At 47.3% G+C, this 57,671-nt stretch carries 53 protein-coding genes and 4 tRNA genes (1 of these 57 only partly in view); 40 read left to right on the top strand and 17 right to left on the bottom strand.

The features are described from left to right. Positions 1-767 precede the first annotated feature (767 nt). Both HGA34_03385 and HGA34_03380 read left to right on the top strand, forming a co-directional pair. On the top strand, positions 768-1,694 hold the full coding sequence (locus HGA34_03385) for a DUF4931 domain-containing protein (protein NTW22557.1): 927 nt from the start codon (positions 768-770) through the stop codon (positions 1,692-1,694). Positions 1,695-1,837: 143 nt separating this feature from the next. Then, the gene (locus HGA34_03380) at positions 1,838-4,702 is read left to right on the top strand and encodes a penicillin-binding protein (GenBank protein NTW22556.1); all 2,865 of its coding nucleotides are present in this window, start codon (positions 1,838-1,840) and stop codon (positions 4,700-4,702) included. A 41-nt stretch (positions 4,703-4,743) separates the two neighbouring features. Here HGA34_03380 and dnaN read toward each other — a convergent pair whose 3' ends face one another. Further along, positions 4,744-5,868, bottom strand: a complete 1,125-nt coding sequence (gene dnaN / locus HGA34_03375; GenBank protein ID NTW22555.1) for a DNA polymerase III subunit beta — start codon at positions 5,866-5,868, stop codon at positions 4,744-4,746. Positions 5,869-6,131: 263 nt separating this feature from the next. Next, positions 6,132-7,493, bottom strand: coding sequence for a chromosomal replication initiator protein DnaA (gene dnaA, locus HGA34_03370; GenBank protein ID NTW22554.1), 1,362 nt, complete (start codon positions 7,491-7,493; stop codon positions 6,132-6,134). Positions 7,494-7,709: 216 nt separating this feature from the next. On the opposite strand from dnaA, the gene rpmH reads away from it, so the two are divergent. The 4 genes from rpmH to HGA34_03350 are packed head-to-tail and all read left to right on the top strand — an operon-like array spanning position 7,710 to position 9,191. Next, positions 7,710-7,847 carry a 50S ribosomal protein L34 gene (gene rpmH / locus HGA34_03365; protein ID NTW22553.1) on the top strand — a complete coding sequence of 46 codons (138 nt, stop codon included), beginning with the start codon at positions 7,710-7,712 and terminating at the stop codon, positions 7,845-7,847. A 12-nt stretch (positions 7,848-7,859) separates the two neighbouring features. Continuing rightward, positions 7,860-8,201 carry a ribonuclease P protein component gene (gene rnpA, locus HGA34_03360; protein NTW22552.1) on the top strand — a complete coding sequence of 114 codons (342 nt, stop codon included), beginning with the start codon at positions 7,860-7,862 and terminating at the stop codon, positions 8,199-8,201. Between the two features lie 3 nt (positions 8,202-8,204). Then, the gene (yidD, locus tag HGA34_03355) at positions 8,205-8,450 is read left to right on the top strand and encodes a membrane protein insertion efficiency factor YidD (protein NTW22551.1); all 246 of its coding nucleotides are present in this window, start codon (positions 8,205-8,207) and stop codon (positions 8,448-8,450) included. Positions 8,451-8,465: 15 nt separating this feature from the next. Then, positions 8,466-9,191, top strand: a complete 726-nt coding sequence (locus HGA34_03350) for a membrane protein insertase YidC (GenBank protein ID NTW22550.1) — start codon at positions 8,466-8,468, stop codon at positions 9,189-9,191. Between the two features lie 48 nt (positions 9,192-9,239). Here the strand turns inward: HGA34_03350 and HGA34_03345 are convergent, their stop codons facing one another. Both HGA34_03345 and HGA34_03340 read right to left on the bottom strand, forming a co-directional pair. Then, complete coding sequence (locus HGA34_03345) at positions 9,240-9,992, bottom strand: hypothetical protein (GenBank protein ID NTW22549.1); 753 nt, start codon at positions 9,990-9,992, stop codon at positions 9,240-9,242. 19 nt (positions 9,993-10,011) lie between these two features. Continuing rightward, on the bottom strand, positions 10,012-10,392 hold the full coding sequence (locus HGA34_03340; protein NTW22548.1) for a polymer-forming cytoskeletal protein: 381 nt from the start codon (positions 10,390-10,392) through the stop codon (positions 10,012-10,014). Between the two features lie 156 nt (positions 10,393-10,548). On the opposite strand from HGA34_03340, the gene HGA34_03335 reads away from it, so the two are divergent. From HGA34_03335 to HGA34_03295, 9 genes are all read left to right on the top strand, one after another. Next, positions 10,549-10,620: transfer RNA gene (locus HGA34_03335), tRNA-Arg, on the top strand. 24 nt (positions 10,621-10,644) lie between these two features. Then, positions 10,645-10,718 (top strand) — tRNA-Ala (locus HGA34_03330). A 206-nt stretch (positions 10,719-10,924) separates the two neighbouring features. Continuing rightward, positions 10,925-11,872 carry an FAD-dependent oxidoreductase gene (locus HGA34_03325; protein ID NTW22547.1) on the top strand — a complete coding sequence of 316 codons (948 nt, stop codon included), beginning with the start codon at positions 10,925-10,927 and terminating at the stop codon, positions 11,870-11,872. A gap of 14 nt (positions 11,873-11,886) precedes the next feature. Next, positions 11,887-12,510 (top strand): ribonuclease HII, encoded by a 624-nt coding sequence (locus HGA34_03320; GenBank protein ID NTW22546.1) that lies wholly within the window; start codon positions 11,887-11,889, stop codon positions 12,508-12,510. A gap of 69 nt (positions 12,511-12,579) precedes the next feature. Further along, entirely contained in the window at positions 12,580-13,134 is a 555-nt protein-coding gene (locus HGA34_03315) for a methyltransferase domain-containing protein (protein ID NTW22545.1), read from the top strand. A gap of 5 nt (positions 13,135-13,139) precedes the next feature. After that, on the top strand, positions 13,140-13,529 hold the full coding sequence (locus HGA34_03310) for a hypothetical protein (GenBank protein ID NTW22544.1): 390 nt from the start codon (positions 13,140-13,142) through the stop codon (positions 13,527-13,529). A gap of 36 nt (positions 13,530-13,565) precedes the next feature. Beyond that, positions 13,566-13,931: a YraN family protein gene (locus HGA34_03305; protein ID NTW22543.1), complete on the top strand. Its 366-nt coding sequence runs from the start codon at positions 13,566-13,568 to the stop codon at positions 13,929-13,931. 46 nt (positions 13,932-13,977) lie between these two features. Beyond that, complete coding sequence (locus tag HGA34_03300) at positions 13,978-15,177, top strand: hypothetical protein (protein ID NTW22542.1); 1,200 nt, start codon at positions 13,978-13,980, stop codon at positions 15,175-15,177. Further along, positions 15,168-16,283, top strand: a complete 1,116-nt coding sequence (locus HGA34_03295) for a YibE/F family protein (protein NTW22541.1) — start codon at positions 15,168-15,170, stop codon at positions 16,281-16,283. The genes HGA34_03300 and HGA34_03295 overlap by 10 nt, the downstream gene beginning before the upstream one ends. A 52-nt stretch (positions 16,284-16,335) precedes the next feature. Here HGA34_03295 and tsaD read toward each other — a convergent pair whose 3' ends face one another. From tsaD to HGA34_03280, 3 genes are all read right to left on the bottom strand, one after another. Continuing rightward, a complete protein-coding gene (gene tsaD / locus HGA34_03290) occupies positions 16,336-17,370 on the bottom strand; it encodes a tRNA (adenosine(37)-N6)-threonylcarbamoyltransferase complex transferase subunit TsaD (protein ID NTW22540.1) in 1,035 nt (344 codons plus the stop codon). A gap of 42 nt (positions 17,371-17,412) precedes the next feature. Next, a tRNA-Glu gene (locus HGA34_03285) sits at positions 17,413-17,487 on the bottom strand. Positions 17,488-17,610: 123 nt separating this feature from the next. Continuing rightward, positions 17,611-18,684, bottom strand: coding sequence for an SIS domain-containing protein (locus tag HGA34_03280; GenBank protein NTW22539.1), 1,074 nt, complete (start codon positions 18,682-18,684; stop codon positions 17,611-17,613). Between the two features lie 163 nt (positions 18,685-18,847). Here HGA34_03280 and HGA34_03275 point away from each other — a divergent pair, with 163 nt between their 5' ends. From HGA34_03275 to recA, 15 genes are all read left to right on the top strand, one after another. Next, a complete protein-coding gene (locus tag HGA34_03275; GenBank protein ID NTW22538.1) occupies positions 18,848-19,570 on the top strand; it encodes a YebC/PmpR family DNA-binding transcriptional regulator in 723 nt (240 codons plus the stop codon). 43 nt (positions 19,571-19,613) lie between these two features. Beyond that, the gene (gene ruvC, locus HGA34_03270; GenBank protein ID NTW22537.1) at positions 19,614-20,090 is read left to right on the top strand and encodes a crossover junction endodeoxyribonuclease RuvC; all 477 of its coding nucleotides are present in this window, start codon (positions 19,614-19,616) and stop codon (positions 20,088-20,090) included. Further along, positions 20,087-21,562 (top strand): glycogen synthase, encoded by a 1,476-nt coding sequence (locus HGA34_03265; protein ID NTW22536.1) that lies wholly within the window; start codon positions 20,087-20,089, stop codon positions 21,560-21,562. The genes ruvC and HGA34_03265 overlap by 4 nt, the downstream gene beginning before the upstream one ends. A gap of 9 nt (positions 21,563-21,571) precedes the next feature. After that, the gene (locus HGA34_03260; GenBank protein ID NTW22535.1) at positions 21,572-22,732 is read left to right on the top strand and encodes a hypothetical protein; all 1,161 of its coding nucleotides are present in this window, start codon (positions 21,572-21,574) and stop codon (positions 22,730-22,732) included. 6 nt (positions 22,733-22,738) lie between these two features. Next, on the top strand, positions 22,739-23,764 hold the full coding sequence (locus HGA34_03255; protein NTW22534.1) for a phosphotransferase: 1,026 nt from the start codon (positions 22,739-22,741) through the stop codon (positions 23,762-23,764). 9 nt (positions 23,765-23,773) lie between these two features. Then, positions 23,774-24,649, top strand: a complete 876-nt coding sequence (locus tag HGA34_03250; protein NTW22533.1) for a PHP domain-containing protein — start codon at positions 23,774-23,776, stop codon at positions 24,647-24,649. 2 nt (positions 24,650-24,651) lie between these two features. Beyond that, positions 24,652-25,230 (top strand): class I SAM-dependent methyltransferase, encoded by a 579-nt coding sequence (locus HGA34_03245; GenBank protein NTW22532.1) that lies wholly within the window; start codon positions 24,652-24,654, stop codon positions 25,228-25,230. An 11-nt stretch (positions 25,231-25,241) separates the two neighbouring features. Next, positions 25,242-26,687: a glycogen synthase gene (locus tag HGA34_03240; protein ID NTW22531.1), complete on the top strand. Its 1,446-nt coding sequence runs from the start codon at positions 25,242-25,244 to the stop codon at positions 26,685-26,687. Positions 26,688-26,760: 73 nt separating this feature from the next. Further along, positions 26,761-27,042, top strand: coding sequence for a hypothetical protein (locus HGA34_03235; protein NTW22530.1), 282 nt, complete (start codon positions 26,761-26,763; stop codon positions 27,040-27,042). A gap of 288 nt (positions 27,043-27,330) precedes the next feature. Then, on the top strand, positions 27,331-29,949 hold the full coding sequence (locus HGA34_03230) for an AAA family ATPase (GenBank protein ID NTW22529.1): 2,619 nt from the start codon (positions 27,331-27,333) through the stop codon (positions 29,947-29,949). Between the two features lie 67 nt (positions 29,950-30,016). Further along, positions 30,017-31,537 (top strand): YifB family Mg chelatase-like AAA ATPase, encoded by a 1,521-nt coding sequence (locus tag HGA34_03225; protein ID NTW22528.1) that lies wholly within the window; start codon positions 30,017-30,019, stop codon positions 31,535-31,537. Between the two features lie 45 nt (positions 31,538-31,582). Next, entirely contained in the window at positions 31,583-33,025 is a 1,443-nt protein-coding gene (locus HGA34_03220) for an extracellular solute-binding protein (GenBank protein ID NTW22527.1), read from the top strand. A 65-nt stretch (positions 33,026-33,090) separates the two neighbouring features. Beyond that, positions 33,091-33,567: a hypothetical protein gene (locus tag HGA34_03215; protein NTW22526.1), complete on the top strand. Its 477-nt coding sequence runs from the start codon at positions 33,091-33,093 to the stop codon at positions 33,565-33,567. A gap of 4 nt (positions 33,568-33,571) precedes the next feature. After that, entirely contained in the window at positions 33,572-34,246 is a 675-nt protein-coding gene (locus HGA34_03210) for a hypothetical protein (GenBank protein NTW22525.1), read from the top strand. A 125-nt stretch (positions 34,247-34,371) separates the two neighbouring features. Next, positions 34,372-35,418: a recombinase RecA gene (gene recA / locus HGA34_03205; GenBank protein NTW22524.1), complete on the top strand. Its 1,047-nt coding sequence runs from the start codon at positions 34,372-34,374 to the stop codon at positions 35,416-35,418. A gap of 46 nt (positions 35,419-35,464) precedes the next feature. Here recA and efp read toward each other — a convergent pair whose 3' ends face one another. The 4 genes from efp to rpsF are packed head-to-tail and all read right to left on the bottom strand — an operon-like array spanning position 35,465 to position 37,233. Then, positions 35,465-36,022, bottom strand: coding sequence for an elongation factor P (gene efp, locus HGA34_03200; GenBank protein NTW22523.1), 558 nt, complete (start codon positions 36,020-36,022; stop codon positions 35,465-35,467). A gap of 6 nt (positions 36,023-36,028) precedes the next feature. Further along, complete coding sequence (locus tag HGA34_03195) at positions 36,029-36,256, bottom strand: 30S ribosomal protein S18 (GenBank protein ID NTW22522.1); 228 nt, start codon at positions 36,254-36,256, stop codon at positions 36,029-36,031. 11 nt (positions 36,257-36,267) lie between these two features. Then, entirely contained in the window at positions 36,268-36,729 is a 462-nt protein-coding gene (locus HGA34_03190) for a single-stranded DNA-binding protein (protein ID NTW22521.1), read from the bottom strand. Positions 36,730-36,759: 30 nt separating this feature from the next. Next, on the bottom strand, positions 36,760-37,233 hold the full coding sequence (gene rpsF, locus HGA34_03185; protein ID NTW22520.1) for a 30S ribosomal protein S6: 474 nt from the start codon (positions 37,231-37,233) through the stop codon (positions 36,760-36,762). A 204-nt stretch (positions 37,234-37,437) separates the two neighbouring features. On the opposite strand from rpsF, the gene HGA34_03180 reads away from it, so the two are divergent. Next, a complete protein-coding gene (locus HGA34_03180; GenBank protein NTW22519.1) occupies positions 37,438-38,613 on the top strand; it encodes a methyltransferase domain-containing protein in 1,176 nt (391 codons plus the stop codon). 20 nt (positions 38,614-38,633) lie between these two features. Here the strand turns inward: HGA34_03180 and ychF are convergent, their stop codons facing one another. Next, a complete protein-coding gene (ychF, locus tag HGA34_03175; protein ID NTW22518.1) occupies positions 38,634-39,695 on the bottom strand; it encodes a redox-regulated ATPase YchF in 1,062 nt (353 codons plus the stop codon). Positions 39,696-39,831: 136 nt separating this feature from the next. Here ychF and HGA34_03170 point away from each other — a divergent pair, with 136 nt between their 5' ends. From HGA34_03170 to HGA34_03160, 3 genes are read left to right on the top strand one after another with little or no spacing between them, the layout of a single operon-like run. Continuing rightward, entirely contained in the window at positions 39,832-42,726 is a 2,895-nt protein-coding gene (locus tag HGA34_03170; protein ID NTW22517.1) for a hypothetical protein, read from the top strand. Between the two features lie 6 nt (positions 42,727-42,732). Continuing rightward, positions 42,733-44,109 (top strand): HAMP domain-containing histidine kinase, encoded by a 1,377-nt coding sequence (locus HGA34_03165; protein NTW22516.1) that lies wholly within the window; start codon positions 42,733-42,735, stop codon positions 44,107-44,109. 27 nt (positions 44,110-44,136) lie between these two features. Next, positions 44,137-45,162 (top strand): hypothetical protein, encoded by a 1,026-nt coding sequence (locus tag HGA34_03160; GenBank protein ID NTW22515.1) that lies wholly within the window; start codon positions 44,137-44,139, stop codon positions 45,160-45,162. 23 nt (positions 45,163-45,185) lie between these two features. On the opposite strand, the gene HGA34_03155 is transcribed toward HGA34_03160, so the two are convergent. The 5 genes from HGA34_03155 to HGA34_03135 all read right to left on the bottom strand — a co-directional run bounded on the left by HGA34_03155 (position 45,186) and on the right by HGA34_03135 (position 49,938). After that, positions 45,186-45,956, bottom strand: coding sequence for a hypothetical protein (locus tag HGA34_03155; GenBank protein ID NTW22514.1), 771 nt, complete (start codon positions 45,954-45,956; stop codon positions 45,186-45,188). A 210-nt stretch (positions 45,957-46,166) separates the two neighbouring features. Further along, complete coding sequence (locus tag HGA34_03150; GenBank protein ID NTW22513.1) at positions 46,167-47,057, bottom strand: hypothetical protein; 891 nt, start codon at positions 47,055-47,057, stop codon at positions 46,167-46,169. Positions 47,058-47,161: 104 nt separating this feature from the next. Then, positions 47,162-47,235, bottom strand: a tRNA-Asp gene (locus tag HGA34_03145). A gap of 136 nt (positions 47,236-47,371) precedes the next feature. Continuing rightward, the gene (locus tag HGA34_03140) at positions 47,372-48,733 is read right to left on the bottom strand and encodes a phosphomannomutase/phosphoglucomutase (protein ID NTW22512.1); all 1,362 of its coding nucleotides are present in this window, start codon (positions 48,731-48,733) and stop codon (positions 47,372-47,374) included. 62 nt (positions 48,734-48,795) lie between these two features. Further along, positions 48,796-49,938, bottom strand: a complete 1,143-nt coding sequence (locus HGA34_03135; protein ID NTW22511.1) for a polymer-forming cytoskeletal protein — start codon at positions 49,936-49,938, stop codon at positions 48,796-48,798. Positions 49,939-50,006: 68 nt separating this feature from the next. Here HGA34_03135 and HGA34_03130 point away from each other — a divergent pair, with 68 nt between their 5' ends. From HGA34_03130 to HGA34_03105, 6 genes are all read left to right on the top strand, one after another. Beyond that, positions 50,007-51,596, top strand: a complete 1,590-nt coding sequence (locus HGA34_03130) for a tRNA uridine(34) 5-carboxymethylaminomethyl modification radical SAM/GNAT enzyme Elp3 (GenBank protein ID NTW22510.1) — start codon at positions 50,007-50,009, stop codon at positions 51,594-51,596. A gap of 65 nt (positions 51,597-51,661) precedes the next feature. Then, complete coding sequence (locus HGA34_03125) at positions 51,662-52,258, top strand: HD domain-containing protein (GenBank protein NTW22509.1); 597 nt, start codon at positions 51,662-51,664, stop codon at positions 52,256-52,258. Positions 52,259-52,399: 141 nt separating this feature from the next. Then, on the top strand, positions 52,400-53,917 hold the full coding sequence (locus tag HGA34_03120) for a hypothetical protein (protein ID NTW22508.1): 1,518 nt from the start codon (positions 52,400-52,402) through the stop codon (positions 53,915-53,917). A gap of 120 nt (positions 53,918-54,037) precedes the next feature. Continuing rightward, positions 54,038-55,282, top strand: a complete 1,245-nt coding sequence (locus HGA34_03115) for a serine hydroxymethyltransferase (protein ID NTW22507.1) — start codon at positions 54,038-54,040, stop codon at positions 55,280-55,282. Positions 55,283-55,296: 14 nt separating this feature from the next. After that, on the top strand, positions 55,297-57,243 hold the full coding sequence (locus tag HGA34_03110; GenBank protein ID NTW22506.1) for a DUF2207 domain-containing protein: 1,947 nt from the start codon (positions 55,297-55,299) through the stop codon (positions 57,241-57,243). An 81-nt stretch (positions 57,244-57,324) separates the two neighbouring features. Beyond that, positions 57,325-57,671, top strand: partial view of a bifunctional 5,10-methylenetetrahydrofolate dehydrogenase/5,10-methenyltetrahydrofolate cyclohydrolase gene (locus tag HGA34_03105; GenBank protein ID NTW22505.1) — the 5' end (the start) only. 499 nt of this gene lie beyond the right edge of the window; only the first 347 of its 846 coding nucleotides appear in the window; its start codon is at positions 57,325-57,327; its stop codon lies beyond the right edge, outside the window.

Here is a 57,671-nt window from a genome sequence, read left to right as displayed (position 1 = left end):
AACGGTTTCCATTGAAACCGCCACCACCTTGAACACCTTCTTGGCCAATGGCCAGACTAAGATCAATTTCGCCGAAGGCAATCCAAAACTATTCCTCGGTGCCGAAAGCCTGCCCGGCAGCCTCAAGGCCAACGCTGGCACCTTGGCTTTAGGTGATTACGAAATGGTCATCGGCTATAAAGAGGCCATGATGATGAAAGAGGAAAAGTTGATCCAAGGCCCTGGCGACTCACTGAAGGATTTCTTCGGCCTGTCCAGCGTCAAGATCGTCGGCATCATAGAACCGACCGGCACACTAATCGATGACTACCATTTCGTTAATGGCAAAACTTTGTTGAATATGACCAATTCGGCCGAAATCAAGATTGTGGCAGAAAAGGATATTACCAAAAACTTCTACTTCGTAAATGCGACTAACACGCCAGAGAAATTAAAAACTTCAATCAAAGGCTTTGACGAAGTCGCCCTAGGTGAAACGAAGTTCCTGCCCATATACGTCGGCAGCTCTGAAGCCGAGATGATGATCAGAGCAAAACTGATCACTAAGCCAGGCGATACCATAGATAACTTTTTCGGTAATAACATTATTGTAGCTGGCATTCTGCCTGAAACCCAAACCGCTCTTGATTCGATGCATTATGTGGGCCAAGGTTTCGTCCTAAAAAAATAAGCTTACATCGCCCAACAAAAAAACAGCGGCAGCCTCGCTGTTTTTTTGTTGGGCGATGTTTTGCTATACTGATAATATTAAACTCAAACCAAAAGAAATGATAATCAAACCTTCCTCCGAAATTCGCAAAGACTATTTTCTAGACAAGTATGTAATCATCACCCCGGGGCGCGCAAAGCGTCCACGAGATGTCCGCGAAAGCTCGGTTATTCACAAGGACGTCAAGTGCGGACTTTGTCCAGAGGGGATTGAAAAAAAATTAATCATCGACGCGGTCGGTGGCCAGAAGGCTTGGGAAGTTATGGTACTTAAAAACAAGTACCCGGCCGTAACCACCAGCAACCCTAAAGCGTTTGGCACACAAGAGGTTATCGTCGAGACTCCCGAACACGGAAAAGAAATGCATGAATTTTCTCTAACCCAGCTTGAAAAAGTCTTGCAAACATATCGAAGCCGCATAACTGTTTTGAGCAAAAACAAGAAACTCGATTACATCTTGATTTTTAAAAACAGCGGCTCAAAGGCTGGCGCCTCGCTAGCACATTCACACTCCCAAGTATTTGCCACCAAAATCCTACCCCCTTTGCTGATAACCGAAATGTCTGAAGCTGAGCGCTACAAAAGCGAGCACGGCACCTGCCCTTATTGCGATATCATCAAAAAGGAGTCTCGAAGCAAGCGATTGGTCTATGAAGACAACCAGCTATTTGTTTTCGCACCCTATGCCAGCGAATATCACTATGAACTATGGTTCATGACAAAAAGGCACATAGACAATATGACCGATCTTAATCAGGCTGAAATAAAATCATTGGCCTATGCCCTAAAAAGAGCTTTGATAAAACTGCACATCCTAGGCATCCCATATAATTTTTTTACCCAGCAAGCGATTTCTGAGCCTAACCAGCATTTTTATCTTAAGCTTCAGCCGCGAGACTCCGTCTGGGCGGGCATTGAGATAAGTTCCGGATTGATTATTAATTCCGTCTCGCCTGAAGAAGCGGCAAAATTCTATAAAAAATAAATTCGACCACAAAAACACCCTAACGTCAATTGACGTTAGGGTGTTTTTTTTCTAAGATAAGCAAGTAATTATGGTGTTTGTAAAAATTTGCAAATATTAGTAAAATATAAACAGTTATTAACTCCTTTTAAACAGTTATCCATATGCCTATTCCACAGTTTATACACAAGAAGACGCCCGAACCATCAAGGCAAATTTACTCGCCCGTTCGCCCGCAAAACCCTGAGCCAAAAAGGAAAAAAATTGCTTCCAGGCTTTCGTTTTTGCGCTATATTACAAAAAAAGGTGTTATATTGGCCATTTTTATCGGTTTACTACTAATACTTGGCGGTTTCTTTTATCTCTCACAAGGGTTGCCCGATCCTAATAAGCTAATTGAGCGGCAAGTTGCCCAAAGCACCAGAATATATGACCGGACCGGGAAAACCGTTTTATACGAGATTTATGGCGATCAAAAAAGGACCCTGGTCGGATTAAACGATATCCCGCAAAACGTCCGCAATGCGACCATTGCTATTGAAGATAAGAACTTCTATAAGCACGGCGGCTTCAGTTTGTGGGCCATTTTTCGCACAGTCGTGACGAATGTGATAAAAAACCAAAAGGCCGGTGGATCGACATTAACGCAACAGCTGGTTAAGAATGCCATTTTGACCAACGAAAAAAGCTATGTCCGTAAAGTTAAAGAGCTCATCTTGGCATATCAAATGGAGAAGCGTTTCTCCAAGGATGAGATTCTTCAAATGTACTTAAATGAAATCCCTTATGGTTCAACCGCCTACGGCGTTGAGTCAGCCAGTCAGAGATATTTTGGCAAAAGAGTCCAGGACGTCAGCCTAGCTGAGGCCGCCATCCTTGCCGCCTTACCGCAAGCTCCGTCCCGCTATTCGCCTTATGGGCCCAACCGTGACCTCCTAATAAGCCGTCAGCGTTATGTGTTGGATGTGATGTCTGAACAGGGGCACATTTCTAAAGATGAGGCCGAGGCTGCAAAAAAAGTTGAAATAACCTTCACCAAACCCAAAGAAAACATTTTAGCTCCTCATTTCGTAATGTATTTAAAGAATGTTCTCTCTGAGAAATATGGTGACAAAACCATCGAACAGGGCGGCTTGAAAATCATCTCCTCAATCGACATCGACAAACAAAAGGCGGCCGAGGAAGCAATAGCGGAAAGGGTTGAAAAAAACGACAAATACCAAGCCAGTAACGCCGCTCTTGTTTCCATAGACCCCAAAACCGGCCAAATCCTGGCCATGGTGGGCTCTAAAGATTATTTCAGTGATAAGATAGACGGCCAGGTCAATATCGCAACCAGCCCCCGACAACCAGGCTCTTCATTCAAGCCAATAGTATATGCCACCGCCTTTGCCAAGGGCTACACGCCCGACACGGTGTTATATGACTTGGTCACAAACTTTTCAACCGACGCCGACAAGAAATACGAACCTCATAATTATGATGGTGCTGAGCACGGCCCAGTAACCATCCGAAAGGCTCTCGCCGGATCCTTGAATATTCCTGCAGTCAAGGCGATGTATTTGGCTGGGGTTAACAGTGTAATGGAGGCTGCAAAAAAGCTGGGCTATTCAACACTTAACGACAAGGACCGCTTCGGTTTATCCTTGGTGTTGGGCGGTGGTGAGGTACAACTACTTGAACATGTTAATGCCTATAGCGCCTTCTCTCAAGACGGGTTAGTCCATGCGATTTCTCCTGTGCTTAGGGTTGAGGACAAGTCGGGTAAAATCCTGGAAGAATACCAAGATCAAAGCACTAAAGCCTTTGAGCCCCAGGTTGCTCGCCAAATAACCAGCATCTTGTCAGATAACAACGCCCGATCATATGTGTTTGGTTCGCGCAATTTCTTAACCTTATCTGATCGTCCTGTCGCAGCGAAAACCGGAACCACAAACGACTATAAAGACGCCTGGACGGTTGGGTATACCCCCTCGCTAGTGACTGGTGTTTGGGTGGGAAACAATGACGCCACTTCAATGAAAAGAGGGGCTGACGGCAGCGTTGTGGCGGCGCCGATTTGGAACGCCTACATGAAAAAAGTTCTCGCCGGAACGCCAATAGAAAATTTCACCGCTCCCGAATCGGTAAAAACCGGAAAACCAGTTCTTGATGGTGCTGCTAGCAGCAGTCTTATAATCAGGATTGACCGTGCATCAGGACTATTAGCAACAGAGTATACTCCCGCCTCTTTTATTGAGGAAATAAACTTTGGCCAACCTCACGATATTCTATACTACGTAAGTAAGGATAATCCGCGCGGTCCTGCGCCAACCAACCCTTCAAGTGATTCACAGTTTGCGCTCTGGGAGGCGCCCGTGCAAGCTTGGGCTAAGAAAAATGGTCTTATTTCAACCAGCACCGTTCCCACTGAAAAAGACAATCTCCACAAGCCAGAAAATCAACCAATTTTCACCATTGAACAGCCGCTCGAAGGACAAACCATCACCGAGCCAAGACTTTCAGTAACTTTAAGCGGCGTAACAGCGCCTCGGGGCGTAAACCGTGTAGAATATTATATCAACGACAACCTCCTGGCAACCGTCTCAAACTACCCATTCAACCTTGATCAGCTGATTAATTTTTTAACGCCTGGCATCCAAGGTTTACGCGTCCGCATCTGCGATGATATTGATAACTGTTCGGAAAAATCCATTAATATCAACTTAGGATTTTCGCCAGACCAAAACATTGAACCGACATTATTGTGGAATCAGTCAGTGCCAGAGGTTGATAGGGGGGCTGTATTAAATATGTCTTTCACATCTTCAAACATCGAGGCCTTCAGCGCTATTAAAATCAAGCAAGGTTCCGCCTCATCTTCGAGTAATAGCTTGGTTAAGACCTTTTCACGCGTCGACCTGCAGCCGATCACGCCTTACTCTTGGACCGCCCCCAGTCAAGCTGGAGAATACAACCTACTTTTAGAGGGACTAACCTGGGGTAATAATAAAATTCTCTCCCCAACCGTCACTATTAAGGTCAAATAAAACAATAAAAAAAACACCGCCTCAAGTGGGCGGTGTTTTTTTTATTGTTTTATCGGCATCACTATATAAAGGTAATCCGAGTTGTTGGCTGGCCGCAGTAAGCAGGGCGTATTTCCATCCACAACCTCGACCACAACCTCATCGCCACCGATAGTGTTTAGACCATCCAATAAATACCTATAATTAACAACCACGAAATTATCCTCTCCCTCTATTTTTCCTGGGACCTCAACGATATTCTCACCAGTCTGCCCAGAGGCTGATGAAACTATCAAGCCACCCTTGTTCTTGGGGAAGTCTAAATTAATATCATTTATCCCAGTTTTAGCAAACAACGAAGAGGCCTTCACCGCTCGCATAATCTGTTGCTGCTCAATCGTTGCTTTGGTCTTAGCTTGGCCTGGAATTATTTGCCTATAATCAGGATACTGACCCTCAATCAACCGAGAAACTATTTCAGTCGAACCATAAACGAACATTATCTGATTCTCATAAATATATACCTCCACATCCTCAAGTTCTCCGGCCACATCTTCTTTAGTTCCTGAAATTATTCGCACCACCTCCTGGATCGTTTTGGCCGGGACTATCACGCTAGCGCTCTCTATGGTGCTCTCACTTACACCGATTTTCTTTTCAGCCAACCGATAACTATCCGTTGCGGCCAAAATCAATTCTTTATTTGACAGATTAAACAATACGCCGGTCAACTCCACCCTTGTTTCATTTGTTGAAACGGCAAAGACTACTTGATTGAGCGCCTTGCGCAGAAGCTGGACAGGAACCTTGCAAAAATTACCCCTTTCAACAATCGGTATTAGCGGAAACTCCTCAGCCGACTGCCCCTTGATTTTTGTATTATAACTATCACAAGATATGGTGAGGGAATTATTGTTCAGGCCGATGTCTATCTTCTGATTTGGCAACAAACTGATGTAGTCGGCCAATATTTTCGCATCAACAGTAAATGCGCCCTCCTGATCGATTTTACCACGCACAACGCAACTGATGCCGATTTCCAGATTAGTGGAGACTAATTTAATATTCCCTTGCTTGGCTTCAATTAAAACATTATTAAGAATTGGGAGATTTTGGTTTTTCCCTGTAAGGTGGCCCGCGATAAATAACCCTTGTTTTAAGTTCTCTTGCAGACTAGAAAATTTCATACACACTCTTCACTAGTTATTTATTAATAGATAAATATAAATTTAAGATACAGTAATAATGATAATAAGGACCGGGATAAGTTGAAAACTGCTTTTTTGTCTTGAGCTTAGCCTAAATTATTTTATCCAGCTTGTGTGTGGCGAGGCTTGGATGGGTGGGCTACTTTTTTATTTTAGTGGAAAAGCCCGATGGGCTTTGAGTTATCCCGTGTTTGTTCGTTTTTTTGCACCGCCAAAACTACAACTCAGAAACAACTTTAAAGTTATACACTGGCACTGTAGATAAGTTGTTTAATAGATTCTAGTTCTTGTTTCAGCCTCTCGTTCTCTTGAACCTCTTTTGAAATCTTGTTGTGGGCGTGCATAGCAGTCGTGTGGTCTCGACCACCAAGCTCTTGCCCGATGGTTGGGAACGAGGCGTTAACCTCTTCCCTTAAAAGAAACATAATTATTTGCCGGGGGGTAACCAGCTCTTTTTTGCGGCTTTGACCGGTGATATCTTTTACTGCAACATCATAAAAACGCGCCACGGCATCGATAACTGATTTAGCGTTCGTAGACTTTTGCTGGTAGTTGATTATGATGCTGGCTAAAATATTTTTAGCTGTTTCCATTGTCGGTTTGTAGTTGTTGAATTCGTGGTAGGCGATCAGGCGGTTTAGCGCGCCTTCAAGCTCGCGGATGTTGTTTTGGACGTTGGCTGCAACATAAGACAAGATCTCATTTTCAAGTGAGTAGTTTTTCTCTCGGCACTTTCGCTCAAGTATCGCCATGCGAGTTTCAACATCAAGCTGTCCTACGTCGGCAATCATCCCCCACTCAAAGCGTGAAAGAAGCCTTTTTTCAAGAGCGGGGATAGATTTTGGGGGACGGTCTGAGGTTAGGACAATTTGCTTGTTGTTTTGGTGAAGCTCGTTGAAAGTGTGGAAAAACTCCTCTTGGGTTCCATCTTTTCCTGCCATGAATTGAATATCATCAATGAGCAGCAAATCGACGTTCCGGTACCTTTCTTTGAATTCGCGAGCCTGGCCGCTCTTAACTGCTTGAATGTAGTCGTTCGTAAACTTCTCGGAAGTTATGTACATTATCTTATCGCTCTTTTTTGAAAGAGTGTGTCCGATCGCTTGAAGCAGGTGGGTCTTGCCAAGGCCAACGCCGCCATAGATGAATAGCGGATTGTAGGCGTTCCCAGGATTGGCTGCAACTGCCTGGCACGCCGCGTGCGCCAACTCGTTGCCTTTGCCGACAACAAAATTGTCAAAGGTGTACCTATTGTTCAGGCCGAAGCGGTTGATCGGCAACACCTCAGTGTGAAGCCTCTCGGTTTCGCTATTTGGCCGAACGCGCTTGACGATATCGGATACAGGAGATGCTTTTCTGGCCTCGACTTTGTAAAAAATATCCTTAACCGCTTGGCTGGTTACGCTTTTGAGAGCGTTAAGAATTTCCTGATGATACTTTTTTTCAAGCCACGCTTTAGTGAAGGTGTTTGGCACGCAAACAACAGCTTGGTTATTTTCAAAGGACGAGATGAAGGTGTCCTTGAACCAGGTGGTGAAATTCGCACGCGAGAGGGTGAGTTCGATTTCACCTAAGGCAGCCTGCCAAAGCTGTTCATTGTTCATAAGCAAGGGGGTTATTTTGAAAGTTTAAGATGAGTGCTGTTTGATGATGAAAGTATATCAGGGTGTTCAACTATAAGAAAGGGCCCAGCCTGTGCATAAACTGTTGATATGTCCGAAAACAAGCCAGCGGAAGACAATTGACTAAAAGCTTTAAAGATGTTAGTATTTTTTAGAATCTTCTTTTATCTTAAGGATATTTATAATAATGTAAAGGTTATGCCAAAAAGAACTTATCAGCCCAACAAGAAACGAGCGAGCAAGAAGCATGGTTTTTTGAAACGGGTGGCCACAAAGAATGGTCGGAATGTCATCAAGCGTCGTCGCGCCAAGGGCCGCAAAAGGTTAACAAAATAAAGAATGGGGCATATGCCTAAGCTGATTGGTCATTTGCGAAAGAAAAAAGACTTCGATTCGGTGTTCAAGTTAGGCAAATCGAGTTATGACCAGCTCTTAGGGATTAAGTGTATGCCCAACAACCTGCCTGATTTAAGGATTGGTATAGTGATTAGCAATAAGGTTAGCAAAAAAGCTGTATTTCGGAACCGCCTGCGAAGGCAGCTTCGGTACATCGCCGCTAAGCATGCTGACGATACGAAATTTGGCAACGACTTAATAATCCTGGTGCTGCCGGCTGCCCTTGGGCAGCCGTTTGCTGATTTGGAGAGATCTTATCTGTTTAATTCGAGGCGCATAAGAGCTAAAAATTAAGGTATGTGGAAAGTTTTGCCGCAGTATCTGCTCATATCCCTAATCAAGCTTTATCAAAAAACTCTTTCGCTTGATCATGGCTGGTTTAAGCATAGACACCCTCACGGGTATTGCCGTTTTTATCCAACCTGCTCCAATTATGCGATACAAGCCATTGAAAAGCACGGTGCCATAAAAGGCGGCTTTAAGGCGGCCTGGAGAATATTAAGGTGCAACCCCTGGAACAAGGGCGGGATGGACCCAGTTTAAAAATAATAAACAAACATGTTTAAAGAGCTTTTTTACGCAGTCTGCTACAAACCGATACTTAACCTTTTGGTGGTTATTTATAACAACATACCTGGCCACGACCTAGCCATTGCCATTATCCTTATTACGATCTTGATTAAGCTGTTTTTGTGGCCTTTTTCCCGCCAGGCCATCCGGGCTCAAAAAGAGCTTCAAGAGCTTCAGCCTAAGCTAGAGGAGATAAAAAAAACTTATTCAAGCAACAAGGAAGAACAGGCCAAGGCGACTATGGCGCTGTACCGCGAGCACAAGATAAATCCCTTCTCTTCTTGTTTGCCGCTATTGGTGCAGCTGCCATTTTTTTTCGCGGTATTCCAGGTTTTTCGAGAAATCAGCACCAACAGCCAGATTTTAGGATATTTGTATAATTTTGTCAGCAAACCAGAATCAATAAATCCTCAGGGCTTTTTCGGTTTGATCAATCTGGCCGAACCAAGCTATTTACTGGCCGTATCGGCTGGTTTGGCTCAATTCTGGCAAGCGAAAATGCTTTCAAGCCAGCGTCCACCAACCCAAGATGAAGGGGCAAAAGATGAGGACTTCGCCGCGGTTATGAACAAGCAGATGTTATATATGATGCCAGCCTTAACGGTGTTTATCGGTATTACTTTGCCGGCCGGCCTTTCGCTTTATTGGCTGGTCATGACTTTATTGACCGTCCTTCAACAGTTTTTGGTTTTCAGAATGAAAAAATCATCATAGCAGGAATAATAAAAGAGCCGCTCATTTGAGCGGCTCTTTTATTATTCCTTAAAATGACCGTCCCTTCCCCACAATCAAGGTAACGGATTGTTTGGCAAGCTTTATTTCCACCGGAGGAATAATGCCGACCGAGTTATCTAACAGCAGCGTTTGCTGCTTCTTGTTTTCTATGAAAAATTTTTCAGCGGTAAAAATACTTTCACCGAAAGACTTCTTTTTTAAAAAACCGGAGTCTTCTTCTGTTTTTATATACAATTCAAGCTGCCCGTCATTGGGGCTGAAGCGAGCCAAGTCACCCTTATCGTGGGTTAGCGGAAGATTTATGATTTTTATCAGGGCAGAATTCGGAGCTTCGATAGAATATCCTTTTTCAAGAGCGACCAAGGTGTCTTTTCCAGAAATCGTCGCCTCGGTCAAAAAATAGTATTGGTTAGCTTGGGCCAGGTCGATCTTGGCCAGCCGGCGAGCAGAGAGTATGTCGCATGAGGCTAATTCATGGTCTATGCCCAGGTATTCTGCGATCGAGTTTTTGTCCTTGCCCACAGGAATAAACCCCACAGGAATGTCGTACCCGCCAAGGGAGTTGATGACCTTGCTTAGAGTTTCGTCATTTCCGACAGCGACGATGGTTTTTGCGCCACGCCTAATTTCTCCCAGTATCAAATCCTGGTAGTTTTTGATTACGCCAAGTCGGCAGATCTTTCCATTAAGTCCGAGGTCGGTCAAGCGTGTTTCAATTTTTGCTAGGGTTTTCGAATATTTATTATTTCCCAAAAAACCGTCGTAGATGTATACGTGCATTTAATTGTGTTGGGGGCGCTTATTTTTCAGCAACGGCAGGAGTGCCTTCAGTGCCCTTTTTCATTATTAATGATCCGTTAATGACCGCCCCTTGCTCGACTGAAATCTGATTTACCTCGATATCACCGCTTATTTTTGCCGTAGAGGTAATTTCCATAAAACCCTTCATTTTGATATTCCCTATTATTTCACCAGAGATTTTGCCATCCCTCGCTTCGATATTGGCCTGTACTTTGGCTTTGTTGCCAACAAAGAGACTGCCGGCAGTCTTTAGCGTGCCTTCAAAAAAACCATCGATTATTATATCGCCTTGGCCGTTGAATTCGCCTTTGACTTTTACCGAAGGACCGATAATTGTTTCGATGTCTTTACCTTTCAGCTTCTCATCTTTGGAAAACATAGTTTTTTCTCTTAGGTTATTATTTATCATTAATTTCATTCTAGTTTAGTAAGATGGCATTTGTCAAAAATAAAAATATGATGTAGACTATATTTGAAATATTGATAAAATATCAAACAGATATTTTATTTTTTATTTACCTCTGGGATCAGTTGAGCCCTTGTAGTTTAATGGATAAAACAAGACACTCCTAACGTCTAGATGGTGGTTCGATTCCCCCCGGGGGCACTTGGCTAATGTTAGCAAAAAAATGGGCCCATAGCTCAGTTGGCTAGAGCGCTTGCATGGCATGCAAGAGGTCGCTGGTTCGAGCCCAGTTGGGTCCACAAAAAGGCGAGCTTAATAGCTCGCCTTTTTTTGTCAAAGATACAGCATTGAATCTAGTTGAGCAAATGTTCCACGTGGAACATTTGCAAAATAAGACAATGTTCCACGTGGAACTTTAAGTCCATAATAATGTGGACATAAATTTAGGGTATTGTTTATTGTAAATAAGCAAAGTATAATAGGAGGGTAATTTATCATAAAAACTATGTACGACACAATAATTATTGGGGCTGGACCGGCGGGTGTCTCTGCCGCAATTTATGCAGTAAGACGAGAAATGAAAACTCTATTGATTAGTAAGGATATAGGCGGCCAGGTTGGCTGGGCCGGTGAGATTGAAAATTATCCAGGGTTTCCCAGTATTAAGAATTATGAGTTGGTCGGTCTTTTTGAAAAGCATTTGAAAAGCGCTGGAGTTGAACATCTTCTGTCTGAGGTTAAGGCGATCGTAAAAAATCAGGATGATGTCTTTGAGGTGGTGACCTCGAAAGACAAATACTTGGCCAAGACGGTTATAGTTACTATGGGGTTAGTTCCCCGCCGATTGGCCATTTCAGGAGAAGAACAATTTAACGGCAAGGGGGTTTCATATTGCGCTAATTGCGATGGACCGTTGTTCAGACACAAGACCGTGGCGGTTGTCGGCGGAGGAAATGCCGCCCTAGATGCCGCTGAAGTGTTGTCAAAAATCGCTAGCAAGGTTTATCTGATCCATCGTAGCGATAAGTTCAGAGCCTTTGATATGTTGGTTGATGAGGTTAAGGCAAGGCCCAATATTGAGATTGTTGACCATGCGGTAGTTAAAGAAATCGTTGGAAACGAAAAGGTTTCTGGTATTAAAATTGATCGAGCTGATGGCAAGACTTCAGACATTGAAGTTGATGGAGTATTTATCGAGATTGGCCGGATTGCGCACACCGACGTCCTGAAGGAGCTGGTTAGGATGGATGAAAAAAATCAAATCATTATTGATGAAAAGTGCAACACTAGCCTAAGCGGCATGTTCGCGGCCGGCGATGTGACCAACGGAGAGTTCAAGCAAATTTCGATCGCCTCGGGTCAGGGAACGATTGCGGCCCTAGCGGCCTATCAGTATTTACAGTTGAAGCTGGGAAAACCGCAGGTGGTTGTGAGAGATTTGAGTAAAAAATAGCTAATATTAGCTAAATGTATTCTTTTAAGACTGAACATAGATATCTTGAAAACGGATTTGAGGCGGTTATAGGAATTGATGAAGCTGGTCGAGGTCCATTGGCAGGTCCGGTGGTGGCGGCCAGCTTTTTGTTTTCTTTGCCACCAGAACAATTCAAGAGCTTATTGGGAGTGGACGATTCTAAAAGAGTTACAGAGAAAAAAAGGCAGTATATATATGATACGCTCACTAAGGATTTTAAAGGTCATTTCAGCTATGCAGTAGTGAATCAAGGTGACATAGATGAGATCAATATACTTCAGGCGACTTTTCTGGCAATGAAAAACTCCGTAGATACTCTGAATAAGCCGGGTGGCAGCATCTTGTTGGTAGATGGAAATCGAAAAATTCCCGGACTGTCCCTGCCGCAAGAAGCGTACGTTAAGGGTGATTCAAAAATATTTTCGATTGCGGCCGCTTCAATAGTTGCTAAGGTTGTCAGAGACAAGATAATGCTTGAATTGGATGAAGCGTACCCCCAGTACGGCTTTGCTAAAAACAAGGGCTATGGCACTCGCGAGCACTTGTCGGCTTTGCGCAAGCACGGCCCCTCTCCAGTTCATCGCTTAACATTCGCTCCGATCAAGGATTTTATCTAAAATAAGTGTTTTGCTTGTTAATAGCCGGAAAATTATTTATAATTAGTACAAAACAATAATTATAAAAATATGATACCAGGCGTAGGCGGAAGCGTTTTATTGGATGTTAATCTGATATTGAAAAAGACAAAAATAGGCGACCGGATGGTGGTCGCGAATCTTGGTTGCGGCGCATCGGGACACTTCGTGTTTCCTGTCGCTGACCTGGTCGGCAAGAAGGGAAGAGTGTATGCGGTTGATATTCTTAAAACAGTACTGGAAAGGGTCGCCCGGCGGGCGAAACAAGAAAATTATCCCAATGTTGAAACGATTTGGAGTAATTTGGAGATTTTTAATGCTACAAAAATTGAGGCAGGTTCGCTTGACGCAGCACTTTTAGTTAATGTATTATACCAATCACAGCATCGGGCAGAAATCTTGCGAGAGGCGATTCGAATGCTGAAGAAGGACAGCAGGCTTTTGGTCGTCGAATGGAAAAGCATCAGCTCGCCGCTTGGCCCGCCAGTCGAGGAACGGGTAAACGAGGAGCTGCTTCATACGGCCGCAAAAAAATTAGGATTAGTTGTCGAGGAGGAATTCCAAGCCGGGGAATATCATTACGGCATCGTATTTACTAAAGCGTAGAAAAAATGAAAAATCTTTTGACTTTGAAGTTTTGGTTCAGTACTAGACCGGGTGACCTGACTGCGCAGGCGCAGGCGGGAATGCTGGTGTTTGCGGCCTTGCTGGCAGCAATCGGTTTTTATGCCTGGCGGTGGCGCAAGCAGAACCCAAAGGGTTTGTACCGCAAGATTTATGGAAGGATCATGTCTTTCGGCTTCACCAACTTAGCTATTAATTTACTGCTGCTGTTTTTCGAATATGAAGCGGTGCCCATCTTGTCTATGCGGCTTTGGCTGCTGATATGGCTCATTTCGATGGTCGCCTGGGCGAGGCTGATTGTAAGAGATATCCAGAAGATGCCACAGATAAGAAGCCAGATAGCGGAAGACAAAAAATTGAAGAAATATATACCTTAATCAAAACAGCCTCAAAAAGAGGCTGTTTTGGCACACATGGAGGACTCATATAATAAAGCGGTCGGAGGCTGGGGTGAAGCTTTGGCTGGAAACTTTCTGCGAAAGCGCGGGTATACGATTATCGCTAATAATGTTCGGGCCAGCTTCAAAGAAGTTGATCTGGTCTGTTGGCAGGAAAAAATCTTAGTTTTCGTTGAGGTTAAAACTCGAATCGGAGACAGTCTGGGCGCCGCCATAGACATGATCGGTGAGAAAAAAATTCTCAACCTGAAGCAAGCCGCCATAAGCTACGTCCTTAGGCATAAACCGAAATTCGAGGCCATAAGAATTGATTTCATAGCGATCGATGCTGATCGCAAGAAAAGAACGGTGAAGATTCGGCACTACAAAGATATTTCCTAGGCCTGGTTGGATTATTGATGGTTTTATGATAGGATAATTTTTATATATGAATAGATTAAACATTCTTAAGCGGTTGATGTCGATTGTAGGAATAGTGATTTTTTCGCTTGCTTTGGTTTTTCCTGCGAGTGCTGCCGGGGTTAATGTTTATTTTTTTTACGGTGATGGTTGTCCTCACTGTGCCAAAGAGGAGAAGTTTTTGGATTATCTGGAAAAGACCGATAGCACTTTGAAGATTTACCGTTACGAAATTTGGAAAAACAAAGACAATCAGGCCTTGCTTGCAAAGGTCGCTAAGCAGCTGGATTTAAATTTTGGCGGCGTGCCAGTCACCATTATCGGCAGCAAGGCGGTCGTCGGTTTTGATGAGACGGAAACGACGGGGGTTAAGATAAGTTCGTTGATTAAGGAGGTAAGCGTCGGACCCCAAATCGACGTAGTTGGAAAATTGTTGGACAATGCTAGCGCGAATGATGAGGACCCAGTCAAGGTTGATGATAATAACGGCGCGCAAGAATCAAAAATACAGGGTTTTTTCGGTGAGATCGATATCAAAAAACTATCCTTACCCGTCTTGACAGCAGTTATCGGGTTGTTGGATAGTCTTAATCCTTGCGCGATGTGGGTGCTGCTATTCCTGCTAAGCTTGCTTTTGGTCGGGGGGGATCGCAACCGTATGCTGGTTTTGGGAGGAGGCTTTGTCACGGCATCGGCGCTTACTTATTTTTTATTTCTGTCGGCGTGGCTCAATGTTTATCAGCTTATCGGATTGCTGGGATGGCTCAAAGTCGCAATAATCGCCGTGGCGATTATTGCTGGTGCATATAATTTGCGAGAATATTGGCGCAATCGAAAAGGCGGTTGTGAAATCAAAGATGCGCCGAAGCGGCAAGCGATTATGCAGCGACTTCGTCAAGTGGCACAGCACAACTCCTTGCTGATAGCATTCGTGGGCGTGGTTTCTTTGGCCTCGGTAATAAACCTTATCGAGCTGCTTTGCAGCGCCGGCTTACCGGCTGTTTATGTACCGGTTTTGACTCAAGCCGGCTTGCCTCAGTGGCAGTATTATTCTTACCTGCTCTTGTATGTGTTTTTTTATGTGCTTCCCCAGCTCGTTGTTTTTCTGATCGCCTTTTTTTCTATGCGCCTCACTGCCATCAGCTCGCGCGTGACTAAATGGTCTAATCTTTTCGGCGGGATAATAATGATTCTCTTAGGCCTATGGCTGCTAATCCAATGGTACTAAAAAAAGTCTTATTGCTTTTCGTCGTAATTTGCGGCAGCTTGGCGCTGCCGTTTTTTTTCGTGTCGGCGCAAGAGAAAACAGCCGACGACACGACTTTTAAGGGAATCGTGCTTGAAGTAACGGAACAGCAGCTGAGGACCTTGCCGGACGGGGCGCAGGTCGAACAACAGAACCTGAGGCTCAAGGGCCTGGAGGGCGAATTTAAGGACAGGGTCGTGAACTACTATGGCATCGGGGATGTTGACGTGATTAAGAAAAATATTTATCAGCAAGGCGACAAGGTTTTGGTGGTCGCATCTTCCGATGACCAGGGTCAAGTAACTTATTATGTGACGGATTACGTCCGCACTGGAAGTCTGTTGTTTCTTAGTATTATATTCTTGCTGAGCCTGGTAGCAGTCGGGGGGTGGAAGGGCGTTCGTTCGGTCATGTCGCTAACCTTGAGCTTTGTTGTCATAATGAAATATATCGTGCCGCAAATTATCGGTGGCGCCGATCCGATAACCGTCACAGTAATAGGCTCTTTCGTGATACTGATGCTCATCATATATATGACAGAGGGGTTTAATAAGCTTTCTCACCTAAGCGTAGTCAGCATATTTATCAGTCTGTTGATTACCGTCGCCCTGTCTTGGCTATTTGTGGACTTGGCCAGATTGTCCGGCTTGGCGAGCGAGGAAAGCAGCTTTTTGATCGGAGTCGGGACTGGAGCGATTAATTTTCAGGGGCTGTTGATGGCCGGGATTATAATAGGCGCGCTCGGCGTGCTGGATGATATAGTTATTTCCCAAGTCGCCACCGCCATGGAAATCCATAAAACAGACAGCCATCTGAGCCGAACGGAGATATTCAAGCGGACTTATAGCGTCGGTATTTCGCATATCAGCTCCATGACCAATACTTTGTTTTTGGCATATGCCGGTGCGTCGCTTTCGTTGCTGGTTTTGTTCGGCAGCGGTCAGAGCGGCTTTGTCGGTTGGGGACAGGCTTTGAACAATGAGCTGATCGCAACCGAGATAGTCAGGACCATGGCCGGCAGCGTCGGCCTGGTGCTTTCGGTGCCGGTTTCGACTTTTCTGGCAGCTTGGTGGGTTAAAAGAGCTTGAGTTTATAATAAAAAACGCCCCGCTTTATGCGGGGCGTTTTTTATTGTTGTAGTTATAGTTCTTGGTTAGGGCTGGCCTTAAGCAACGAGGCGTCTGCAAGCCGAAGAGTGGAAAGTTTATGGCAGGCCGCCGCCCCTATCATGGCGGCATTATCTGAAGTATATGTAAGTTCTGGGGCGGAAAATAAAAAACCTTTGCTTTCAGCCGATGACTGCAGGACCGAGCGCAGTTTCTGGTTCGCTGAAACGCCGCCAGCCAGCAAGATGGTTTTGACATGGAATTTCTCAGCGGCGGACATGGTTTTCGAGACCAAAACATCGACGACGGCCGACTCGAATGAATGGCAATATGCAGGAATCTTTTGCTTCCATTCGTGATCGTTTTTTAGGGCGTAGAGCAAAGCGGTTTTTAAGCCGGAAAAGGAAAAATCAAGGTCATGACTGCCAATCATCGGTCGAGGCAGGTCAATCGTGTGTTGTTGCCCGCCAGAGCTCGAGTGTTCGGAGGCCAGCCTGGAAACAATAGGGCCGCCTGGGTAGCCTAAGCCCATTAGCTGGGCCGCTTTATCGAAGGCTTCTCCCGCAGCGTCGTCACGAGTCTGGCCGACGATCACCAAATTTTTTTCTTTATCCATACTAACAAGGTTGGTGTGGCCGCCTGAAACAGTTAGAATAATAGCCGGAAGCACTACCTTGTTGTTGCCGATGAAGTTGGCGTGGATGTGCCCTTCGATATGGTTTATGCCAATCAGTGGAAGGTCTAGCGTATGCGCTAGAGCCTTGGCGGTTTCGACGCCGACCATAAGGGAAGTGACCAGCCCCGGGCCCGAGGTTACAGCGATCGCATCAATGTTGTGCTTTATTTGGTCTGGAGCAATATTGGCCTGTTTCAGTGCGGAGTTTATTACCGGCAGGATATTGCTAACATGTTCTCTGGCCGCTAACTCGGGCACGACGCCGCCGAACTTTTCATGAAGGGAAATTTGCGAGCTTACTACATTTGAAATGACTGAAATCAAGCCGTGGTCAGATTCGACTACAGCCGCCGAGGTGTCATCACAACTAGATTCTAGGGCGAGTATTCTCATAAATATAATTTAAGCCGAGCGTCAGCCCGGCTAAATCATTGATGGTAGCGCTACGGGGAATCGAACCCCGGTTACCAGGATGAAAACCTGGTGTCCTAACCACTAGACGATAGCGCCTCGATTAAATAAAAAATCCCCGTGAAGGGCGTTTTTGACTGTTAACAATATAAAACAAATGCATAATATTGTCAATAAACCAAAAACACCCCACGCAGCGGGGTGTTTTTGGTAAAAATAGGTTTAATTTTCTGCTAATTTTTGCTTAAACCAGTCAACCCATTTTATTTCTACCGGATTGACTTGGTTGAGTATGCCAAGGTAGAGACTGAACCAGGCACCTAACTGCAATAGCTCAAACGCTTGCTCTAGCTTAGTCTCGCCTTTCATAAGGTATTCCATGGTCGCAATCTTATTTTTCTTTACAACCTCATTGGTAAGCCTGGCACGTTTTTGGATTCGGGGCGAGTATAAGGATGAATTGAAAAAAATGAAGGCGAGGTCTCCTGGGTTTGTTGTTGGGTTGGCCAGGCCTTCCATGGCAAAATGGTTCAAGTCGGGGAGTGGGAGGTATGAGGCAAAATTCTTGCTGTTTTCGCAAATCTGATTGCGCATGGCGTGCAGATTGCCAGTCAAGAACTCCGCACCTACCAAAATCGGCTGTTTTTTGAAGCAGCCGAGCGCCAATCTTTTGGCCTCGTTGCTTTTAGCAGGAGATTGAGGGTTGAGACGTTTATCCCAGTCTTTAAGAAGTTCGATTGTCTTACTTAGTTCTGCCTGGTCGATCTTGAACAGGCCTGCAGCTGACAACAAGCTGGCGATCCCCAGGATCGAATAACCGAGGCCAAGCCTTGGCTGGTTCGATGGATTAGCCTCAGGCATGAAAATATAGGCTGGGAGCTTGTCGCGCTTAACAATTTTTTCCAGCGGGCTTTTGCCGCTTGAAACAATGGCCACGATCTTGGCCTGCCTTTTTTTTGCCTCGGCGTAAACACTGAGAACCTCTTCGGTGGTGCCGGAATACGATGACAGAACCAATAAGGTTTTATTGTTTACGTGCGCGGGCAGGATGTAGTCCGGAGAAATGCTGAACGGCACCTTGATCTGGTCGGCCATGGCATGCATGATGATGTGCGCTCCGAGATTCGAGCCGCCCATCCCCTTGATTACCACTTGGTTAATTTTTTTGTACTCGGCTGGAACCTTGATGGTCTTGGATTCCTTTAGAACTTGGGCCATTTGCAGCGGTAGTGAGCTGATGGATTCCCCGACCTTGCCGGTATCGAATTTTTTTATGCGGTTTAAGTCGTCAAGCATAGTCTTGTTTAAATATTAATATGGAATAATTATATCATTTGTGGCTGGAATGAAACATAGTTTACGGCAAATCAACCTTGATTTTTGCTTGTTTATGTGGTACAATAAAGAATAATCAGGCCATTTGCCTGCTTTATTTTTATCACACTAAACGAGAACAAATATGTCAGGACACAGCAAGTGGGCGACTACTAAGCGGCAAAAGGCAGTGACCGATGCCAAGCGCAGCTCTATTTTTACCAAAGCGGCCAATCTGATCACGATTGCTGCCAGGGATAAGGGCGGCGATCCTATAACCAATTTTGCTTTGCGCGTTGCTATTGATAAGGCGCGCGAGGCCAACATGCCAAAAGACAACATCGAGCGAGCGGTCAAACGAGGCACGGGCGAGCTGGCCGGCGAAAGCATCGAAGAGCTGTATTACGAAGGAGTCGGGCCGGCCCGCGTCCAGTTTATCGTCAAGTGCCTGACCAATAGCAAGAACCGCACCGCCTCGGAGATGAGGCATATCTTTTCCAAGCATGGCGGCTCCATGGGGACAGTGGCCTGGAACTTCGGCCAGAAAGGAGTTTTGCGAGTCAGCGAGGAAAAGATCGGTGACCGCGACTGGGATGAGCTTGAGCTTCGATTGATCGATGCCGGGGCAGAAGATATCATAAAGGCCGACGAAGGCATGACCATAATCGTATCCGTGCCAGATTTGCAGAAAATGAAGGAGTGGCTGGACGCTGAAAAAATTGGCGCCGATTCGGCCCAAATCGAATACGTACCGAAAGAGGCGCAAGAGCTTGACGATGAGGACCTGCCGGCGATCGAGAAGTTTATCGAGGATTTGGAGGATAATGATGATGTGGCAGATTATTATCACAACTTAAGCAACTTTTAATACGGGCGCCTTAAAATAAGTGGTAGCAATCCAGAAAAAAATAATTCTCGGCATAGATCCGGGAATTGCCGACACGGGCATTGGTATTATTGATGCCGGAAACGGCAACATCTCTTGCCTTCATTACGAATCATTGCGAACCAAGTCCTCCGAACCATTGAGCACCAGGCTCGTCCAGCTTCATCACCAGCTCGCGCAAGTGATAAAGGCATATCAGCCCGATATCGCAGCTATCGAGCAGTTGTTTTTTTGCAACAATGCCAAGACCGCTATTGTTGTCGGCCAGGCGCGGGGCGTTGCGCTTTTGGCTCTTAGCCAAGCAAGCATCCCGACTTACGAGTTTACGCCGTTGCAGGTGAAGCAGGCCGTATCGACTTATGGCAAGGCTGATAAAGCGCAAGTCCAAAGAATGGTGAAGCTGTTGCTTCGGTTGGAGGAACTGCCACGGCCGGATGATGCCGCCGACGCCTTGGCGATAGCCATTTGCGCGGCCAATGAGAAATTGCAAAAGACCATATGACAAAAAAAATGAAGATCGTCAGCATTTCAAGCGAGGTTGCTCCGTTTGCCAAAACGGGCGGCTTGGCTGATGTCGCGCGCAGCTTGCCCAAGGCCTTGAAGCGTCTAGGGCACGACGTCATCATCATCATGCCGTATTACGCTAAGGCCATAGACGCAAAGGAGAATGGGCTAAGGCTTATCCATAGTGACGTCAAGGTTTATCTAAACTCGGCTGAATATGTGCTGGTCAACTATTGGCAGGCCTACCTCATGAGGGGCTTGCCTGTTTATTTTGTCGAGCAGAAAAAATACTTTTCCCAGCGCAAGGCTCTTTACGGCTCCGATCATGAGAATGCCAGATTCATGGTCTTCGACGCCGCCGCCCTCAAGCTGATTTCTTTGATCCGCTTTGAGGCCGACATCATCCACTGCCATGATTGGCAGACGGGGTTGATACCTTTCTTGCTTAAGAACGACTTCAGGTATTCCAAGGTGCTGAGCAAAGCAAAGACGGTTTACACTATTCATAATCTGGTATTCCAGCTAGGCAGAAACTGGTGGGAAATTCCCCTGCCCAAAAAGGACTATGGCAAGAAAGCTTTGCCGGATGTCCACAATCCTGATTTCGAATATATAAATTTTGCCAAAAGAGGCATCTTGTCGGCAGACGTGATCAACACGGTCAGTGAGCAGTATCGGGAAGAAATCATGACTAGCCGTTTCGGACAGGACCTGCACCGCATTCTGCGCCATCGCCACGACCGCCTTTTCGGGATAATCAACGGCATAGACTATCGCACTTATAATCCATCCAATGATAAATATCTTTTCAAGAATTACGATTATCGCAAGATCCATCGTAAGAAATTGAACAAGGAAAATCTGCAGAAAAGATTGGGCTTGCCGGTTGATCGCGAAGTGCCCATTATCAGCTTGACGTCACGCGTTACTTTCCAGAAGGGTTTCGAATTGGTCCTGCCTTTGCTGGAGCCGCTCACTGGCCTAGACGTCCAGATAGTCATCATGGGTGACGGTGACAAGCGGTATATCAGCGAATTAAAGAAACAACAGAAGAAGCACCCGAAAAAACTGGTCTGGATCCCCTTTACCGGCAACAAGCAGTTGGAGACGATGGTTTACGCAGCCTCTGATATCTTTCTGTTGCCTTCGCATCACGAGCCTTGCGGCATCAATCAGCTCATCGCTATGCGCTATGGCTGCATACCGGTCGTCCGGCGCGTTGGCGGACTGCACGACACCGTTACTAATTTCAATCCACGGACAGGTCGCGGCACAGGATTCAGCTTTTCTAACTTCAATCAATTTTCTTTATTCGCGACAGTGGTGCGCGCCTTGGAAAATTATAGGCACAAGGATTCGTGGCGCAATTTGGTCGTGAGGGCCATGAAAGAATCGAACAGCTGGGAGTTGCCAGCAAAAAAATATATCGCGTTGTATAAGAAGGCTTTGACTTTGAACGGTAAAAAATAACTTATAATCATGGAATGGATAAATATACTACATTTGTATCAGCCGGCCAATCTCGAGTCGGCTAAGGTGGTTGAGGCGACGCAGCGTAGTTACGAAAGGATTATCAGAGCGCTTGAGGAACATCCGGAAGAAAAAATAACTTTGAACATTGCTGGCTGCCTGGTCAAGCGCTGGGATGAGGAATTCCATTATAACGATTTGATTTTCAGGATCAAGAGCTTGGTTGCGCGCGGACAAGTCGAATTGACTGGAAGCGCGGCTTATCATGCACTGCTTCCCTTGGTTTCGATCGAGGAGGCTGAAGCGCAAATCATCGAACAGGCTGCCTTGCTTCAAAAATATTTCGGCACGACAGCTTTGAGAGGTTTTTTCTTGCCCGAGCTTTCTTATTCTGCCGAGGTAGCTAAGCTCATAAAAAGATTAGGCTATGAATGGCTAGTTCTTGACGAGATCAGCCTGTCTGCGGGTTCAGTTGATTGGAGCAAACAGTATGTCGATCAAGCAAGCGGCCTAAAGATATTGTTCCGTTCAAGGAACTTTTCAGAAAGTTACGTGCCATCATCCTTACTGCGGCTGGCGAACGAGCCGAAACGGCCGCAAGTAATCGTTTCCGCTTCTGACGCGGAGCTTTATGGCTTGCGTCATCTTGATCCTCTGGAGGAGTTCGAGCAGGCACTTAAGCTGCCAAGCATCAAGACGCTGACCGCCTCCGAATTCATGGATAGCAGAAAGAACGAAGAGGCGGTCGATCTGTTGCCATCTTCGTGGCAATCGACCAAAAGGGATATCTCAAACGGTAATCCTTATAAGCTTTGGAATGACCGGAAAAGCAAAATCCACAAAGAGCTTTGGCAATTAGCCAATTTGGCTCAAGAGCTGAATCGCAAATTCGCCCAAGACAAGAATGCTTGGTGGTCACGTTGGCATCTGGTCAGAGGATTGGCAAGCTGCGTCTGGTGGTGGGCTTCATCCCATGACTTCCGCAAGGTTTACGGTCCTGTCGCCTGGAATCCAGACGAAGTGGAGAAAGGAGTCAATGAGCTTATACGTTCCATAAGAGCCCTGGAGTCATCAACCGACATGGAAACTAAAGTGTCTGCGGAAAAGTTAGCGGAAAAAATCCGAAGGGATATTTGGACCCGCCATTGGAAAAAGAAAATAGCCAATTAAACCAATATGAATGTTATCTTACGCTTGTTGGAAGAAAAATACGTCCAAGCTCTGTTCGACAAGAACGTGCTGCCACAGTATGAGGGCGCAACGGACATACGGCTGGACAGGATCAGCCCGGTAAAAAAGATGATCTGGCACACTACTTATCACGTAGTGTTCAGATATGATGCGACACTAACCAAATCATCAGGACAGACTGAGAAAATCGAGATTTATTGCTCGGCCCATAGCTCTGAACCGCGGAAGATTGTCTATGAAGTTTTGCGTTATCTTTGGGGTCGCGATTTTGCCGAGGGTGACCTGACGATTCCTAAGCCGCTGTTTTATAGCAAGAAGTTCAATGCGGCGTTCTATCAGGGCATGGTCGGCGTAAATCTCTATAACTTCATCAAGAATAACGATTATGCGGAAGTCGAGCGCTTACTGCCGCTGACTGCCGCCTGGTTTGCCAAGCTTCACTCATTGCCAGTGAGAAAAAATAAGCTTTTTTTGCAGCCGAACAGCCGCATCGCGACCGTATTTCCGGGAGCTGAACATGTGTTGGCAGAAGTAAAGAACAGGTGCCCGGAAAACTATGGGCTTTATCAGGCATTTTACCAACGGTTTACGCAAAGCGAGAACCAGATTTTTGCTGAAAAACGACACCTTAGGCTTATCCATGGGGATGCGCACCCGGAAAACGTGATAAGACTGAACGATGGGCGAATCGGCGTAGTTGATTTCACTGATATGTCATTGGGTGATGTTGCGCGCGATCTCGGGACCTTCTTGCAGCAGTTGGAATTCATGACGGAGAGGAAGATGGATAATCCGGACTTTGCAAAAAAAGCCATGGGCATCTTCTTGTCCAGCTACCTTCGGGAAAGCGGACTGAAGATGTCCGACAACCTTCAGGAAAGGATGGATATCTATTACAATTGGACCACCATCAGAACGGCCAGTTATTTCTTGTTGAAGCATGATCCTCAGCCTGAGCGCGCCGAGCCCATGATCGCCAGCGTGGCCAAGAATTTGAAAATAATTTCCTAAATATAATATATGCTGATTGATTTGCAAGTCCACTCGACTTATTCGGATGGATATTTGACGCCGACCGAAGTGGCCGGTTTTTTGGCCAATCAGGGGGTTAAGGTCGCCGCATTGACCGACCACAACACGGTCGGCGGAATAGAGGAATTCCAGAAGGCCTGCAAGAAGTACAGGATTAAGCCGATTGTCGGAATCGAGCTATATACCAAGCTTAACCACAAGCACTTCAACCTGCTTTGGTTCAATTTCGACCACGCCGACCCGGAGCTGCACGATATCTTGCGCAACAGCCAAGCAAGGCGCCGCAGCCGCGCTCGCAAGATTCTGGAAAGCATGGTTGCCAGCGGCTTCAAGATAGACATCAACAAGGTCTTGGATAAATATAATCATTATGTCTCGATAAATCACCTTATTGACGACATTTGGGCGGTTCCGCACAACCGCCAGAAGATCAAGGCGGATATGAATAACAAGAAGCCTCGCGAAGAAGAGATTATCCGTTACTATTTTTACAACCCGCGACTGCCGAAATTCGATAATAGCTATATCAACATCAAAAGGATTTTTGCCCTGCGCAAGAAGATCGGAGGGCAAATCATTTTCAATCATCCCGGCAAATATAACCAGTTGAAGCAGCCGATCATCCAGGACCTAAAGGCCATGGGAATCGATGGTATCGAGGTTTTGTCGCCTCATCATTCCATCGGGGCAATGATGTATGCGCAATTTATGGCCGAAGAGCATGGGCTGATAATGACTGGCGGATCGGACTTTCACCGCTTCGAGTGCGATAGCCCAAGCTCCATTACCAGCTCTTGGAATTACTTCAAGATCGATGGCCAGTATCTCAGGGGCGTGGAAAAGATAATTAATAAACAAACATAAGCATGGCGGTAAACACCCGGATTTACGATAAGCATTTTTTTGAAAATACGATCAAGTTTGAAGGTCCTTCGGCCAAGGCGGTTGTCGATATATTGATGCGGCATTTCAATCCGAAGTCAGTCGTTGACATCGGCTGCGGAGCCGGAATCTATTTGCAGGAATTTGAGCGCCATGAAGTCGCAATCGAGGGCTATGACGGTTCGCCCGCGGCAGCCGAAGAATCCCTGGTTGGGGACAGGCTAAAGATCCATGACCTTACAACCCCGCTGCTCCTTAGTCGGAAATTCGACCTGGTATTGTGTGTCGAGGTGGCCGAGCATCTGGAAAAAGAATTCGCCGATGTCTTGGTTGATACCCTGTGCCGGTTGGGGGACATTCTGGTTTTTACTGCCGCCACGCCAGGACAGGGCCCGGAAAGCATCGGCCATATAAATGAGCAGCCGCATGAATATTGGATAGATAAATTTTCTGAAAGAGGGCTTGTTTACGACGCCAGAATAACCGAAATTATAAAAGAAGAGATGGTAAGCTCGGATGTCGTCTGGTGGGTAAGTAAGAATCTGATGATTTTTAAAAAATAAAACACATAATGATGGCTAAAAAAATATCCGTAGCGCTTTTGGGTGCCGAATTGACTCCGCTGGCCAAGGTTGGCGGCCTAGGCGACGTTATTGGCGCTCTGCCCAAGACCCTTTTCACGCAAGGGGTAGACGTCGTTACTTTTCTCCCCTTCTATGGGTCGATTGACCGCTCAAGCTTGCGAGCCTCGCTGGCCCTTGAAGGCGTTGTCGTAGAACAGAACCCGGACCACAAGCTCTCGGTGTGGCAAACTGTCATTCCGGGAAGCAATGCGAAGCTTTATTTATTGGACCATCCTTATTTTTCCGGAGAAGAGATATATTCTCACGAACAGCTGGTCGGCAAGGATTTGAAAATTTCTGAGGTAGAAAAATTCATCATGTTCTGCCAGGCTTCGTTGGCGGCAATGAAGGCGATCGGCTTCCGGCCGGACATTATTCATCTGAATGATTGGCACACGGCTCCGCTTTTGGCATTTTTGGAAAGCGAGAGGAGCAGTGGGTCTAGTTTCTTTTCAGAAACAAAGACCGTCTACACGATCCATAATCTGGCAAATCAGGGAAACTATCGTTTAGCCGATCTCCGGTTGCCATCAAGCAAGCTGGTGCAAGCCGCTTGTCTAGACAACAAGGATGTTAATTTCATGGCAATGGGCATAATCGGGGCGGACATTGTGAATACGGTGAGTAAAACTTATGCAAAAGAGATACTTACCAGCGAACAGGGCGCAGGCATGCAACAGCTTCTGGCTAATCGCAAGGACTCTTTGTTCGGGGTGGTCAATGGCATAGACACGGTATTCTTTAATCCGGCAACTGACCAGTACTTGCAGAAGAAATACGATTTTAATGGATTGCAGGGAAAAAATGAGAACAAAGTGGCGTTACAGAAGGAACTGGGACTTTCAGAGTCCCCAACAACCCCCATCTTCGGCCTAGTTTCTAGGCTGGTCAATCAGAAAGGGCTGGATTTGTTGGATGAAAAGATTGCCAAGCTGGATGCCCAGTTTATTTTTTTAGGCTCTGGCCAGAAGGAAGTAGAAGATCGGCTGCTTGGCTGGGCCTTAAAGCATCCTCAGAAAATCGTTGCGAAAATCGGCTTTGACGCCAAGCTGGCACAGCAGATTTATGCCGGGGCAGATGTTTTTCTAATGCCTTCGAAGTATGAGCCCTGCGGTTTGGGGCAAATGATTGCCATGCGTTATGGTACCCTGCCCTTGGTCCGCAAGACCGGAGGGTTGGCCGACACGGTAAATGGCAGAAATGGCTTTGTTTTTAAGAAATATGAAGCTGGAGAGCTGCTTAAGTGTTTGAAACGGGCTATCTTGTCCTATAATTCTGATCCGACAGCCTGGAAAGAGCGGCAAAAAATGGTGATGCTACAGGACTTTTCCTGGGAAAAACCAGCTAAACAATATATAAAATTATACAAAAAAGCGCTAACTTTAGGTAAGATGTAAAGTTATACACATTGACAAAATTTCGATTGTTTGCTATACTTAAATTAACAAATAAAAACAAAAATAAAAAAAGATGGCCACTCGCAATTTGCGTCCGGTTGAGTTCAAGTTCGGCTTGATTACCTGGCGCTCGTACAATTCGATCAAAAAGAAAGCAATGGAGCAGGAGTTCAGCATGTCTGGACTCGCGCTTAGTCTGTCCATTGCTTTTTTTATTGTCTTGGGGAGCGCTCAAGCGTTATCGGTGACCTATCAAGGCATCATGGCTGCCGAGCAGCTGCAGAATCAAGAAACAAAACAGAATCAGCTTAATCAGGAAGAATTCAAAAAGCTTTCATTTGCATATTTATGCTAAAAGTAGCCAAGATAAAAAGCGCTACTTAAAATAAACATAAAATTAACAAACTAAAACGCTCTTTTAAAACCGAATAACAAAGGGAACACCTTTAACAAAGAAAGCCATGCTGATTTAACAGCCAAAAATGAGACTGGTTAACCAACATGGCTCCCTTTCTTGTGTCATCTTATATCCTAAGGTGAGACAAGCATGGGGAAAACCGCCCGGCAGGGCGGTTTTTGTTTGGTCGGATATGTAGTATAATGGGGATAACAAAGGCGGAATTCGCTTTATTTTTTGATTATTATGTTTTTGGAAAAATTGGAAATCCAGGGCTTCAAATCGTTCGCCAGCAAGAATCTGTTGGTTTTTCCTGGTATGGTGACCGAAGAAAAGAGAGGAATTACGGCCATCGTCGGCCCGAACGGCTCCGGCAAGTCCAATACGGCAGATGCTGTACGCTGGGTTTTGGGCGAGCAAAGTATGAAGACGTTGCGCGGTAAGAAGTCGGAAGATGTGATTTTTTCCGGCTCAGATAAAAAGTCCAAGCTCAGTATGGCGGAGGTTTCGCTATTTTTGAACAACGAAGACCGGAAAGCGCCGATAGACTACTCGCAAGTCGTGCTGACTCGCCGTCTTTATCGCGACGGCAATAGTGAATATCTGATAAACAATAGCCGCGTCAGGCTGGTCGATATCCAGCTGCTGCTGGCTAAGTCCAGCTTCGGCCAGAAGACCTATAGCGTAATCGGCCAGGGCATGGTCGAAGGTTTTTTGAATACCAGCCTATCAGAGCGCAAAGAGTTTTTTGATGAAGCTACCGGCGTCAAGCAATATCAGATCAAGCGCGATGAGGCGCTGAACAAGTTGCTGGCGAGTTATGAGAACTCGGGGCAGGCAGAGATGATATTGGCTGAAATCGAGCCGCGTCTCAGAAGTCTGACCAAGCAGGTAAGCAAGCTGCAACGGCGCGGCGAGCTGGAGCTGGAGCTCAAAGGCTTGGAATTGATCTATTACCGCAAGCTTTGGCATGAAATAAATGACAATTTTCTACGGTATAACCAGGAATACCTGAAACTGGAGAAGGAGAAAATGGAAAAAGACAAGAAGCTAGAGTCGCTAAGGCAGCGCTTGTCGCAGATACAGCAGAAAAGCTTGGTCAATCAGGACCTTGTCGGTTGGCGCGCCGAAGTCTCACGGCTCGAGACTGAGCGCGAGTCAATCCATCGGCAGCTGGCCAGGATCGATGCCCAACTAGAAGTCAAATTGGAGTCAAGCGGACAATTTGATTTGTCATGGCTGAAAAACAAGCAGGGTGAAATGATAGTTGAAAAATCAAAGCTTGATGAGGAAATTGCCAGCCTTTCTGACAGCATTGCCAGCTTTGAACGTGCTGAAAAAAGCTTATTACAGCAAAAGGATGCTCTGACCTCAAAAATAAGGGAGCTTAACGCCAATCTGGTCAAGACGAGCAGTTCTTTGAATGAAGATGAGATCAAAAAGATAAACCAGGAGCTGAAGAATCTTTTCACCAAACTTGAACAAGCGGAACAAGCTCAAGACATCGACCAGGCCCGGCTGATATTTTCGGAGATCAAAGCTGACGTTGAAGAGATCTTGAAGCTTTCAAACAAGGTCGGGGGCGGCGAGACGCTCGAGCAGATCCATATAGAGCTTATCCGCTTGACCGAGGAACGTGAAGAATTGACTCAGCGGTTGGGCGAGCAAAGTTCTAAGTCGTGGCCTCAGATCGAGCGCGCTAAAATGCTCAAGCAGCACCGTCTCCAACTAGAGCAGGAGCTGCGCCAGCTGGAGCAGAAATTGAAGCAGCACCAGAATCAGCTTGATTTCGGCGAGTTGAGCAAGGAGCAGGAATTGCTCAAGGCTAGAGCTGGAGCGATCGAAGAGCTGCTTGCAGGATTGCGTGAAAAGATCGGCGAGGCGGGCAAATCGGAGGCAGCCGAAAGATCGATGCTTTTCGAAATGCAGAACAGTCTCCAGGCCCTGCAGAATGAAATAAACCATCTTAGCCGGCAGCTTAATGATTTGCAGATCGGCTCTACTAGATATGGTACGAAATTGGAAGATCTTGAAGGAGAGATAAGGCAGGCCCTGGGCGGATTGAAGGAGGTTAAGGCTGAAAGAATCGAAGGCGTGGTCGAGGTCGAACCGATAAGTGAAAAGATCAATAGCCTCAAGCGCCAGCTAGAACATATAGGCGGCATCGATCCCGAGGTGGAAAAAGAATATCTTCAGACGAAAGAGAGATTTGAATTCTTATCGCATCAGATCAAGGATTTGGCTGATGCCATCGGATCCTTGGAGAAGATCATTAAGGAGCTTGACGTGGTGATAAAGGATAAATTCGATAAGAAATTCAAGGTTATCGCCTTGAAGTTCGAGGAGTACTTCAAGATATTGTTCAACGGAGGCGTGGCTAAGGTAATCAAGGTGATGGAGAGCAGCGAAGACGCCGACAATGATGAAACTTCCCCGTCTTCCCAGGAAGAGCAGCGCAAGGAGCAGATCAAGAAGATAAAATATTTGCAGAAATATAATGCGACTGGCTTAGCTGGAATTGAGATCCAGGCCACGCCGCCGGGCAAGAAGATCAAGTCGGTCGCAATGCTTTCCGGCGGCGAGCGCGCTCTGACCGCCATCGCTTTGATCTGCGCGATTATCAATGTCAATCCTTCACCATTCGTCGTGCTTGATGAGGTCGATGCAGCCTTGGATGAGGCCAACTCGGAACGACTGGCAAAGATTCTGGACGATCTTTCCTATAAGACCCAGTTCATTGTCATTACCCATAATCGTGCCAGTATGAGAAGGGCAAACGTGCTCTATGGCGTAACCATGGGCGATGACGGCGTTTCGAAACTGTTGAGCATCAAGCTGGAAGAAGCGCGGGCGATAGATAAGTAATAAGTTTATATAAAAAACAGAACCGCCTGTACGGCGGTTCTGTTTTTTATGTTAGAATGATTGTATTATGCCAGCAAAAATCTTGTCAGGTGCTTGTCTTGGACTGGATGCATTGCCGATCGAGGTCGAGGCCGATACGGGCGGCGGCCAGCTCGGCTCTTTCTCTATCGTCGGCTTGCCCGACCTGGCAGTTCAAGAAGCGAAGGAACGGGTCCGGAGCGCGATACGCAACTCCGGTATCGAGTTTCCTAAAATCAAGATCACGGTCAATTTGGCACCTGCAGATTTGAAGAAGCAGGGGCCAAGTTATGATTTGCCGATCGCCATGAGCATCCTGCAGTCGATGGCTAAGACGAGCTTCGCTCAAGCGACGCAAAAGAGTCTTTTTTTGGGTGAGTTGGCACTGAATGGGGACATTAGGCCGGTGCATGGAGTCTTGCCGATAGCGCTTGCTGCTAAAAGATGGGGCATCGATCGGATGTTCGTGCCCCAAGACAATATCAAGGAAGCCAGCTTGGCACCAGATGTGGATATTTATGGACCGAAAAACATAGTTGAGCTGCTTGAGCATCTGACCGGCAAAAAATCATTGCAGAAACATGAGGCTGGTCCGTTCGAGGCTGGGACGATCATAGCGCCCATCGACATGTCTTCGGTCCAGGGCCAAGAGCACGTCAAACGCGCCATGGAAATAGCTGCCGCCGGCGGGCACAATATGCTGATGAGCGGGCCGCCCGGTTCAGGAAAAACAATGCTGGCGCGGGCCATGACTTCGATCTTGCCCGACCTAATACTAGAAGAAGCGTTGGAGATAACAAAAATATATAGCGTTGCCGGCTGCTTGTCGGGACACAATTCGCTGGTCAGAACCCGGCCTTTCCGCTCGCCGCACCATACATCATCTGGCATCTCTTTGGTGGGCGGAGGTACCTGGCCGAAGCCGGGTGAGATTTCTTTGGCTCATCGAGGGGTCCTGTTTTTGGATGAGTTTCCTGAATTTTCAAGGCAAACTTTGGAAAACTTAAGACAACCGCTTGAAGACGGCATTGTTAATATATCCCGCGTTGCCGGCACGATCGCTTTTCCTGCCAAATTTATGCTGGTTGCGGCGATGAATCCTTGTCCGTGCGGTTATGCTAATGATCACGAAAGGCATTGTATCTGTTCGGCCGGACAGACGCTGGCGTATCAGAAAAAGATTTCCGGACCGATTTTGGACAGGATAGACATCCACGTGGAGGTGCCGCGCGTTTCATTTGAAAAATTAAGCCAAGGAACGCCGGGAGAATGTTCGGAATCGATCAAGAAACGGGTGACCAGGGCCAGGATGGTCCAGCGGACTCGCTATGCCAAATCGGGCTTTCTGACCAACGCTGAAATATCCACCCAGATGGTCAAGGAGATGAACAAGCTGGATCAGGCGACTCTCAGCCTGCTGCATCAGGCGGTAGACCGGTTGCACTTATCCGCCAGAAGCTATTATCGCATAATCAAGCTGGCAAGAACCATCGCTGATCTCGCCGAAGATCAGGAAATCAGCCAGCTTCACGTCGCAGAAGCTCTGCAGTATCGTGCCAAAGCTGATTAGTTTTGTTTGTGGTGATAAATCTGGTATAATATGAAAAATAACCATATGAATAAAAAGAAAGGCATAATTTTTTTGTTGGGCATCTTTATCGTTACTTCAGGGTTCGGTTGCAAGACCCAGGACGCGACCGTGACCGCCGGCCTGAAACCCATAACCTTGACCTATTGGCGCGTTTGGGATGATACCAGTACATTCTCTGAACAGTTGAAAAAGTATTCGGAAATGCATTCTAACATCAAGATCGAGTACCATAAGTTCCGTTACGAAGAGTATGAAAACGAGCTGCTTAATGCTTTTGCCGAGGATCGTGGACCGGATATCTTTTCCATACCGAGCACCTGGATAAAAAAGTATCAGAACAAGATCGAACCGATGCCGGACAAGACATCGCTGGTTTATCAGACGACCCAGGGGAGCATCAAGAAGGAGCTGGTCAACGTGGTAAAGACAAGCGATTCGATCAAGCCCAAAGACATCAAGACCGCTTTTGTCGATACGGTTTACGATGACGTGGTGATAAAGGTTCCGCAAGCTGGTAACAAAGGCTTGAAAGAACAGGTTTATGGCCTGCCTCTGTTCATAGATACTTTGGCGCTTTATTACAACAAAGATCTTTTTAATAACGCCGGAATAGCCGAACCGCCTATTTATTGGGATCGTACTTTCCAACAGTATGTAAAGAAATTGACCAAGCAGGACACCAAGGGCCAGATAATCCAGTCAGGCGTGGCCTTGGGTGGAGCAGTTAATGTCCAGCGTTCATTCGACATCCTCTCCACCTTGATGATGCAGAACGGTGCCGATATGATGTCGGCTTCAGGCCAGCCGTTGTTCAATCAGGTGCCGCCTGACAAAGGAATCAAGTACAATCCAGGGCTTGAGGCCTTGCGTTTTTACACGGACTTTGCCAATCCATCGAAAGAAGTCTATAGCTGGAACAAGGAAATGGACGACTCATTGAAGTTATTCATAAATAACCAGTTGGCCATGATGTTCGGATATTCATACCACCTTCCGACCATCAAGGCTGAGGCGCCGAAACTGAATTTCGCCATCAGCAAGCTGCCACAGATAGAGAATGGCGGACAATCGATCAATTATGCTAATTATTGGGTGGAGACTGTATCCAAGAAGATAATGACCAACCCGGAAAATTTGAAAAAAGGCGGTGACTATCCCCGCTTGAAGCGTGATGCGGCCTGGGATTTTGTCCAGTTCATTACCAAGGAGGACCAGGCCAAAGTGTATATCGCCAAGTCCAAGCGCCCGACGGCCCTGCGTTCTTTGGTTGAGCAGCAGACCCAGATTCCTGAGCTGGGAATATTTGCCAGCCAGGTGCTGACAGCTAAAAGCTGGTATCGCGGCAAGGACGCCTTGGCGGCTGAAACTATTTTTAATCAGATGATTGATGAGTCTGTGGCCAACCAAGAAGACATCGTCGGCACGATGGATCGGGCCGTGCAGAAGGTCCAACAGACAGTGAATTAAATATTATGATAAAAAAAATATTCAAAAGCTTTGTGATTGGCTTGGCATTATTGTCTTTTGTGTCAATGTTTGCAAAGACTGCTGGCGCCGCTTCGTGTCTGTCGGGCGAGAGCTGCATGAAGCCGGCAAATGGGCTCTCGTGCGTTTCACGGGGTGCTTGCCCTGGCTCGTCGCCAAGTGACCCAAACTATCAGGAGTGTTGCAAGAATCCAGCTAGCAATAGCGCTAGCACTGAAATAATTCCCAACGAAAGAGGACAAAAAGCATCAGGAGATTATGAGTTGAACGACTTTTTGCAACTAGCGGTCAATGTTGCCAAATGGATTGAACGCATCGTCGGCTCTCTGGCCTTGCTGATGTTCGTATATGGCGGCTTCGTACTCTTGCTCTCTCAAGGATCGAGCGATAAGGTTGCCAAGGGCAAGGCCGTGATTGTCGGCGCCGTTATCGGCTTAGTCATAGTTTTCACTAGCTGGGCGGTAATCAATATGATTGTCAAAGGCATTGGCGGAAGCGAAAGTTGGAATATTTCGCCGAAATAGTATTATGCCATCGCAATTCAAGATCAATAAGATATTTCTCGATTCCGAGACGGTGGCCGAACAGCTACGAAGCCAGCGTCAGCGCTATGGCTACAAGCTGGACAAAGCAGCCAAAGACTTGGGGATCAATATAAAATACCTTGAAGCCCTAGAAAGGGGCGATTTTAATTCCCTGCCATCAGGCGTTTATGGCAAGAATTTTTTGCGCGAGTACGCTATTTTTTTAAAACTCGATCCCATACCGCTGTTGAAACTTTTTGATAATGAAGTGGCTGCCACCAAGGAAAAAGCAAAGCAAGAACTTTTCTCGAAGCAAGTCGTTAAGGCTAGGCACTTTTGGGCCACACCCAAGATTATCAAAAATCTTCTGATTGCTTTGGTTGTCCTCCTGTGTTTATGGTTCTTGGGGTATCGATTGGGCAAGATAGTCTCGCCACCTCAGTTAGTCCTAGCTTCACCGGAGAATAATATCATAACAAAAGACAAGTCGATAACCGTGAAGGGCTGGGCGGAGGGCGAAACGGAACTGACGGTAAACTCGGAGGCGGTATTACTCGATGTACAGGGCAATTTTGAAAAGCAGGTCGAGTTGAAAGTCGGAATAAACACGATAATAGTTACGGCAGAAAAGAAATTCGGCCGCAAGACCGTTGTTAAGCGCCAAGTCCTAGTCGAATGATGGCGTACATTTCCTGAGTATGCTATAATGTTAATGAATAAAGCAAGGGGGTTTTGGAAACCGCTTTGTTTTTTGTATTAATTTATTTATTAGCCAATATTAGATGATAATATTGGACCATATTTATGGCAGAAGAAAAGAAGCTGAAACAGCCGGGTAAGAACGAAGACGAAAAAAGCAAAATCGTTGAGGCGGCGCTTGAACAGATCAAGAGCCGTTTCGGAGACGGTTCGATTATGCGCTTGGGCGAAGCCAAGTCAACCAAGGTGGACGCAATTCCTACCGGGTGCCTATCATTGGATATCGCCTTGGGGGTGGGCGGCGTTCCACGCGGAAGAATAATCGAGATTTTTGGCCCAGAGGCCAGCGGCAAGACGACTCTAGCCCAACACATCATTGCTGAGGCGCAAAAACGTGGTGGCGTGGTGGCGTTTGTCGACGCTGAGCACGCGTTAGACCCTGATTATGCTGTTAAGATCGGCGTCAACGTCAAAGAGATGCTTATCTCGCAGCCAGATACCGGCGAGCAGGCGCTTGAGATCGTGGAGACGTTGGTTAGGTCCAATGCCATTGATGTGATCGTGATCGATAGTGTGGCTGCCTTGGTTCCGCAGAAAGAAATCGAGGGGGATATGGGCGATTCACACATGGGCCTTCAGGCCAGGTTGATGAGTCAAGCTCTGCGCAAGCTGACCGGCATCGTGTCCAAGAGCAAAACCTTGGTCATATTCATTAACCAAACCCGCATGAAAATCGGAGTATTCTTCGGTAACCCGGAAACCACCACTGGCGGAACGGCTTTGAAGTTCTATAGCTCTGTCAGGATTGAGGTTAGGCGCGCGGCTCAGATCAAACAGAACGAAAAGATTATCGGCAATCGTGTAAAGGTCAATATCGTGAAAAACAAAGTTGCCGCTCCTTTTCGAACTTGCGAATTCGACATCATGTATAATGAAGGCATTTCTATTTCTGGCGATCTTCTGGACATCGGCGTCGAGTATGCCATCATCAAGAAGAATGGCAACAGCTATTCATTTGAAGAGGTTAAGCTCGGGGTCGGTCGGGAAAACGCCAAGCGCTTTCTCAGGGCTGACGCTAAGCTGCAGTCACAGATAAGAAAGAAGATTCTTGAAGAAGTGGAGATGAAGAAAAAACAGTCAGAAGAAGCCTAAATAAAAAAACAGACCGTCAATGACGGTCTGTTTTTTTATTGGTGAGCTAGGCTCTTTCTGCGTATTCTCCGGTATCTGTATTGATGCGTATTTCATCTCCCTCGTTGATGAACATCGGCACGCTGATTTCTTCGCCAGTCTCGATAGTTACGGTCTTGTTGACGTTGCCAGCAGAGTTGCCTTTGACGCCAGGAGGGGCGCTGATAACCTTGAAGGTCATCTTTATCGGCAGGTCGATCGATACTGCGTTGCCCTTGAAATAAAGGACATCGACATCGGTATTATCTTTCATGAATTTGATCCGATCACCCAACTGTTCCAAGGGAAGTTCGAATTGTTCGAAAGTATCATTGTTCATGAAATAGGCATTGGTTTCGTCCTTGTAAAGAAAGTTGGCTTTGCCTTTTTCAGTGATGGCCGGTTCGGCCTTGTCGTTGCCTTGGTAGGTTTTTTCCAGGACATTGCCATTGATCAGGTTGCGCAGCTTGGTCTTCAACACCGCACCGCCTCTGCCCATCTTATGATGGTCAGCCTTGATTACGGCGTAGGGCTCCTCGGCAATCTGGATCAATTTGCCAATCTTGATTTCACTGATGGAGTACATAGTCGTTTATTTTGGTTGGTTAACGAATGGCATCAAGGCCATGATACGAGCGCGTTTGATAGCGGTGGCAAGTTTGCGCTGGTGCTTAGCGCAAGTACCTGTACGCTTGCTAGAGAGGATCTTCATGTAGGATCCGACGAAGCGCCTCAGCGTGTGCCCGTCCTTATAGTCGACCTCTTTGATATTGTTGACGCAGAAGTGGCACTGCTTTTCTTGTTTAATGGTTGTTTCCATAAATTTATTGGTTAAAATGGGATATTCTCAACCTTAATTTCCTCTTCGTCAGCGCCGGAATTGATGTCGATTACCGGTTCGGAAGGCGCGGAATGCTGTTCGGCATAGCTAGGAAAATTGTTGCCGGTCGAAGCGCTGCCGCTGCCAGCACGATCAAGCATGATCATGTTCTCGCCGATTATCTCGGTGCGGTAACGCTTGACGCCGTCTTGACCGGTCCACTCCCTGGTTTGGAGTCTTCCTTCGACATAGACCTTGGAACCCTTGCGCAGGTATTGGCTGCAGATTTCGGCCAAGCGTCGCCAGACAACGATGTTGTGGTATTCGACTTTTTCCTGCTTCTGACCTGACTGGTCGTTCCAGACTTGGCTGGTTGCGACTGAAAAGGTAGCAACCATCTGGCCGCTCGGGGTGTTGCGCACCTCCGGATCGCGGGTCAGGTTGCCGATAATCATAGCTTTATTAAGGTTCATAGAAGTTATCGATTATTTTTTAGTTAAAGACTAGAGCAAATCGTTGGTCTCAAGGATTTTGTCGAGCTTTTCGTCAAGGTCTTTGAGGTCAGCTTTGTCTTTAGCCTTCGGCTTTTCGACAGCCTTAGCAACTGCAGGTTCGACATTTTCTGAAACCGGCTTGACTGGTGCGGGCCTGACCTGTGATGGGTCAAACGGGGTCTTCCTGACAATCTGGTGCCTAATGACTTCAGGCATCATGCGCAAGTTCCTTTCGATGCGGGCCAAGTTCACCGCTTCAAGGTCGAATTCGACCAAGCGGTAATAACCGTGGGAATAACCTGCAATTTGGTAGGCCATTTTTTTCTTGCCCCAGTCCTCGGTGTGAGTGATTTTGCCTTGACCTTCTTCGATCAGTTTGGACACTTTGGCGATTATCGGTTCCAGTTCATTTTCGCTAAACTTGTTAGCGATAATGTACAAGAGCTCGTAATGCGGAGTGTCGGCGGATTTGTTTTTTGCCATAGCTCTTAAAATTAAAAAATCCCAGGCATTCTAATCTTGCCGGGATGGTGGATGAGAATACCTTTTCCCTGGTCTTGAAGCCAGGGATGGTTTCGCTTAAAGCGAATGGGAAAGGTTTATTAGTATGAAATTGTAAAAATATCCTAACATGAATGATTGGAAATTGCAAGCACTAGAGTAATGTGGTAGAGTTGATAAGAATTTATGCAGTATTTTTTCTTTCTGGGCAGCAACCCCAGCATTTCAGTCGCCGAATTAGCAAAGTTATTGCCTAATTTTAGCGACAATAAAGTCAGAGTATACCCCGAGCAGTCCTTGCTTTTGTTTGAGGGTGATTTGCCGATGGCGCCGGAAAAATTGATTCGCCGTCTTGGGGGCACGATTAAAATTGGCTTAGTAATTGAAGAAGGGGCCAAGCCTAGCCAATTTTTGTCTATACTTAAGGGTAATTTTAAAAATACCGGCACCAGGCATAATTTCGGTTTTTCTGATCACACCGGCAACCTCCGCTTGAAAGCGGTGGCCATGGAGTATAAAAAGTTCCTTAAGGAACAAGACGTACCCTGCCGTTGGGTTGTCAGTCAGGAACCGATTTTGTCTAGCGTCGTGGTGGAGCAGAATGATCTGTTAACCAAGGGCGTTGAGATGGTGTTCTTTAAAGATGGTGCCGGATATTCCGTAGGCAAGACGTTGGCCGTCCAAGCATTTAAAGAGCTTTCTTGGCGTGATTATGGTCGCCCAGCACGCGATGACCACTCAGGGATGTTGCCACCAAAATTAGCTCAAATTATGTTAAATTTAGCTAATGTTTCAGAAAAATCAGTGATTTTGGACCCTTTTTGCGGCTCAGGCACGGTTATTTCCGAAGCTGCGTTATTCGGAGTTAAGCGACTGTTCGGTTCAGACATCTCGCCTAAAGCCATAGCAGATACGCAAACGAACCTGGATTGGTTGAAAAAACAGGCGCCAGATAGTAATTTCGAGTTAAAATTATCTAATATTAGCGCCGATAAAGTATCTCAGTTTTTGCCGGCGGCGAGCGTTGATGCCATAGTGACCGAGCCTTATCTTGGCCCGCAGCGAGGGCTCAATGATATTCGGGCCGTAGTTAAAGATTTGGAGTCACTATATAAATCAAGCCTGGCTGAAATGTATAAGATATTGAAGCCCGACGGCAGGATCGTGATGCTTTGGCCGGTGTTTTGGAACAAGAAGGAGCCGGTAAAGCTGAACACAGAAATTGCTTCTGGATACATGATCATACCTCCCTTGCCTGAATTTTTGTCTGGAAAATTACGCTTAACTGAGCGGCGAACCCTTTTGTACGGTCGCTCCGATCAACGAGTCTGGAGAGAAATTCTTATACTAGAAAAAAAATAGCCCGCAGTCGCGGGCTATTTTTAACGATTAAAGAGAAAATGACAGATATCCCCATCTTTGATTATGTAGTCTTTACCTTCAGTCCGCATAACGCCAAGCTCCCTGGCCTTGCCTTCACCGCCTGCCTTGATGAAATCGTCATAAGCTATCACTTCGGCTCGGATGAAGCCTTTCTCGAAGTCGGTATGGATGACGCCAGCGGCTTGGGGCGCGCGACTGTTTTGCTTGACTGTCCAGGCCCTAGTTTCCATCGGGCCGGTGGTGAAAAAAGTGAGAAGGTCTAGCAATTGATATGACGCTCTGATTAGGCGGTCAAGCCCGCTTTCGGACAATCCCATAGCTTCCATATATTCCTGCTGCTCATCCTCTGGCAGTGCGGCAATTTCGGCCTCAACCTGTGCGTTGATCTTGATGACAGTGGCCCCGCGGACGCTGAATGGCTCCTCTGAGACGTCAGTGACATTCAGGACATAAAGAAGGGGCTTGATGGTTAAAAGATTCAATTCCCGGACAAGCAGCTGCTCTTCTTCGTTAAGATCGATTTCCCTGGCCGCCAGACCTTTGTCGAGGGCGTTTTTAATTTTGGTCAGAACTTCAGCAAGCTTAAGCATCTCTTTGTTGCCAGTTCTTGCCTCACGTGAAGCCCGGTCCAGCCGCTTTTCAACCGTAGACAGATCGGCGAATATCAGTTCCAGATTTATCGTCTCTTTGTCGGCGTCCGGGTCGACTTGATTGGCAACATGGATGATGTTTTCGTCCTTGAAGCCGCGCACAACCTCGCAGATGGCATCACATTCCCTGATGTGGGACAGAAATTGGTTTCCAAGACCCTCGCCTTTGTGAGCATCTTTGACAATTCCGGCGATGTCGACGAACTCGATGATGGTCGGTATGATGTTCTCTGAATGTGAAATTTCAGCCATTTTGGCCAAGCGGGGATCAGGCACCTTTACCAGTCCGACATTGGGTTCGATGGTACAAAAGGGGTAGTTAGCCGCTTCGGCCACCTTTTTGGTCAGTGCGTTGAATAATGTTGATTTGCCGACGTTGGGCAGACCTACGATTCCGATGGATAATGCCATATTGAAATTATATTAGGTTTAATTAATTTGAATTTAACAGACTTCTCTAATTTTGGCAAAAATAAGGTCTTGATTTTTTCCGAAATTTATGCTATACTGGTAATATAAAACAAAAAACAAACATAAAAATAAACCCATGCGCAAGAATAGTGTTGTCGACTTCGTGTTGGCAAAAAAAATAGTAACCGCTGTCATGATATTTTGTCAGGCGGTTTTTTTGTTGCCAAACGGGGCTCATGCTCAAAGCTTTCAGCAGCAAATAATACTTTCTCAGGTTTATGTCGGAGAGCAGACATCGGGCCAGATCCCTTTGATGTCCTATTCGAATGTTAATGTTTTTAAGGTTAGGTTCGATGTTTTTAATTCCTCTTCGGTCCTAGTAAGGAGCCTGACCTCGACATCGTCGGCACTGGCTTATTATGCCCACTTGCAAGTAAACACCCTTGATGCGGGAGTGTATACCGTTAAGGCGACCGCATTGAACGAGAGCCTGCAAGAAGTATATGTAACCCCGACCAAGACACTTACCGTAACCCAGCCGACCTCGCTTAATTTCACCTCACCCGCTGCCAATTCGACGGTCAGCGGGACGATTTCTTTATCGGTCCAATCAAATGACACATCAATATCGGTAAAGTTTTATTATCATTTAGTGTCTAGCCAGACTTACGAGCCGCTGGATTCCGTATCGCCGCAAACATCCGGAGTTTATACGACTTCGTTTGCAACGGCTGGTTTGCCTAACGGCCAGTATTCGGTAACGGCCAAGGCGCTTAAGAATAGCGCGGTCGTAGCCACTAAAGAAATGTTTTTGAATCTGTATAACCAGCCGCCAGTCCAGGAAGTCGACAATCCGACCACTACTCCGATTGTTGAGACCGAACCGGTTCCGGTTCCGGGGCTGGAGGTCTGGATGCTTGAGGCGCCGACCAGTACCATGGGCCAAAGGACTATATTGGCCAGGACCAATATCGCTGCCGATTCGGTCAGTTTCATCGTCGACGGCCCCGGTTTGCACCAGACATACCCAGGAGTATTTTCTACGGGTTCAAACTATTTCAACTACTCATTCATTTGGAACGCACAGAATGTCGCTCCCAATAATTATGCCATCAGAGCCGAAGCGGCAAAAGACGGCAAGACGGTGCTGTCGGAGCCGATAATGATAGCTAAGCTTCTGCCGCCAAGCGCGCCTACGGAACAGACGGCCACGACTTCCATCCCGAAAACTGCAACCACCTCAGAAGTCGCTGTTGTCACCCAGGTCAACATCGGTTCAGGAGCAATCGGCGGCATAGCTTCCGGTACCGTACCCTTATTCGCCAAAACCACGGTCAATGTCAAAAAAGTATTATTCTTGCTGGATCGTTTCGGCCAGCAGGAGACCATGGGCCAGGCCCTATTCGATGAAGTCAGGGCGTATTGGCAGTATAAATGGGACACGACAGCATTGCCGAATGGATCGTATAATATTTTGGCAGTGGGTTATGATGAGCAGGGAAACAAATTTTATAGCAACTCGACATTAAAAATCTATATCATCAATAAAGCGGCTTTCGAAGTGACGGCATCCGCCACACCCAAGGTTGCCACGGCAACTCCGGTCGTCGACAAAGTTGAAATCGTCGCGAAAGAGCAGATAAAAATAGACACCACAGCCGTTAACAAGCCGGTTGAAGCAGTCAAAGTGCCGGTTGAACCGACTGTCACTGTTCCGGCTAAGCCGGTTACCGCGCCGACTGCGGTTACGGAAAAGTCGGTTGCACCTTCGGCCCCGGCACGCCAAAACAACACTTCAACTTCTCAGGTTTCCGTCATTGAAAAACCAGCAATTTACGAGGCCAAGCAGAATACGAGTGCGATATGTCAGGACCTAGGCATATTTGATGCCCAGTATTGCGACCTTTATAGATTCTCCCGCATCGCTCTCCAGGCTTGCCATGATGAAAAACTATCTTCTAAAGAGGAGTGTATTTCCATGATCCGCAGCAAATTCGGCGAACCGGCAATTTGCAAACAGATGACTGCGGAAAAATGCAGCCAGCTTTTCAACAATGTGATCGTAGATAAGTTCATTCCGCAGGCACAGCTGGATTTTGCCAGCCAAGCTCTCCGCGGGCTCGTGGGCAAGAGCATAGAGTTCGTGAGCGATCAAAAGTCACCAGCCGCCACGAGCAGCAAGTCGGAGATTTTCATCAGCGAAAAGGGCGGCTACACCCAGCTTGAAGGAGCATTGGAAGATGCTATTCTACCGGTCAGCCCGTTTTCCAAAAGGCAGGGCAAAGTCGGGGTGGTAGTCTTGGCCACCGCCAGCGACGGCCAAGAATCCGAACCGGGCGTCAGTGCGGTGTTGTCTATCGATTCAGATTCTGACGGCCTCTCTGATGATATTGAGAGCCGGCTGGGAACAGACGCAGACAAAGCAGATTCTGATGGCGACAGTTTCAGCGATGGTGACGAAGTCAAAACCGGGCACAACCCCCTTGGCACCGGCATGTTGGCGGGAAAACTGCAGCCAGCAGAACAAGCGTTGCTGAATAAGGCCACCTTCGAACAGCCGAAGACGGCAGGCAAGTTCGATTCAGACTTGCTGAAGGTGGAGAAAGTCGAAATCAAGAGCGATGCCAGCAGCTCGGGCGTCGTGAAGCTTGAGGGCAAAGCCCTGCCAAACCAGGTTTTCAGCTTGTTTATCTATAGCTCTTTGCCGATAATTGTGACAGTCAAGACCGACCAAGCGGGCAACTGGTCATATAGTCTGGATAAGAGTTTGACCGACGGCAAACATGAGGCATATGTCGTCTTGAACGATGAGCAGGGCAAGATCGAGTCTAAATCTGCGCCATTTTCATTCTTCGTCAGCGAAGCTCGTGCTGTCAGCCAGGACGACTTATTGAAGGCCGACGTCAATGTTTATAATCAGACTGACACCATGCTGTGGTGGTATGCTTCAGCTGGCTTGATCCTAATACTGTTTATTGCCGGGCTATTCTTTCTTTATATCAGAGGAAAGCGGGCTACAGCCTTGAATTAAAAAAATATGCCTGCCAAAGAAAAATTACAATTCATCAAGAAAAATTACCAGATCGTCTATTCGATTATTCTGATAGTGTTCATTCCTTTGGCAATAATCTTGAATACTGTCGTGTTCACTCGCTCCTTCCAGCGGGCGATCGATCAAGATCTGCAAGGCAAGGCGATTTCGATCGGAGATGCAATCAATGTCAGCCTGATCGGAAATTTCGATAAAATCGGCGAGTTACAGAATAAGATTGAGGCAGTTTCCCGTTTTAACGATGAGATAGTCTCGGCCGATATTCTTACTCAGTCTGGAGAAGACTTCAAGGTCGTCGCCAGCCTGAATAAGGACGTCGTCGGTCGAGTGACCAAGGAGAACGTGAACGTCTTGGCTTGGCGGGAAAATAAGCCCGTGGCTCTTTTGACAACATCTGGGAGCAACAATTCGATTGATAACGTTGTCAAGTTTGATAAGCAGCCAGCACGGTACTGGGCGGTGATCATGCCGATGAAGGATGCAACCGGAGCAAAGCAGATGCTCTTATCAATGAAAATATCAGTGGCCGCCATGGATAAGCTGACCAGAGACATCTTGATCCGTTCCTATGTCATACTTCTGATTACCGTGCTTATCATAATCTTGCTTCTAGCCAACAACACCAGATTGTTCGAATATGCCGCGCTATATCGCAAGATCAAGGAAATAGACCAGATGAAAGATGAATTCATTTCCGTGGCCTCACATGAATTGCGCACGCCGGTGACCGGCATTAGAGGTTTCGTCTCAATGATTCTGGCGGGTGACTTAGGCCCGATCAGTGATAAGGCGAAAGAGAGCCTGGGCATAGTTCAGAGCTCAGCCGATCGCCTTTCCGTTCTGGTTGATGACTTATTGAACGTCAGCCGCATCGAGCAGGGACGCATGGCGATGTCGCCTAAACCGACCGACGTCAGCAGCGTAATCAAGGAAACGATGGCAGAGCTAAGAGTCCAGTCCGAGCAAAAGGGGCTCTCTATGGTCTATCAGCCGCACAAAGAAGAGTTGCCATTGATCAGTATAGATTCGGAACGTTTTAAACAGATACTATTTAACCTGGTTGGCAACGCGATCAAGTATACTCCCAAGGGCCAGGTTGAGGTAATGACCGAGGAAAAAAATCAAAGGCTAGAAATAAAGATAAAAGACACGGGACTTGGCATGTCGGCCAAGGCCAGGGAACGTCTCTTCGAGAAGTTTTATAGGATTCAGACTGAAGAAACCAGCAATATTACAGGAACCGGACTAGGCTTGTGGATTACCAAACAGCTCATAACCATGCAAGGAGGTGAAATAACCATAGATTCGATAGAAAAAGTCGGTACCCAGATCACAATCAGCTTCCCTATTATAAAAAATTAACATAAAAACAAAAACTAAAACAAACGTATGACAAAAAAAATCCTATGCGTCATGGCAATCGTGTCAATGATCGCAACCAACGGGCTTATCAGCCCCGCACAAGCAGCCTCGCTAACTTTCATTAAGGATCGCCTAAGCGACTCCGACAAGAGTGTTAGTGCCACCCACAACCTTACTTTTACAAACAATGTCGCCTTGGTGGCTGGCGACTATATCAGTGTTGTTCTGCCGGCAGCCTTTACCAGCGGCGCCTTGGTGGGTAACGTGACCTGCCCCGCAAATACTGATTCCAGCGTTAACGGTACCTCGACCGTCATTTGTACTGCAAATGCCGGCGTGGCCACTGGTACTAAGAACATCACAATCGCTTCGGTTTCAAATCCGGCGACAATCGGTTCATACCTGATCAATGTCACAACCAGGACTTCTGGCAATGCCATTATTGAGCAGGCATATACCATGGTAGCTATCGTTGACAATGTCGACGTTTCAGCAACCGTTGCTTCAACCCTGCAATTCGTCATTTCTCCGCTTGACGCGGGCACGGACGTTAACGGTTTTTCTACGACCAGGACTTCGGCAACTTCTTCTCTGGCTTTCGATGTCTTGACTGTCGGCACCTCTACGGTGATGGGACAATCATTGAGCGTCATCACTAATGCAGATAACGGATATGCCGTTACGGTCGAGCAGGACCAGAATCTGACTAGCAATACCGGGTCTGATATCGATTCTTTCCTCGACGGCACCTCGACAGCTCCTCAGGCTTGGCAGTCTCCGGCCAACGCTCTTGATAACGAGTGGACCTATGGTCATTTCGGCTTCACTTCCGAGGATACTGACCTGGCCGCCGGCAATACCTTCGGAACTGATTTGTGGAGGGGCTTCGCCAGCACTACCCCGGTGGAAATCATGTTCCACTCCGGTCCGTCTGACGGCGTCGCACCTGACAAAGGCTACACCGAAGTCGCTTATCGTATCCAGGTGAGCCCCCTGCAGGAAGCAGGTGACTACTACAATACCTTGACCTATATCGCAACTCCTATCTACTAGCAAACAGCGTGACCAAGAGCAGGCTAGGCCTGCTCTTGGTCATTGGAAAAATACTCATAACCGAGAATAAGTGTGGGCGTCGAGAGAAAATACCAGATAATAACGTCGTCCAAGGGGAAGACTCTGCCGAACAGATTGATCGGCAGCAGGTAATTGCTCGGCCACCACCAGTTGCCTACTTGCAGGGCCACTGTCTCAAAGGTGAAAAAGATATAAGCGAAAAAAATCGTCGGCAAAATCAGCTTGTCATGGCTGATGGGCCTCAATTTCATGATGGCCATGAATGGTATCAATAGCATTGGTATGGCCAAAATGTGATAGGGAGTGGTAATGTAGCTGGGGTCAATGAAGTAAAGCGAATAAACCACGATGCTAAGCATCGCGTAGATGAGAAAAAGCCAAAAAAACCTTTTGCTCATTTTTCTGACGCCAGTTTTCACTACGAAAAGCTCGTAAAATGTCAGGACCCAATGAAAATTGAAAAATGCAAAAAAGATATTCTCAAGGGGAATGTATCCAAAAACCCTCGGGAATATTGATTGCACATCCCACGCATTCGCCAGTCTGGCCATGAGCTCGGCCGGGGGAGCGAATAATAAAGTGCTCAAGAGCGAGAAGTAGAAGATTTTTTTTCGATTGTGCTTGAGCCAGTAGGAAGCAATCAAGCTGGGGAGCACGACTACGATAACCAGTGACCAGAGATAAAGAGGCTTTAAAAAATAGACTATCGAATTTGCCGCCAAATTGTAAATAATCAAAAAATACAATTTTCGGCGCAGGTGATCATTTTGCATACGGACATTATAACAAACATCTCGGCTAATGCACTAATCAAAACAATATGGCAAGAATAATCGACCGCTTACAGCATAGGCGAGCCTGTTTCAGATGAGGCGTTTGTTTAGAGCAAAGCCGCTTAGCGGCTAAGGCTTAAGTTTTATACCAAAAACACCTCACTTGCGCGGGGTGTTTTTGGTATAAAAATTGGTGTTTGTGATGAATATTCAGATTGCCCAATCTGGAATCTTTTTTATCAAGTCGTTCGATATGCCCAAGCCGAGCTTTCTCATTACCTGGAAGGCGTCGGCCGGCCGGCCAAGATAGTAAGCTTTTTTGTCGGTCGGATTGATGTAGTAGGCTTTGCCGCTATCCTCAACATCAAGCAAGATCTTGCCTGAAACTGCAGAGGGGAAGATTCCGTTTTCGTATTTTTTGATATAGGCGTGATTAACTCCAAGACCCAGCTTCCGCATCAGATTGAAGGCGTCAGCCGGACGTCCTAAGAAATAACGCATGCGGTCTCCTGGGAAGACATACCATGAGCGGCCGGACTTCTCTACTTGCAGAAGGATGCGCCCAACCATCTTGTTGCGTATTTTTTCCGCATCTGAGATGACGGCTGTGTTGCCGAATATATAATCACCGCCATCGACGTCCTTGGTGATATTTTCAGCCAGCCCGTTCGCTGCCAGGGCCATGGTTGTGCTAGTGGACATCTCGAGCGAATGGCTGCCTGAAGATAACGCGGAGAACTGAACTTTAAAAATAAGGCCGAGCGAACCGGTAAAGGCCTTGGTGGTGCCGCCACTGAAGGTGATTTCCCCTTTTTGGTTGTCTATGGCCGGCTGCTTCGCCCAAAGGTCGAAGATCGAGCCGTCTTTTATTATTTTCTTGACCTTAATTTTTTTCGGGTCGAATTTTATGACGCCCTCGGCAGCGTTGATACCAGCCCCGCCCCCGCTATTAATCATGAGCCGGGTGGTCAGGTCTTTGTTGGCAGGGTAGGCGCCCGCTCCTGAGGATAAGAATATCCGGGCTTCAGCTGCCTGGGCAACTGCAGGAAATACGAGCAACGCAGCTAGCGCCAAGAAAAAGATTTGGTTTTTATAAGTCATAATTGATGTTTATCGGTCTGCGGTTATTATATACTTTTTAACATTTAAATAAAATAAGCTTGATAGCTAAAAACACCCGCTAAATTAGCGGGTGTTTTTTTGTGCGGAGCGGACGAGACTCGAACTCGCGACCTCTGCCGTGACAGGGCAGCGTTCTAACCAACTGAACTACCGCTCCAATAAATGTGCCCGATCTTGACCCGGGGCACCCGAGGGGCCGTCTGAGGACGGACAGTGTCAAACAAAAATAGCCGAAAAACGACTATTTTTATTTGACTGTATCATAACAGAATGTTATCAGCAGGTCAAGAGAGCTATTTTGAGCGGATAATCTTCAGCAGTTCCTTGGTTTTTTGGCTTACAATTGCTTTGTTCTTGCCTTCGACGTTAAGCCGTAAAAGCGGTTCGGTGTTGGATTCTCGCAGATTGAAGCGCCAATCCTTGAATTCGATGGACAGGCCGTCGAGTTTGTTGATTTTTCCGCCTTTCTTGTAAAGTTTCTCGATGTTTAATGTAACCTTTTTAGGGTCTTCGACAATTGAATTTATCTCTCCGGACATCGGATATTTTTTCATGACCGGTTCGATCAGCTGGGACATCTTCTTGCCTGTGTGGTTGAGCAGATTCATCAGCACGAGCACCGGCAACAGACCCGTGTCAGCAAACCAGAAATCTCGGAAATAGGTGTGTCCGCTTGATTCACCGGAGAATATGGCATTTTCTTTGCGCATGCGCTCCTTGATGTATGAGTGACCGACCCGCTCAAGGACAGCCTTGCCTTTCATCTCTTTGGCGGCATCGGTCAATGCCCAGGTGTAGCGAGGATCGTAAACGATTTTTTCGCCTTTGCGCTTTTCAAGGAGCGAGCGGATCAGGAGGTGGTTGGTGTAATACGACTCAATAAAGCGCCCCTTGTCATCGCAGAAAAAAACGCGGTCGGCGTCGGCGTCCCAGGCTACGCCCAGATCGGCTCCGGATGATTTGGTCAAGGCTTCGAATTCAGGTCGGTTTTCCGGTACGAATGGGTCAGGCCGACCCTTGGGGAAGGTTCCATCTGGCTTGTCGTTCAGACCGATCAGCTTCCAGGGCAGCTTGTGCAATTTAACGAAGCGCTTGACGACTTCGCCCTCGTAGCCGAAGTTCGGATTGATAACGATTGTTTTTGGCTGGGTTTTGTCTTGATCGAGAAAGGCGATAGCGAAGCGGCAGAAATCATCGAGAACATTGATTTTCTTGACTGAACCTTTTCGAGACCTGATGACTGGCTGGGGCTTGGCCGCGACTAGATCGCGGATCTGATGGATGCCGTTGTCCTTATGGATCGGCTCGACATCGCGCTTGACCATTTTGAACCCGTTATATTCTTTGGGGTTATGGGAGGCAGTGACTTGGATGCCGCCGGCGAGCTTGTAGTAGCCGACAGCGAAGTAATACATCTCGGTCGAGCTTAAGCCGATATCCAGTACATTTATGCCCGCATCTGTCAGGCCTTTGATAACGGACCTTTTTATTTTAGAAGACGAGAGGCGGACGTCCATGCCGACGGCGACGGTGCCCTTGGGTTTAATGACCTTGATATAGGCTTGAGCTATCTGGTAGGCATGTTTTTCATCGAAGTCCTTGCCATAGATGCCGCGGATGTCGTAGGCCTTGAAGATTCCTGGGTTGATGTTCATATGTTCAATTATAAAAGAGGGCGAGCCGCCCTCTTTTAATTATAGCAGCAAGATGTTATTTGTTAAGCATTTTTCAGGTGCATGACAGCTGCGCCAAGGCCGAAAATAGTGGTCAGGAAAGCAAGGAAGCCGCCCAATATCGGAATGCTGAAGATGAGCCAACAGACGACTATGCCCGAAAGCATAGTAATCATCGGGCGATGCGCGTATTTTTTGGCGTAGCGTTCAACTAGGTATTGGCCGACGCCGATCATGACCAGAATTTTTGCTAGGGACAATGAGATGAACCAGGCCATGAACAGCAATAGCGCTAGCCAGAGTCCGACCATCGACACAAGGAGAATGAGGATAGCGACCGGAGTCAGGAAGAGGGCGACAAAACCCCAGCCGAATGACTTGCCGTAGTATTTCATGAGCTGTTCTTTTACGCCGTTGATTCCTTTGGGCCAGAGTCCGATCAAGAGAAGGCCGAGAGCGATGGCTGTGAATAGGCTGATGGACCTTTCCCAAAGCCAAGCCAAGAAAATGCTTTTTCGATCGATCTGCCTGATTTTTGCAGGATTTCTGGTGACTTCCCCAGATATTTTTGAGCCCTGCTCTATGACGGCATCCTGCTTGTCGGTGTATGATACTTTGCCGTCGATGATCGCTCCGCTTGCTATTTTAAGGCCAGGATTATTGTTGTGCTGGGTGTCTATTTTGAGTTTGACATCTTTGCCTACTCGCCCAGAAATCGTAACAGAATTGGCTGCACCGGTCAGGTCGTAAGCAACACTCCCTTTCAGTTCAGCCACGCTGGCTGCGAAAAGCATTTCCCAGCCGATCGAAGAACTGGCGCTGGTGTTGATCGAGGCAGCCGCCATATTCGCGTTCTTGTTGATCTGCCCAGTAAGATTGATTGAGCTTGCTAGGACGCGCAGGTTACCGGCAACCTGGCCGCCGATGTTGATGGTCTGTCCAGCGCAGATGACATCGCCCAGGACGGTGCCGGTGATGTTGATGGTCTGTCCAGCGCAGATGACATCGCCGGTAACCTTGCCTTCGATGTTCAGGTTGGCTCCAGCCAGATAGAGATTGCCGTCGATGACCTCTCCCTTGGCTAGGTTGACCGAGTCGCCCGCCTTGGCGGTGAAAGCCAGGGCGGTTACCGGCCAGGCCAAGAGTCCTAGGAGCAAAAACAGTATGATTTTGCTTGTTTTTGTCATGCTTTTATGGTTAAATAGGTTAGTATTTGCTTAATATAAGCCTATCATAGCAAAGCTAAAAGTCAAACATGGAAAATTTGAATAAAAAGATAGTTAATGAATTGCTTGCTTCTGAGATAAAGACCAGAGAAGAGTTGATGGCGCTCAAGCGGCGGTTGGCCAAGAAATTCGGAAAGGAGCTGCCAACTAACACCGAGCTGTTAGCTGAGTTGCCCAGAAACGCCGACACGCAGCAGTTACAGCGCTTGTTGCGGCGACGGTCAATCAGGACTATGTCCGGCATCGCGCCGGTGGCTGTCCTGACCAAGCCCTTCGCCTGCCCAGGCAAATGCGCCTATTGCCCGACGGAAAAGGACGTTCCTCAGAGCTATCTATCCAATGAACCGGCGGTCATGCGCGCCATCCATTGCGGCTATGATCCGTATAAACAGGTGCAATATCGCCTGAGGGCCTTGATGGCCAACGGGCATGAGCCGGACAAGATAGAATTGATAGTTATCGGAGGCACCTGGAGCGTTTTGCCGGTCGAGTACAAATACTGGTATATTCTCAACTGCTATGCGGCGGCTAATAATTTCAGTCTGGCCGGTCGGAAAACGCAACATGCGAGATGTGGGGCGAAATTATCTCTGGGGCGGATGAAGGAACGGCTTGTCGTGGAGCAGCGGCGCAACGAAACGGCCAAACACAGGATCATCGGACTGACTCTAGAAACGCGGCCGGACTATATCGATGAGCGCGAGCTTCAAGAAATGCGGGAGTTCGGCTGCACGCGAGTCGAGCTGGGCGTGCAGGCTATCGACGACAAGATACTGGAGATGAACAAGCGAGGACATGACTTGGCTGCCGTCACGGCAGCGACAGCCTTGCTGCGGCGCTTCGGCTTCAAGATAACTTATCATTTGATGCCTGGACTGCCAGGATCTACTCCGGCTAAAGACCTGAAAATGTTCAAGCAGCTTTTTTCTGATGAACGCTTTCAGCCTGATCAGATCAAGTTCTATCCGACGGTCGTGACAAAGGGAAGCTTGCTTTATGATTGGTGGCGCCAAGGGAAGTATAAGCCGTACAGCGATAAGGTTTTACAGAGATTGATTGTCGACTGCAAGGCGGCTATTCCTCACTATGTCAGGATTATCCGGCTTGTTCGGGACATTCCTGGAGAGTCGATAATCGCAGGTAATACTGTGACTAATTTGAGACAGGTGATGCAGCAACGCGGCGTAGCATGCAATTGCATCCGCTGCCGAGAGGTCCGTGACCAGTCGGATGGCCCCGTGAATCTCAGCATGGAGTCATATGATGTTACCGGAGGCAAGGAAGAGTTTATTGAATTCGCAAGCCAGGACCGCAAGACGCTGCACGGCTTTTGCCGACTGTTTTTACCAGCAAAAGAAGGCACCGGCGGCGGTTTTTTACCGGACACTGCCATTGTTCGCGAGCTGCACGTATATGGAGAGCTCGTGCCGATCGGGGGCAAGCAAAAAACGCAACACAGCGGATTGGGTCGCAGGCTCCTTGAAAAGGCTGAGGCCGACGCGTCGGCTGGCGGTTTCAAGAACATGGCCGTGATTGCTGGAGTCGGCGTCCGCGGTTACTATCGCAAAACCGGTTATCGCTTGAGAAGAAGTTATATGGTGAAAAGGTTGCCGGCTTGATTTTTCAGGGGTTTACGGTGTGCTATACTGCAAAAAGGAGATAAGAAATCAAATAAGCTAAAAATATGAATGAAAAGAAGGTCGTGAATTTCATTTTCGAGTTGAATCAACTGAAGCGCCAGCGGCATTCTGGCTGGTTTTTGGCCGGTATTGCTCAGCCGCCGTCAGTTGCTGAACATCAGCTGCGCGCTGCCCAGATTGGGTATATCCTGGCAGTATTAGAGGGTGCTGACCCGGAGAAGGTGGCTTGCATGCTTTTGATACATGATAACGCGGAGGCCAGAACTGGGGACCAAAATAAAGTGTCAGCTAGATATTTTTCTAAAAAAGAGGGTGAGTTCAAAGCTTTTAAGGATCAGCTTGAGGGGCTGGGTAAAGAAATCGAGAAAAAATGGTTAGAATATTTTGAAGAATTTGAAGAGAGAACGACCAAGGAAGGTGTCGTTGCCAAAGACGCCGACTGGCTTGAGACGGCATTCCAGGCCAAAGAGTATTGTGATACCGGCCATGTTTCAGCGGTTGACTGGATCAAGAACGTCGAACGAGCCGTCGAAACTAAATCGGCCAAATTGCTGGTAAGACAGATGAAAAAGACTAATTTTTATGATTGGTGGGCCGGGTTGAAGCGGATGACATACAGCAAGCTTAAAAGCCCTCGTTGATTCAGGGAAGTGGTAGAAATTTTAGGTCGGCAATATAAAAAAAGAGGATGCAAACTCCTCTTTTTCTTTTTTGACAAAAAGGCGTTTTTACCGTAAGGTTTGGGTAATTTTGCACATTATCCAAACAGGAGGAATCAATCGATGAAACAGGAATTGGTCAAGGTGCCGGAAATCAACCCGCAAAAAGTCATGACGGCGAAAAGAGGCGCATCAATCAACGATGGCATTAAATTTCTGACAACCATGGATTTGAAGGGGCGGAATCTGACGATGCCAGGCGAAGGCGGGCGTTATCAGCCGAAAGAGCTCAAGCCGTATCTGGGGTATGACCAGTGGGCCGGGTGGCTCATTCTGGTTGAGTGGGCTTGGCTTGAGACGCTGGCCCAGATGTCCTTGGAGGGTATGTATGACCGGCCGCAAGATCGCATGCCGGACAGCACTATCGCCCTCCTCACACCCGAGCTGCTCCATTTGCTGTTGAAGAGCATCACCACCAAGATGATGGATGACAAGGAAAAAGGCATCGGGGCGTATCAGGGCGAAGGAACAGGGCACGATATCAACGCACTACTCTTCCTGATGGATCAGCTGCTGCCCGAGCCTTTGCGGCGCTGGCGCCATTTCGCCGCCACCTCGTACGACAAGATCTGTTGCGCCTATGCATTGCAGTACCAAGCGTGCTTCCTGGATGTCGTCTATCCGAAGATGCAGCAAGTCAGTTATCATTGGCGCATGGCTATCGGCGAGCACACGGATACGCCGCAAACCGGACGAACCCACTTGATGAACGCGCTGCCGATCACATTCGGTTTCTGGCTGGCCGAGCGGCATAACCGTTTCGCTAGCAACTGCGGCAGAGCTCAGGACATGGCCTTTCTGGTTGAAGGAAAGTTTTCCGGTGCCGTCGGAACCAGGGCAGCTCAACTTGAATTGCTCAGCACGACCGAAGGCGAGGATATGGTCCTCTCCCGGCTCGGGTTGGTCAAGTGTCCGATCAGTACGCAGATCGTCCAGCCGGAAAGTCTCGGGCGGGCATATCACGAGCTGGTGTACACCTCTATTTCCCTGGGCAACCTGGGTGACGATGCGCGGCAGCTGCAGAGCTCGGCTTACCGGGAGCTGGAAAGCGTCGGCTCGAAGTCCTCGACCATGTCGCACAAACGGTCGAATCCGGTTACTGCCGAAAACATGTACGGCATGCACCGCATAATGGTGGGCGAGTACACCAAGCTGCTGATGAATGGCATCAGCGACTTCGGCCGAGACATCAGCGGCAGCTGCGTCATGCGAGGTTACTCCGCAATGATCGTTTATCTGTATCAGCAGCTGCAAAACACTGAGAGGTGGTTCAAGAATCTCAGGGTCGACCCCGACCGCTGCCTCAGAAACCTCCTGGAAGATGCCAAGGTAATGCCGGCCGAACTGCTGCACCTGGCGTTGCAGCGCAACGGCCTGCCCGATGCGCACAAATTCGTCAACGAACAAGTCGTGCCGCGGGCCTTGCTGGACAACAGCTCGCTCGGAACAGCGGCAGAACTTTTCAAGCCGGGGATTTCAGCAAACCTGCCGGAAAACATCCTGCGCATCATGGAAAACCCGACCGAGTATATCGGGGACGCCGTCATTTTGGCGGCCAATGAAATGGAAAACGCGCTGTAAATCCAGGAACAGCTTAAATGATTTCTCTTAACAGGAGCAGAACACCACTGCTCCTTTCTTTTTGACAAAGGCGACGAATCGCGATACCATATAGATAATTATATTAATTTTAGCCAAAATATGGAGTATAAAATCTTGGCCGAACAGGACCCGGCCGTCTATGGGGCTCTAGCCAAAGAAGTCGAGCGGCAAACGAACGGAGTCGAACTGATCGCTAGTGAAAATTACGTTTCGGTGGCCGTACAAGAAGCTTTGGGCTCCATATTCACCAACAAATACAGCGAGGGCTATTCGGGAAAGCGCTATTATTCAGGCAACGAAAATGTCGATACGATCGAAGAACTGGCCATTGCTCGAGCCAAAGAGTTGTTCGGCGCCGAACATGTCAACGTGCAACCGTTATCCGGTTCGCCAGCCAATGCGGCAGTATATTTTGCCTTGCTTAAGCCAGGCGATACGGTATTGGGCCTGAAGCTTGACCACGGCGGACACTTGTCTCACGGTCACCCGGTAAATTTTTCCGGCATGCTATATAATTTCGTGCAGTATGAGGTCGATAAGGAGTCGGGGCGCATCGATATGGACATGGTTCGGGAAATCGCTTTGCGAGAGAAACCGAAAATGATTTTAGCGGGCTTTTCCGCTTATTCTCGCAACCTCGATTGGAAGAGATTCAAGGAAATAGCCGACGAGGTCGGCGCCTACACCTTTGCTGACATCGCTCACATTGCCGGACTGATTGCCGGTAAGCAGCTGGAAAACCCCGTGCCGATTTTCGATGTCGTCTCGACCACGACGCACAAAACCTTGCGCGGTCCGCGCGGGGCCATGATCATGTGCAAAGAGCAATTCGCCAAGCAGATCGACCGGGCAGTTTTTCCGGGAATGCAAGGCGGTCCGCATGACAATAATACGGCGGCTAAGGCAGTGGCATTTGCTGAGGCATTGCAGCCCGAGTTCGAACAATATTCCAAACAAGTGATCGCCAATGCCCGTGCGATGGCTGATGAGCTGATGACTCGTGGACTTGAAATAGTGTCAGGCGGCACAGATAATCACCTGATGGTGGTTAATCTGACGAACCAGGGCCTGGCCGGCAAAGAAGCCGAAATTATTCTTGATAAAATCGGCGTCTCAACCTCTCGCTCCACAGTTCCTTTTGACCCGAATCCGCCGATGAATCCCTCTGGTATCCGCCTAGGCACACCTGCCATAACCACGCGCGGAATGAAGGAAGATGAGGCTCGCAGGATCGCAGGATGGATCGTTGCTGCCCTAGCGGCACGCAACGACGAATCAAAGCTCGAGTCACTGAGAGAAGAGGTCAAGGCGCTCTGCTCGCGTTTTCCCAATCCCAGCTTTTGATTAAGCTTCGAAATATGCTCAACAAAAAATCGCTCATGCGTTCGTGTGCACGCCTGTTTTTGGTAGTGCTTTTTATTTTTTACAACAAGACAGCTTCAGCGCAAGATGCCCGGTCTTATAGTTATGATAGGATTGAAGCCGATATAGTGGCTAAGCAAGACTCGTCCCTGGAGGTCACTGAAACACAGACCTTTAATTTTGTCGGTTCATACCATGAAGCTTGGCGCACTATTCCTCACGAAAAGATTTCAGGAATTACCGATGTGCAGGTTTTTGACGGCGAAACGAAGCGCCCGCTCCAATATGTAAATGGCAAATTGGACAAATTGGCTCCATCGAGCTGGGGAAAGTTTACATATGAAGATACAGACAATGCGACTAATATTATCTGGTATTATAATGAAACGGACACGACTCATGGCTGGATTATCAAATACAGGATAATAGGCGCTGTAAGTTTCGGTCAGAAAGAAGACCGCCTTTATTGGAACGTTTTTACTGATAAGTATGTCGTTCCGATCAAAGAGGTTGTCGTCAGATTGAGCCTGCCTACTGGGGGCGACGCCGGAAAAGAGCGTCTTTTCGCCTACAGAGGAGCGGCGGGCAAGAACGTCGAGGTGTCCAAGGACATGAATTTTTGGACAGCCCAATTTATCGCTAAGGATTTCGCGCCCAAAGAGGCCTTTACTATCGACGCTGGGTTCCCGGCAGGCCATGTCAGCAAATTTGATTTCTGGATAAGCTGGTTGGGGCTAAATTATGGATATGTCGGTTCCGGACTAATCTTGCTTATCAGCTTGATAGCGGGGTTAGCATATTGGTACTCCACCGAAGGGTCAAAAAAAGGACGCGGAACCATTGTTCCTCAATATGCCCCACCTGAAAATATTCGACCGGCTATGGCCGAGGTGCTTGTCAAAGAGGAGGTGACTGATAAGGGGTTAGCTGCGACTATTATCGATTTGGCGGTCAGGGGGTATCTAAAAATCGAGGAGGAACCATCGAGAATCTGGTGGTTGAAAAAAATTGCCTCCAAAGCATCGCTCAAGTCGGCGGTGCCCTTGACCTTTCTATTTCTTGTTGCCGCAGCAGTCTTGGCCGTCCAATTAGACCAAGTCTGGTTTATGCTACTGCTGCCCGCATGCTTCGCTTTTTTGCTGGTCTTGGCCTTGGTAGGGACCACCGATTATATAGTTACGCCGATCAAGGATTATGAGCAGGCAGAGGACCTGGAAAAATATGAGAAAAAATATCTTCGTTTGCTGCTTATTTTTGATGGCAAGTTTTCGACCAAAAAATTGAGAAATAGCGGCAATCAGACCAAAAAAGATTTCAAAGAACTCCTTGACGGCTTCAAACAATCACTGTACAGGGAAACTGAAATGGATACGGGAGCTTATGAGCGCGGAGTTTCTTTGGAAAAGAAAGGCCGTAATATATTCAAGGGAGTTTTTATCGCGTTATTCGTCGCCTTGTATTTTTCTGACAAGGCCGAAATCAATCTGTTTGCCAATCAGACCTTCGACCTTTTGGGGGCTTTAGTTATTTCGGCCGCTTGCTTGTTCGCTTTCGTAAAGTACGAAGCCAGACTGAATGAAAAAGGCAGGATTCTGCGAGAAGATTGGCTAGGCTTCAAGATGTACCTAGAGGTAGCAGAGAGATATCGGATGCAGAACCTGACTCCGGACATCTTCGAAAAGTACCTACCCTACGCAATCGTTTTTAAAGTCGAAAAACAGTGGGCCAAGGCTTTTGCGGGAATAACAGTCGCTGCCCCGGCCTGGTATGTCGGCAGTCACTATCACAACAGCTCTTCGGCTACCAACTTTTCCCCTTCTTCATTCAGCTCGAGTTTTGGCGCTTCGTTTTCCAGCGCCTTCGCTTCTTCTGGCGCCAGTGGCGGCGCAGGCGGTGGAGGGGCCGGTGGTGGAGGTGGTGGAGGTGGTGGAGGGGCAAGTTAGCCATCACGAAAGCAATCGCCCAAACGGTTGCTTTTTTGCTCTTTTTGTGGCAGAATAACTCCGTTATTCTTAAGTTATTTTATGGAAAATATTGACGGCAAAGCCTTGGCAGAGTCGATAAAGGACCAGTTAGTCAAAGAAATACTTGCCCTGGGTGTGCATCCCAATCTGGCCATCATATTGGTCGGTGAACGCGAAGATTCGAAATTGTACGTGTCGTTGAAGGAAAAGCAGGCGAAATCTGTCGGCATCGATACGCACCTATATAGGTGTGACGCCAACATCACCGAAGGAGACCTCCTGGCGACAATCGATTTTCTGAATAATGATGAATCGATTGACGGAATCTTGATCCAGCTACCCCTGCCCGAAGGGCTTGATACCGATAAGATTATTGCCAGGATGAACCCGGAGAAAGATGTTGATGG

It is taken from the genome of Candidatus Falkowbacteria bacterium, assembly GCA_013336275.1.
GTDB lineage: Bacteria > Patescibacteriota > Patescibacteriia > Patescibacteriales > GWE2-39-37 > JAAXUA01.
The sequence above is the reverse complement of the archived record's forward strand: the minus strand, read 5'-3'. Positions and strand labels throughout refer to the sequence as shown.

Bases quoted from the DNA above. Each gene is read 5' to 3' on its own strand.
- HGA34_03385 (NTW22557.1), top strand. From the start codon at position 768: ATGATAATCAAACCTTCCTCCGAAATTCGCAAAGACTATTTTCTAGAC.
- HGA34_03380 (NTW22556.1), top strand. From the start codon at position 1,838: ATGCCTATTCCACAGTTTATACACAAGAAGACGCCCGAACCATCAAGG.
- dnaN (NTW22555.1), bottom strand. From the start codon at position 5,868: ATGAAATTTTCTAGTCTGCAAGAGAACTTAAAACAAGGGTTATTTATC.
- dnaA (NTW22554.1), bottom strand. From the start codon at position 7,493: ATGAACAATGAACAGCTTTGGCAGGCTGCCTTAGGTGAAATCGAACTC.
- rpmH (NTW22553.1), top strand. From the start codon at position 7,710: ATGCCAAAAAGAACTTATCAGCCCAACAAGAAACGAGCGAGCAAGAAG.
- rnpA (NTW22552.1), top strand. From the start codon at position 7,860: ATGCCTAAGCTGATTGGTCATTTGCGAAAGAAAAAAGACTTCGATTCG.
- yidD (NTW22551.1), top strand. From the start codon at position 8,205: ATGTGGAAAGTTTTGCCGCAGTATCTGCTCATATCCCTAATCAAGCTT.
- HGA34_03350 (NTW22550.1), top strand. From the start codon at position 8,466: ATGTTTAAAGAGCTTTTTTACGCAGTCTGCTACAAACCGATACTTAAC.
- HGA34_03345 (NTW22549.1), bottom strand. From the start codon at position 9,992: ATGCACGTATACATCTACGACGGTTTTTTGGGAAATAATAAATATTCG.
- HGA34_03340 (NTW22548.1), bottom strand. From the start codon at position 10,392: ATGTTTTCCAAAGATGAGAAGCTGAAAGGTAAAGACATCGAAACAATT.
- HGA34_03325 (NTW22547.1), top strand. From the start codon at position 10,925: ATGTACGACACAATAATTATTGGGGCTGGACCGGCGGGTGTCTCTGCC.
- HGA34_03320 (NTW22546.1), top strand. From the start codon at position 11,887: ATGTATTCTTTTAAGACTGAACATAGATATCTTGAAAACGGATTTGAG.
- HGA34_03315 (NTW22545.1), top strand. From the start codon at position 12,580: ATGATACCAGGCGTAGGCGGAAGCGTTTTATTGGATGTTAATCTGATA.
- HGA34_03310 (NTW22544.1), top strand. From the start codon at position 13,140: ATGAAAAATCTTTTGACTTTGAAGTTTTGGTTCAGTACTAGACCGGGT.
- HGA34_03305 (NTW22543.1), top strand. From the start codon at position 13,566: ATGGAGGACTCATATAATAAAGCGGTCGGAGGCTGGGGTGAAGCTTTG.
- HGA34_03300 (NTW22542.1), top strand. From the start codon at position 13,978: ATGAATAGATTAAACATTCTTAAGCGGTTGATGTCGATTGTAGGAATA.
- HGA34_03295 (NTW22541.1), top strand. From the start codon at position 15,168: ATGGTACTAAAAAAAGTCTTATTGCTTTTCGTCGTAATTTGCGGCAGC.
- tsaD (NTW22540.1), bottom strand. From the start codon at position 17,370: ATGAGAATACTCGCCCTAGAATCTAGTTGTGATGACACCTCGGCGGCT.
- HGA34_03280 (NTW22539.1), bottom strand. From the start codon at position 18,684: ATGCTTGACGACTTAAACCGCATAAAAAAATTCGATACCGGCAAGGTC.
- HGA34_03275 (NTW22538.1), top strand. From the start codon at position 18,848: ATGTCAGGACACAGCAAGTGGGCGACTACTAAGCGGCAAAAGGCAGTG.
- HGA34_03265 (NTW22536.1), top strand. From the start codon at position 20,087: ATGACAAAAAAAATGAAGATCGTCAGCATTTCAAGCGAGGTTGCTCCG.
- HGA34_03260 (NTW22535.1), top strand. From the start codon at position 21,572: ATGGAATGGATAAATATACTACATTTGTATCAGCCGGCCAATCTCGAG.
- HGA34_03255 (NTW22534.1), top strand. From the start codon at position 22,739: ATGAATGTTATCTTACGCTTGTTGGAAGAAAAATACGTCCAAGCTCTG.
- HGA34_03250 (NTW22533.1), top strand. From the start codon at position 23,774: ATGCTGATTGATTTGCAAGTCCACTCGACTTATTCGGATGGATATTTG.
- HGA34_03245 (NTW22532.1), top strand. From the start codon at position 24,652: ATGGCGGTAAACACCCGGATTTACGATAAGCATTTTTTTGAAAATACG.
- HGA34_03240 (NTW22531.1), top strand. From the start codon at position 25,242: ATGGCTAAAAAAATATCCGTAGCGCTTTTGGGTGCCGAATTGACTCCG.
- HGA34_03235 (NTW22530.1), top strand. From the start codon at position 26,761: ATGGCCACTCGCAATTTGCGTCCGGTTGAGTTCAAGTTCGGCTTGATT.
- HGA34_03230 (NTW22529.1), top strand. From the start codon at position 27,331: ATGTTTTTGGAAAAATTGGAAATCCAGGGCTTCAAATCGTTCGCCAGC.
- HGA34_03225 (NTW22528.1), top strand. From the start codon at position 30,017: ATGCCAGCAAAAATCTTGTCAGGTGCTTGTCTTGGACTGGATGCATTG.
- HGA34_03220 (NTW22527.1), top strand. From the start codon at position 31,583: ATGAATAAAAAGAAAGGCATAATTTTTTTGTTGGGCATCTTTATCGTT.
- HGA34_03215 (NTW22526.1), top strand. From the start codon at position 33,091: ATGTTTGCAAAGACTGCTGGCGCCGCTTCGTGTCTGTCGGGCGAGAGC.
- HGA34_03210 (NTW22525.1), top strand. From the start codon at position 33,572: ATGCCATCGCAATTCAAGATCAATAAGATATTTCTCGATTCCGAGACG.
- recA (NTW22524.1), top strand. From the start codon at position 34,372: ATGGCAGAAGAAAAGAAGCTGAAACAGCCGGGTAAGAACGAAGACGAA.
- efp (NTW22523.1), bottom strand. From the start codon at position 36,022: ATGTACTCCATCAGTGAAATCAAGATTGGCAAATTGATCCAGATTGCC.
- HGA34_03195 (NTW22522.1), bottom strand. From the start codon at position 36,256: ATGGAAACAACCATTAAACAAGAAAAGCAGTGCCACTTCTGCGTCAAC.
- HGA34_03190 (NTW22521.1), bottom strand. From the start codon at position 36,729: ATGAACCTTAATAAAGCTATGATTATCGGCAACCTGACCCGCGATCCG.
- rpsF (NTW22520.1), bottom strand. From the start codon at position 37,233: ATGGCAAAAAACAAATCCGCCGACACTCCGCATTACGAGCTCTTGTAC.
- HGA34_03180 (NTW22519.1), top strand. From the start codon at position 37,438: ATGCAGTATTTTTTCTTTCTGGGCAGCAACCCCAGCATTTCAGTCGCC.
- ychF (NTW22518.1), bottom strand. From the start codon at position 39,695: ATGGCATTATCCATCGGAATCGTAGGTCTGCCCAACGTCGGCAAATCA.
- HGA34_03170 (NTW22517.1), top strand. From the start codon at position 39,832: ATGCGCAAGAATAGTGTTGTCGACTTCGTGTTGGCAAAAAAAATAGTA.
- HGA34_03165 (NTW22516.1), top strand. From the start codon at position 42,733: ATGCCTGCCAAAGAAAAATTACAATTCATCAAGAAAAATTACCAGATC.
- HGA34_03160 (NTW22515.1), top strand. From the start codon at position 44,137: ATGACAAAAAAAATCCTATGCGTCATGGCAATCGTGTCAATGATCGCA.
- HGA34_03155 (NTW22514.1), bottom strand. From the start codon at position 45,956: ATGCAAAATGATCACCTGCGCCGAAAATTGTATTTTTTGATTATTTAC.
- HGA34_03150 (NTW22513.1), bottom strand. From the start codon at position 47,057: ATGACTTATAAAAACCAAATCTTTTTCTTGGCGCTAGCTGCGTTGCTC.
- HGA34_03140 (NTW22512.1), bottom strand. From the start codon at position 48,733: ATGAACATCAACCCAGGAATCTTCAAGGCCTACGACATCCGCGGCATC.
- HGA34_03135 (NTW22511.1), bottom strand. From the start codon at position 49,938: ATGACAAAAACAAGCAAAATCATACTGTTTTTGCTCCTAGGACTCTTG.
- HGA34_03130 (NTW22510.1), top strand. From the start codon at position 50,007: ATGGAAAATTTGAATAAAAAGATAGTTAATGAATTGCTTGCTTCTGAG.
- HGA34_03125 (NTW22509.1), top strand. From the start codon at position 51,662: ATGAATGAAAAGAAGGTCGTGAATTTCATTTTCGAGTTGAATCAACTG.
- HGA34_03120 (NTW22508.1), top strand. From the start codon at position 52,400: ATGAAACAGGAATTGGTCAAGGTGCCGGAAATCAACCCGCAAAAAGTC.
- HGA34_03115 (NTW22507.1), top strand. From the start codon at position 54,038: ATGGAGTATAAAATCTTGGCCGAACAGGACCCGGCCGTCTATGGGGCT.
- HGA34_03110 (NTW22506.1), top strand. From the start codon at position 55,297: ATGCTCAACAAAAAATCGCTCATGCGTTCGTGTGCACGCCTGTTTTTG.